The following is a 57,169-nucleotide window of genomic DNA, read 5'->3' on the forward strand; positions in this document are numbered from 1 at the left end:
TGCCCGACCTGTGGGACCCGGCCACGGACCGGGCCACCCGTAGCCCGTACGTCCAACTTCCGCCCGGCGGCATCCTGTTGCTCCACGGCCCCCTCCTGCTGCGCCACTGGTTCCCCTTCGACCTGACCGTGCACCTCCTCCTCTCCCCGGGCGCCCTGCGTCGCCGTACCCCCGAGGCCGACCACTGGACCCTGCCCGCCTTCGAGCGCTACGAGGCCGAGACCGACCCGGCCCGAACGGCGGACGTCCTGGTCCGCGCCGACGACCCGCGCCACCCCGCCTGGAGCGGCTGATCCGGCTGCCCTCTTTGGACATCCGGCGCGGCGGTCCAGCCAAACCCCTTTTATATGCGCATGCATATAACTAGAGTGATCTCATGACGACCTCACCAGTCACTCCTGTGGCTTTCGATGACGCCCTCCGCGCTCTGCTGGACGGCAAGAACTTCGCCAGCGTCGCCACCCTCGGCCCCGACGGCGCCCCGCAGAACTCCGTCGTCTGGATCAAGCGCGAGGGCGACAGCGTGCTCTTCTCGTCCGTCGACCGCCGCCAGAAGGTGCGCAACCTCCTCCGCGACCCGCGTATCAGCCTCTCCGTCTTCGACCTGGCCAACCCCTACCGCTCGGCCGAGATCCGGGGTGTCGCCGAGATCCTGCCGGACGAGGGCAAGCGCCTCCCGTACGAGCTGTCGCACAAGTACCTCGGCATCGACCCGCCGGCCGAGAAGGACGACGAGGTCCGTGTGATCGTCAGGATCGTCCCCCAGAAGGTCGTGTCCTTCTCGCCCTGACCGGCGCACCGCCGAGCCCGCGCGACCGCCGGGAACGGCGCCCCGCGACCCCGCCGCTCACAGCCAGCCGTTGCGCCGGAAGCCCCGGTACAGCGCCAGACACGCGGTCGCCATCACCGCCATGACCAGCGGATAGCCGAACCGCCAGTGCAGCTCCGGCATGTGGTCGAAGTTCATGCCGTACACCCCGCACACCATCGTCGGCACGGCGACCACCGCGGCCCAGGCCGTGATCTTCCGCATGTCCTCGTTCTGCGCCACGGTCACCTGCGCGAGATGCGCCTGCAGGATGGAGTTGAGGAGCTCGTCGAACGCGGCGATCTGTTCCTTGACCCGGATCAGATGGTCCAGCACATCCCGGAAGTAGGCCTGTATCTCCGGGGCCACGACCCGTATGGGCCGAGTGGCCAGATCCTCCACCGGGCGGCCCAGCGGCACCACCGCCCGCTTCAGCTCCAGCAGTTCACGCTTCATCTGGTAGATACGGCCCGGGTCCAACCGCGCGCCGTTCTCCGAGAACACCTCCGTCTCGACCTGGTCGATGTCGGCCTGCACCGCGTCCGTGACGGTCAGGTAGTCGTCGACCACATGGTCGGCGATCGCGTGCAGCACCGCGGCCGGCCCCTTGGCGAGCTGATGCGGGTCGGCCTCCAACTCCTCGCGCAGCGGGCCCAGCGAGCCGTGCCGGCCGTGCCGCACCGTGACCACGAAGTCCTTGCCGACGAACACCATGATCTCGCCGGTGTCCACCACCTCGCTGGTCGCCGTCAGCTGCTCGTGCTCCACATAACAGACCGTCTTGAACACCGCGAAGAGCGTGTCCCCGTAGTGCTCCAGTTTCGGCCGCTGATGTGCCTCGACCGCGTCCTCCACCGCCAGCGGATGCAGGTCGAACAGCTCGGCGATGCCCGCGAACTCACGGTCCGTCGGCTCGTGCAGCCCGAGCCAGACGAAGCCCTCACCGGCCTTGCGCACGAGCCGCACCGCATCCACCAGGTCGGCGCACCCCGGCACGCGCACCCCGTCCTGATACGTCACGCAGTTCACCACCGACGAGCCCAGCGGCGACCTGGCGGGATGGCTCAGGTCCACGCGCGGCCGGCGCCGGGCCAGCCGCGCCACCTTGCGCAGGCCGCCGACCCTGCCGAGCCCCGTGACCTTCCGCAGATTCCCTGCCATCGACATCTGGATCTCCTCGCGTGGATCTCCTCGCGCAACGCTTTCGCGCCTTGCCCGGCAAGTCTGCCAGTCCTCGGCACGGCGTGGGCAAACCTGTGGGAACAGGGAGTTCCGCTTGGTTCCCGCCTGTGGACGAAGCGGCGACCGGGCCGGGCGACCGGGTGACTGCGATGATCGGCGTATGACGCGATCGGACGGGTACCTCCTGGACAACCGGCAAAAAGAGGCGGGCGAGCGCTTCGACGCCTTCACCGCGCTCTTCGACCCCACGACCTTTCGTCACCTCGAGGGACTCGGGATCGGGCCCGGATGGCGCTGCTGGGAAGTCGGGGCCGGCGGGACCTCCGTCGTGTCCTGGCTCGCCGAGAAGGTGGGGCCGTCCGGTCGGGTCGTCGCCACCGACGTCGACACCTCCCGGCTCACCACCGTGGCCCGCCCCCCGGTGGAGGTCCGCGTGCACGACGTGGGCGCCGAGGAGCCGCCGGGGGAGGGCTTCGACCTCGTCCACGCCCGGCTGGTCCTCGTCCATGTACCCGACCGGGAACGGGCGTTGCGGTCCATGATCAAGGCCCTGCGCCCCGGTGGCCGACTGCTGATCGAGGACGCCGACCCCGCCCTCCAGCCCCGGACCTGCCCCGACGAGTACGGCCCCGAGCAGCGGCTCGCCAACCGCCTGCGCCACGGCTTCCGCACGCTGCTCGCCGACCGCGGAGCCGACCTGTCCTACGGCCGTAAACTCCCGCGGCTGCTCCGGGAGGCCGGACTGCACGACGTCGAGGCCGACGCGTACTTCCCCGTGGCCTCACCCGCCTGCACCGCCCTGGAGGCCGCGACGGTCCGTCAGATCCGTGGCCGGCTCGTCGCCGCCGGCCTGGCCACCGACGCGGAGATCGACCAGCACCTGGCCAACGTGGAGTCCGGCAGCATGGACCTGACCACCGCACCGATGATCTCTGCGTGGGGCCGCAAGCGGTAGCCGGCGCTGCCGGGGCCCTCGGCGGCGCCGGACCGTTTCAGCAGGCGCGGCCGACGGCTGACCGAACCGCTCGAGCCACCGGCACCCGCCGAAGAGACGGCGCCGGGGTCGGGCGCCTAGGCTAGCCCTCGCTCCCCGGATGCGGCGGTCTGCCGCCCACCCGTCGTACCGCCTCCGCCCCCGCTCCGCAGCCCCGCTCCGCCGCCTTCTCCGGGGGCGCGCCCGCCAGCAGCGCGGCAAGGAACGCGCCCGTGAAGGCGTCACCCGCCCCCGTGGTGTCCCGGGGCACCGCCGGCACAGCCGGGACCCGGGCCAGTACGGTCCCGGACCGGGCCACCAGCGCCCCGTCCGCACCCGCCTTGGCCACCACCAGCGGCACGAGCCGGCTCAGCTTGGCCGCCGCGTCCACCGGATCCGGCAGCCCGGTCAGCAGACACGCCTCGTCCCGGCTGGGCAGCAGTAGATCCAGCCCCTGCGCGAACGCCAGGAAACGGTCCACCCCCAGCTCCACCAGGAAACCGGCCGACGCCGGGTCCAGGCTCACCGGCACACCGCGCGCGCGTGCCGCCGCGAGCGCCTTCTCGGCGAGCGTCCGGCTCGGCTCCGTGAACAGCAGATAGCCCGACAGATGCAGCCGGGCCACCCCGTCGAGCAGTCCGTCCGACCAGTCGGCCGGGTCCAGCCGCAGGGACGCCCCGCTGTCCGTCAGGAACGTCCGCTCGGCCGCCGCACCCGTGTCGACGAGGCAGACCACCGTCCCCGTCGCCTCCTCCGGGTCCACCACGAGCCGGGGCCGGACCCCGGCCGCGACCAGCTCACGCTCATGCCACGCGGCGGCGTCCGCGCCCACCCGGCCCAGCAGCCGTACGTCCGCGCAGCCCGTGTGCGCGGCCCAGCAGGCCACGTTGGCGCCCGCGCCGCCCGGCAGCGTCCGGATCACGGCGGCCGTGTCGGTGCCGGCCGCGAGCGGCCCCCGGTGCCGGGCCACCACATCGGTGACCACGTCCCCGACGACCAGCAGCCCTCCGTTCCCCCCAGTGGTCACCCCCTGGTCCACGCCGTGGCGATCCGCGCCGCCAGCCGTACATTGCCGCGCACCGCCGCCAGGTTGGCGCTCAGCGAGGCCCCGTCGGTGTGCCGGACCAGGTAGTCCAGCAGGAACGGTGTCACCGCCTGCCCGGTGACACCCTGCTCCGCGCAGGCGCGCAGCGCGTCGGCGAGCACGCGCGCGTGCAGCTCGGGATCGAGTTGTTCCGCCTCCGGCACCGGATGGGCGACGATCAGCGCCGACTCCGGCGCGTCCAGCGCGTCCTGGGCGCGCATGACGGCGGCGACCTGCTCCGGGGTGTCCAGCGTCCAGTCGACCGGATGCCCCGAGTCCGACAGGTAGAAGCCGGGGAACCGGTCCGTGCCGTACCCGGCGACGGCCACGCCGAGCGTCTCCAGCCGCTGCAGCGTCGCCGGCACGTCCAGGATCGACTTCACGCCCGCGCACACCACTGTGATCCGGGTGCGCGCCAGCAGACCCAGGTCGGCCGACTCGTCCTGGGTCACCGTCCACTCCCGGTGCACACCGCCCAGCCCGCCGGTGGCGAACACCCGGACCCCCGCCAGCGCGGCCAGCTGTGCCGTCGCCGACACGGTGGTCGCGCCGCTCGCCCCCGCCGCCACCGCGAGCGGCAGGTCACGATGGCCCAGCTTGCGGATGCCGTCCTCGTTCGCGACCCGTTCCAGCTCCTGCTTGTCCAGGCCGACCCGGGGCCGTCCGTCGAGCACCGCGATGGTCGCCGGCACGGCACCCTCGCGCCGCACCGCCTCCTCCAGTTCCAGCGCCACCTGCAGGTTGCGCGGGCGGGGCAGGCCGTGCGCGATGATCGTGGACTCAAGGGCCACCACCGGCCGCCGCGCGTGGATCGCCGCCCGGACTTCTTCCGACACCACCAGCACCACGTGCCCGCCTCCTGTCCGTCGGTCCTTCCTCATCTCTGGCGGGCGCCGGCCTCGCCTAAACGCTTGTGACCCGTGGGGAAGGCCACCAGCCTGGGTGACATGACGAACAACACCACGCGCCTCGACCACGTCGTCCTGTGGGTGACCGACCCGGTCGCCGCAGCCGTCTTCTACGACACGGCCGTCGGCCTGGAGCCGATCAACGTCGCCGAGTTCGTGCAGGGCAAGGTGTCCTTCCCCTCCGCCCGCGTCAACGAGGAGACCATCCTCGATCTCGCCCCGAAGACCCTCGCCGAACGGATGCGGATGCTCCCCGGCTCCGTCGACAGCGCGGGCCACCCGGTCAACCACGTCTGCCTGTCCCTGCCGGCCGACGCCTTCGACGCCCTGCGCTCCCGCCTGGAGGACCACGACGTTCCCGTGTCGGACATCGACCACGGCTTGTCCGGCGCCCGCGGCAACGCCACGCGCAGCTTCTACTTCCGCGACCCCGACGGCAACGTCTTCGAGGCCCGGCACTACGACGACTAGCCGCGTCCCGGGCCGGTCAGAACAGCGGCTCCGGCAGCACACCCTCCAGGGCGAGCAGCTTCCGCTTGGTCTCCAGCCCGCCCCCGAAACCGCCGATGCCACCGTCGCTCTCCACCACCCGATGGCACGGCACCACCACCGGCAGCGGATTCGCCCCCATCGCCGCACCGACCGCCTGCGCCCCGCCGGGCTGCCCGACCCGCCCCGCCAGATCGCCGTACCCCACCACCGTGCCGTACGGCACACCGGACGTCAGCTCGCGCAGGACCTGCCGGTTGAACCCGGAGATCAGCGACCAGTCCAGGGGCAGGTCGAAGTCGTGCCGCTCGCCCGCGAAGTACGCCCGCAGCTGGCGTATCGCCTCCGCCAGCAACGGCGATCCCGGATCCTCCACGGGCTCGCCGCCCAGCCGGGCGGCCAGCCGCTCCAGCGCCCGGTCGCGCACCGCGTCCGAGGCGTGGAAGACGACGTTGACCAGGCCGTCGCGGGTCGCCGCCAGCATCAGCGGGCCGATGTCCGTGCCCACGACGGCCCACACGACCCGCTGCTCATCCTGCCCATGGCTGTCCATGCGCCCACCGTACGACCCGCCACTGACAACGCCCGCCCGGCTCAGTCCCAGTCCAGCGCCTCCCGCACCACGTCGGGCCTGTTGGTGATGATCCCGTCGCCCCCGTACCCGGCGACCCTGCGGGCGGTGGCCGCGTCGTCCACCGTCCAGGCGAACACCCCGAGCGGCCTGCCGTGCGGCCCGTCGAAGGCGTGCACGGTCGAGACGTACTCCGGCGACAGCGACCCGTACGAGGGGTTGACCATGTCGGTGAAACGAGCGAACCCGTGCAACTGTGCCACGGTGGGCGTACCGAGGTAGCCGGTGACCACCGCGGGCCTCAGCTCGTGCACCGTCCGCACGCTGTCGGCGCTGAAGCTCTGCACGATCAGCCGCCCCAGGTGCCGGCGGTCCAGCCAGCCCTCGGTGCCGAGGAGCTTCAGCGTCTGCCGCTCGATGCCCGGGTACAGCTCGGGGCTCTTGATCTCCAGCAGCAGCTTCTCGTGGTTGTGCTCGACCCGACGCATGTACTGCCTCAGCGTCGGCACGCGCGCGCCCGCGTACGCGGGGGAGAACCAGCTGCCCGCGTCCAGCCGGGCGATCTCGGCCGCGGTGAAGTCCCCCACCTTCCACGGCGCCCGGCCGGGGAAGACGTCCTCGACGTTCGTGGTGCGCCGCAGGCTCTCGTCGTGCAGGACGACCAGCTCGCCGTCCCTGGTGCGCTGGACGTCGTTCTCCACCCAGGAGAAACCCAGCTGGGCGGCCTTGTCGATGGCGGCCAGCGTGTTCTCGGGCGCGTAGGCGGAGGCGCCGCGGTGGGCGATCACCGTGGGCACGTGAACCTCGCGCGCGCGGGCGTCCGAGGCGGGGCTCAGCAGGACCGCGGCCGTCACCAGGGCCGCGGCGGCGGTGGCGGCGACTACGCGTGCGTACATGCGTACTCCTCGCGTCGAGCGAATACCGACAGCACCAGACTGACAGCAAGGGGTCAACGGCACTCGGGCGCACGATGACCACAGATTGAATGGTGACGTCCAAGTCCGCTCACCGGTGCCGCACATCTGCGGCAAGGGCGTGTTTCTTTGCCGGAAAATCGTTCGACCATTCCGGTGGGGGTCATACTCTCTGCGACAACCCTGACCGCCCGCGCGGTCCTGGGACGGGGGCATATTCAGGTATTCCGGGACGCAAGAAGGCGGAAGGGCAGCCGCGGATGCAAGGCACGGTCGACGGATTCAGCTACGGGGCCGTCACCCCGTTGGTGGCCTATCTGATGGCGTGCCTCGGCGGCGCCCTCGGCCTGCGCTGCACCACACGGTCCCTGCTGGTCACACACGCGCGGCGCCCCGCCTGGCTGGCCTTCGGGTCGGCGGCGATCGGCTCCGGCATATGGACCATGCACTTCGTCGCCATGATGGGCTTCACCATCAAGGAGACGCCGATCCACTACGACAAGCCGATCACCTACGCGAGCCTCGGGCTGGCCATCGTCATGGTCGGCATCGGGATCTTCATCGTCGGCTACCGGGGCGCCACCGGCACCCCCCTCTTCACCGGCGGCACGATCACCGGCCTCGGCGTCGCCTCCATGCACTACCTCGGTATGGCGGGCGTCCGCTTCCACGGGCGGTTCACCTACAACACGCTCACCGTCGCCGCCTCCGTCGTCATAGCCGTCGTGGCCGCCACCGCCGCACTGTGGGCCGCCGGACAGGTGCGGGGCTTCCTGTGGAGCGTGGGAGCGAGCCTCGTGATGGGGCTCGCCGTCAGCGGCATGCACTACACCGGGATGGCCGCTCTCGGCGTCCACCTCGACGGCGCCTCCCACACCGCCGGCGGCGCGCCCGCGGCGTCCCTGCTCGCGCCGATGCTGATCGGCCCGCTCGCCTTCCTGCTCCTCGCGGGCGTCGTCGTGATCTTCGACCCCCTCATGATCATGGGCCGGCCCGAATGGAGGCCCGTCGAGCACAAACCGGGCGTCCCGGCCGCCGCCGTCGCCACCCACGCGGACCGCCGCCCCGCCCTGCACGAGGGACGCCGGCCGGCCCGCCGACCCGAGCACCACGGCTCCCGGACCCCGCAGAACCGCTGATCGGAGCCCGTTGTCAGTGGGGGGTCGTACGGTTGATGTCATGCGGCCCGTTTCCCACATCGAACGCACGGTGGCGCCCTTCGAGGTCGTCAGCCCCTACCAGCCCAGCGGCGACCAGCCGGCGGCCATCGCCGAGCTGGCCAAGCGCATCGAGGCCGGTGAGAAGGACGTCGTCCTCCTGGGCGCGACCGGCACCGGCAAGTCCGCCACCACGGCGTGGATGATCGAGAAGCTCCAGCGCCCCACCCTGGTGATGGCGCCGAACAAGACGCTGGCCGCCCAGCTGGCGAACGAGTTCCGCGAACTGCTGCCGAACAACGCGGTCGAGTACTTCGTCTCGTACTACGACTACTACCAGCCCGAGGCCTACGTCCCCCAGTCGGACACCTACATCGAGAAGGACTCCTCGATCAACGAGGAGGTCGAGCGCCTGCGCCACTCGGCCACCAACTCGCTGCTCACCCGCCGCGACGTCGTCGTGGTCGCCTCGGTGTCCTGCATCTACGGCCTCGGTACTCCGCAGGAGTACGTGGACCGCATGGTCCCCCTCAGGGTCGGCGACGAGATCGACCGGGACGAGCTGCTGCGCCGCTTCGTCGACATCCAGTACACGCGCAACGACATGGCCTTCAGCCGCGGTACCTTCCGGGTCCGCGGCGACACCATCGAGATCTTCCCGGTCTACGAGGAGCTGGCCGTCCGCATCGAGATGTTCGGCGACGAGATCGAGGCGCTCTCCACGCTCCACCCGATCACCGGCGAGATCATCAGCGACGACCAGCAGCTCTACGTCTTCCCCGCCTCCCACTACGTCGCCGGCCCCGAGCGCATGGAGCGGGCCGTCAACGACATCGAGAAGGAGCTGGCGGAGCGCCTCGCCGAGCTGGAGAAGCAGGGCAAGCTCCTGGAGGCCCAGCGCCTGCGGATGCGTACCACGTACGACATCGAGATGCTCCGCCAGATCGGCACCTGCTCCGGCGTGGAGAACTACTCGATGCACTTCGACGGCCGCCTGCCCGGCTCGCCGCCCAACACCCTGCTGGACTACTTCCCGGACGACTTCCTGCTCGTCATCGACGAGTCGCACGTGACCGTCCCGCAGATCGGCGCGATGTACGAGGGCGACGCCTCCCGCAAGCGCACCCTCGTGGACCACGGCTTCCGCCTGCCCTCCGCCCTGGACAACCGCCCTCTGAAGTGGGAGGAGTTCCAGGAGCGCATCGGGCAGACCGTCTACCTGTCGGCCACCCCGGGCACCTACGAGATGTCCCGCTCGGACGGCGTGGTGGAGCAGATCATCCGCCCGACCGGCCTGGTCGACCCCGAGGTCGTGGTCAAGCCCACCGAGGGCCAGATCGACGACCTGGTGCACGAGATCCGCAAGCGCACCGAGAAGGACGAGCGGGTCCTCGTCACCACGCTGACCAAGAAGATGGCCGAGGACCTCACCGACTACTTCCTGGAACTCGGCATCCAGGTCCGCTATCTGCACAGTGACGTCGACACCCTGCGCCGCATCGAGCTGCTGCGCGAGCTGCGCTCCGGTGAGTACGACGTCCTGGTCGGCATCAACCTGCTCCGTGAGGGCCTCGACCTGCCCGAGGTGTCCCTGGTGGCGATCCTCGACGCCGACAAGGAGGGCTTCCTCCGCTCGGGCACCTCGCTGATCCAGACCATCGGCCGCGCCGCGCGCAACGTCTCCGGCCAGGTCCACATGTACGCCGACAAGATCACCCCGGCGATGGAGAAGGCCATCGAGGAGACCAACCGCCGCCGGGAGAAGCAGATCGCCTACAACAAGGCGAAGGGCATCGACCCCCAGCCCCTGCGGAAGAAGATCAACGACATCGTCGCGCAGATCGCCCGCGAGGAGGTCGACACCGAACAACTCCTCGGCTCCGGTTACCGCAAGACGAAGGACGGAAAGGGCGCGAAGGCCCCCGTCCCGTCGCTCGGTGACAAGGCGGCCAAGGGCGCGAAGGCGGGCAAGGCCGCCAAGGGCAAGGCGGTGCCCACGGACCGTCCGGCGGCCGAACTGGCCGAGCAGATCGAGGAGATGACCGAGCGCATGCGCGCGGCCGCCGCGGAGCTGCAGTTCGAGATCGCGGCCCGGCTGCGCGACGAGGTCGCCGAGATGAAGAAGGAACTGCGCCAGATGCGGGAGGCCGGTCTCGCCTGAGCCCGCGCAGCGGTGCCGGCCCTCGGCATAAGCGCCAAGTGTTGCAACACCGACACAAAGCGCGAGTCGGGGGTCGGCACTGTCAGTGACCCTGCGTAGGGTTTTGACCAACCGCGCGGTGCGCAGCAACAGCTCGGCGCGGCAACAGGGGACCGTCGAGAGGGGATTCAGCCGTGTCCGTCAACTTGTCCAAGGGTCAGGCCATCAGCCTGGAGAAGAAGGACGGGGGCACCCTGACCGCGGTCCGCATGGGGCTCGGCTGGCAGGCGGCGAAGCGGCGCGGGCTGTTCGGCTCCCGCACCCGTGAGATCGATCTGGACGCCTCGGCGGTCCTTTTCGCCGGCGCGGAGCCCAAGGACGTCGTCTTCTTCCGCCACCTGGTGAGCGACGACGGCTCCGTGCGCCACACCGGTGACAACCTCGTCGGCGGCGCCGGCCAGGGTGGCGACGACGAGGCGATCCTGGTGGACCTGCAGCGCGTACCGGTCCACATCGACCAGATCGTCTTCACGGTGAACTCCTTCACCGGCCAGACCTTCCAGGAGGTGCAGAACGCCTTCTGCCGGCTCGTGGACGAGACCAACGGCCAGGAACTCGCCCGCTACACCCTGGCCGGCGGCGGCGAGTACACCGCCCAGATCATGGCCAAGGTCCACCGGGCGGGCACCAGCTGGACGATGACCGCCATCGGCGCCCCGGCCAACGGACGCACCTTCCAGGACCTGATGCCGGCGATCGTGCCGCACCTCTAGGACGCACCGCCGCCCCGAACCGGCGCGGTAGGCACGGCAGAACGACACAGGGGGGCGACGGCGATGGCGGCTGAGCTGGTGCGGGGGCAGAACCACCCGCTGCCCCGGGCCCGGCTGGGGATCCGGATCTCGGCCGGGGTGCCGGTCCTGGCCGGAGCCACACTCGGCGACGAGCACGGCACGGTGCACGGCCGTCAGCGGGTGGCCGGCCCCGGCGCCCCCGCACCGCCCGGCGTCGAGGCGCCCCGGCAGGCCGCCGCCGAGCATCGCCTGGCCGTCGACCTGGCCGCCCTGCCGGAGGCCGTGTACCGGGTCGACGTGTTCCTCGCCCTGCCGGCCGGCACCGCAGGCCCGCGCCGCTTCGGCGCCGTCCCGGCCCCGCACACCACGGTGAACGGCCCGGACGGCACCGAACTCGCCTCCTACACCCTCACCGGCCTGGATGCCGAGACGGCCGTGATCGCCCTGGAGCTGTACCGCAGGCAGGGTGCCTGGAAAGTACGCGCGGTGGGTCAGGGCTATGCGGGCGGTCTTCCCGCGCTCCTCGCCGGCAGGGGTCTGACGGACGCCACGGACCTCGCGACGGCCATCCAGGAGGCGGCGGCCCGGAGCCTGTCCGGCCCGACACCGGTACCGGCGACCCGTCCGGACCCGGACCCGCGGACTGCCGGGTCCGTTTCCCCGGCCGGATCCGCCTCCCCGACAGCGTCCGTTTCCCAGACCGCCTCCGCTGCCGGTCCCGAAATGCCGCCGCGACCGTACGGTCCGCAGAGCCGCGACGACGACGGCGGCGGCCCCGCTCCCCGGCATCCCGGCGGTCCGGTCGACTACAGACACCCTCGCCGCACCCACAGCATCCCGCCCCCACCCCCGCCCCCGCCCCCGGCCGACGGGCAGCCCGCTCAGCCCGTCGCCGGAGACGCCGTGGGCTGGTCGATGGAGGAGCGGCTGTACAACCAGGTCTGGGGCATGTTCGAGGATCTGGCCCGTACCACCGCTGCCTACCGCAGTGCCGTCGAGTTCGCCGACTCCCGCCTGGAGAAGGAGCTGGACCAGGCCCTCGCCGACCCGCGTCAACGGCTCGGCACCGCGGGCGACGCCGCACGTGAGGCGGCCCACGCTCGCCGGACCCAGCTGGCCGACCAGGCGCGCGCGGCCCTCGACCGCGATCTGGCCCAGCTCACCGCCGAGGCCGAGGTGGTCGAACCCGCGCTCCCGCCCGCCTACGCCCGCTGGGACAACCCCGTCTGGCACGCCTACCGCGTCCCCGCCGAGCCGCCGATGGCTCTGCGGCTCGGCGATCTCCACCTGTCCGAAAGCGCTCCCCTACGCATCCCTCTGCTGGTCAGGATGCCGCTGGAACGGGGTCTGTGGATCGACAGCGGTCCGACGGCGGCCACCGACGACGGTGTGCCCGACTCCGCCGAGCTACGGCACCTGGCCATGGCGGCGGCGGTCGCCCTCGCGGCGCGCCTGCTCGCCGTGCACCCGCCCGGGGCGTTCGCCGTGCAGGTCATCGACCCGGCCGGTGCCGGGTCACAGGCGTTGCTTCCGCTGACGCGGTCCGGAGTCCTGGCCGCGCCGCCCGCGACCGGGGCGGCGGGGGTCGTGCAGACGCTGGAGCGACTCACCCGGCGGGTCGACCTGGTGCAGATGGCGGTGCGGGGCGGCGCGGCAGAGTCGCTGCCGGCCGACGTGGACACCGCTCAGCAGCTCCTTGTCGTCAATGACTTCCCGCACGCGTTCGACGACCGGTCGCTGACGCGGCTGCGCTATCTCGCCGACGAAGGCCCGGCCGTCGGCGTACACCTCCTGCTGGTCGCCGACCGTGAGGACGCCGCCGCCTACGGCCCCTTGCTCGATCCGTTGTGGCGTTCGCTGCTGCGACTCACTCCGCTGCCCGACGACCATCTGGCGGATCCGTGGGTCGGCCACGCCTGGACGTACGAACCCTCACTCCTCCCGGCGGGCAGCCGGGTCCTGCAAGAGGTGCTTGCCCAGGTGGCCAAGGCTCGTACCAAGCAGTGGTAAAGCCACCCTGACCAGCCAGTTTGGTGGCTCCTTTACTTTGTTCTTTACCTTTCCTTGGTGATTGGGGTACTCTCTTCCGTACGGAGGGGAGTACTCCCTGACTGCGGCGCACCCGTCAGTACGGACCGTTTCCGGTCCCGGGGCGTCGGCCCATCGCGGGTGGAAGAGACCTCCGGCAGCGACAACGCTGATGTGTTTGCCGTCACGTAATGCCGGAGGTGCAGTGGAAGTCTCCATGGGCCTGTGGGTCCTCACCATCGTGGGTCTGGCCGCCCTGATCGCGGTCGACTTCTTCATCGGCCGCAAGCCGCATGAGGTCTCGATCAAGGAAGCGGGCATCTGGACGGTCGTCTGGATCGCCCTGGCCGGCCTCTTCGGGCTCGGTCTGCTCGTCTTCGGCGGCGGACAGCCGGCCGGCGAGTTCTTCGCGGGTTTCATCACCGAGAAGTCGCTGAGCGTCGACAACCTCTTCGTCTTCGTCCTGATCATGGCGAAGTTCGCGGTGCCCACCCAGTACCAGCAGCGCGTCCTGCTCGTCGGCGTCCTCATAGCCCTGGTCCTGCGGGCCGTCTTCATCGCAGCCGGGGCCGCGATCATCGCCAGCTTCTCCTGGGTGTTCTACCTCTTCGGCGCCTTCCTTATCTGGACCGCCTGGAAGCTCGTCCAGGAGGCCCGCGCGGACGAGGAGGACGAGGAGTACGAGGAGAACAAGCTGCTGAAGGCCGCAGAACGCAAGTTCGGTGTGGCCGACCGGTACCACGGCACCAAGCTGTGGATCCAGCAGAACGGCAAGCGCGTCATGACCCCGATGCTGGTCGTGATGCTCGCCATCGGCACCACCGACGTGCTGTTCGCCCTGGACTCCATCCCCGCGATCTTCGGACTGACCCAGGACCCGTACATCGTCTTCACCGCCAACGCCTTCGCCCTGATGGGTCTGCGCCAGCTGTACTTCCTCATCGGCGGACTGCTCAGGAAGCTCGTCCACCTCTCGTACGGCCTGTCGATCATCCTCGGCTTCATCGGCGTGAAGCTGGTGCTGCACGCCCTGCACGAGTCCGGTGTCCACGTCCCCGAGATCAGCATCCCCGTCTCGCTCGGCGTGATCTGCGCGGTCCTCGCCGTCACCACGGTCACCAGCCTGCTGGCCTCCAGGAAGCAGGCGGCCGTCGAGGCGGCGCAGGCCGGAGGCGAGGACGCTCGGAAGGACAGCGTCGACGCCTGACGGCGGCCACGCGGAAGCCCGCGATCTCGCACGGCTCCTCAACGGGGTGTCATCGCGAAGCGGGGCCCGGTCCCACCGGCACCGGGCCCCGCACCGGAAAGGATGAGAGGTATCCGAAAAGAACGGAATGCGAACCCTGTAGGCCTCTGCGACCATCGCCGCATGATCACTCGGCTCCGGTCGCTCACGCGTCCATGGACGATCCTCGTGCCGGTGCTCGCAGTCGTCCTGCTGGTCTTCACCTGGGGCCGGGACCTGCCCGGCGCGGTTGTCGGCCTGGTCACCGTCGTCCTCGCCGGGTCCGTCCTCGCGGCGGTGCACCACGCCGAGGTGATCGCCCACCGGGTCGGCGAGCCCTTCGGTTCCCTGGTGCTCGCCATCGCCGTCACGATCATCGAGGTGGCCCTGATCGTCACACTCATGGCCGATGGCGGGGACAAGAGTTCCACTCTGGCCCGGGACACCGTCTTCGCTGCCGTGATGATCACCTGCAACGGCGTCGTCGGACTCAGTCTGCTGGTCGCCTCCCTGCGGCACCGCACGGCCGTCTTCAACCCCGAGGGCACCGGCGCGGCGCTGGCGACCGTGGCGACGCTGGCCACGCTCAGCCTGGTGCTGCCGACCTTCACCACCAGCAAGCCCGGACCCGAGTTCTCCACCGTCCAGCTGACCTTCGCCGCGCTGTCCTCACTCATCCTCTACGGGCTGTTCGTGGCCACGCAGACCGTGCGCCACCGCGACTACTTCCTGCCCATCACCCGGCAGGGCGAGGTCATCACCGCCGACGACCACGCCCAACCCCCGTCCGCGCGCACCGCCTGGACCAGCCTCGGCCTGCTCGCGCTGGCCCTGATCGGCGTGGTCGGCCTGGCCAAGGGCGTCTCGCCCACGATCGAGTCGGGCGTGGCCGCGGCCGGTCTGCACCACGCCGTGGTCGGTGTCATCATCGCCCTGCTCGTCCTGCTGCCCGAAACGATCGCCGCGCTGCGCTCCGCCCGCCGTGACCGGGTGCAGACCAGCCTCAACCTCGCGCTCGGTTCCGCGATGGCCAGCATCGGCCTGACGATCCCGGCGGTGGCGCTCGCCTCCGTCTGGCTGGCCGGGCCGCTCGTCCTCGGCCTCGGCCCGACCCACATGCTGCTGCTCGCACTGACCGTGGTGGTCAGTTCCCTGACCGTGGTGCCGGGCCGGGCCACCCCCCTCCAGGGCGGCGTCCACCTGGTGCTGTTCGCGGCCTACCTGGAGCTGGCGATCAACCCCTAGCCGACGGCCGGTGCCGGCGCGTCCGGTCAGCCCCTGACCGGCTCCACCGCCGGCACCGGCACCGGCCGCGTCTCCGGCAACAGCGCGAAACACACCAGGCTGAGCAGCGCGATGCCCGTCAGATAGACGCCCACACCCCACGGGACCCGCCCGCCCCGCTCCGCGAGCGCCGTGGCCACGATCGGGGTGAGGGCGCCACCGAGGACCCCGCCCAGGTTGTAGCCCACGGCGGCGCCCGTGCAGCGCACCCGGGGCTCGTACAGTTCGGGCAGGTAGGCGGCGATCACCGCGAACATGATGACGAAGGCGAGCAGGGCGCCCAGGATGGCGAGGAACATCAGCAGCGGCTCGCCCGTCGCCAGCAGCGCGACCATCGGAAGCATCCAAAGGCCGCAGGCCGCACACCCCGTCAGACACATCGGCCGCCGCCCGTACCGGTCGCCGAACAGCGCCATGAGGGGTGTCAGCGCGCCCATCACGACCACCGCGGCCATGACGCACAGCAGCATGACCGACCGGCTCACCCCGAGCTGTTCCGTCGCATACGCCAGCGACCAGGTCGTCACCGCGTAGAACACCGCGTAGCCGACCGCCAGCGCCCCGGCCGTCAGCAGCACCAGCCGCCCGTGGTGCCGTACGACCTCGACGAGCGGTACGCGCGCGTGGTCGTCGATCTCCAGGAAGCGGGGGCTCTCGGCGAGGGACGAGCGCAGCCACAGGCCGGCCAGCGCCAGCGCGCCGGCCGCCCAGAACGGCACGCGCCAGCCCCAGCGCGCGAACTCCGCGTCGGACAGCGCCGCCGACAGCGCGAGCATCACCCCGTTGGCCAGGAGGAAGCCGAGCGCCGGCCCCACCTGGGGGAAGCTCGCCCACAGGGCGCGCCGCCGGGCGGGAGCGTGCTCGGCGGTCAGCAGCACCGCCCCGCCCCACTCCCCACCGAGTCCCAGCCCCTGCAGGAAGCGCAGCACGAGCAGCAGCACGGGAGCGGCCACGCCGATCGTGCCGTAGGACGGCACGCAGCCGACCGCGACCGTCGAGGCGCCGGTGAGCAGCAGCGAGACGACGAGCACCGGCCGCCGTCCGCGTCGGTCCCCGAGGTGCCCGAACACCACCGAGCCCAGCGGCCGGGCCACGAACCCGACGCCGAACGTCGCGAACGCCGCCAGCGTCCCCGCGACCGGCGAGAACGTCGGGAAGAACAGCGGCCCGAGAACCAGAGCCGCCGCGGTGCCGTAGACGAAGAAGTCGTAGAACTCGATCGCTGTCCCGGCGAGGGAGGCGGCGGCGATCCGCGGCAGGGACGGGGTGTTCACGGCGCGTACACGGTGCATGCCGCGTCAACTACCCTTGGTGATCAAGGGTTACGGGGGCGTGCGGAGGTGATCACGGGTCCGGCGCGCGCGCCCGGGCGACCGGCGTGCAGGGCCCGGTATCCGCCCTGGCCGGCGTGATAGACCGGGTGCGAGCAGCGGTCGTAGACGCACCGCCCCGAACGGACCGGAGGAACCGTGCCCCGCACCCTGGCCAACGCCCCGATCATGATCCTCAACGGGCCCAACCTGAACCTGCTCGGCCAGCGCCAGCCCGAGATCTACGGCAAGGACACGCTGGCCGACGTGGAGGCGCTGTGCGCCAAAGCGGCGGCCGCGCACGGCGGCACGGTGGACTTCCGGCAGTCCAACCACGAGGGCGAACTGGTCGACTGGATCCACGAGGCGCGGCTGAACCACTGCGGGATCGTCATCAACCCCGGCGCCTACTCGCACACGTCGGTCGCCATCCTCGACGCGCTCAACACCTGTGACGGGATGCCGGTGCTGGAGGTGCACATCTCCAACATCCACCAGCGCGAATCGTTCCGGCACCACTCCTACGTCTCGCTGCGCGCCGACGGCGTGATCGCCGGATGCGGAGTGCAGGGCTACGTGTTCGGCGTGGAGCGGGTCGCGGCGCTCGCAGGGGCGGCGCAGACGGAGGCGTGAACCCGCGCGCGGGACTACAGCCGGCCCGCCTCCACGATCCGCCGCAGGAAGCGCCGCGTGCGCTCCTGCCGCGGGTCGCCGAAGACCTGCTCGGCGGAGCCGCGCTCCAGCACGACCCCGCCGTCCAGGAAGCACACCTGGTCGGCGACGTCCCGCGCGAAGCCCATCTCGTGGGTCGCGAGCACCATGGTCATGCCCTCGTCCTTCAGCCCGCGGACCACGTCCAGCACCTCGCCCACGAGTTCGGGGTCGAGCGCGGCGGTGATCTCGTCCAGCAGCAACAGCCGGGGCCGCACCGCGAGGGCCCGTACGATCGCCACACGCTGCTGCTGACCGCCGCTGAGCCGGTCAGGGTAGGCATCCGCCTTGCCGCCCAGTCCGAGGCGCTCCAGCAGCTCCCTGGCCCGTTCCTCGGCCTCCGCGCGGGAGACGCCGTGCACCCGGCGCGGCGCGAGCGTGATGTTGTCGAGCACGGTCATGTGCGGGAAGAGGTTGTACGCCTGGAAGACCACGCCGATCCGGCGCCGTACCGCGTCCTGGTCCACGCGCGGGTCGGTGATCTCCTCGCCGTCCAGCCAGATGGCGCCGTCGTCGATCTCCTCCAGGAGGTTGGCGCAGCGCAGCAGCGTCGACTTGCCCGACCCGGAGGCGCCGATCAGCGCGGTCACCGTGTGCGGGGCCACCTCGAGATCGACGTCCCGCAGGACGACCGAGCTGCCGAAGGTCTTGCGGACCGACTCCATCCGCAGGACGGGCGCGTTGTTCACGGGCGTGCTCTCAGGCGTGCTCACAGGGCTCCTCCCCGGGCGGCTCACAGGGACCCTCCCTGGGCCCGCCGCCGGTCCATCCGGGCCGTCACCCAGTCGGTGAACCGGGTCATCGGGATGGTCAGCGCCACGAACACCAGCCCCGCGACGATGTACGGCGTGTAGTTCAGACTGCGGCCCACGATGATGTCGGCCGCCCGCACGGCGTCCACGGCACCCCCGATGGACACCAGACCGGTGTCCTTCTGCAGCGACACCAGGTCGTTGAGGAGCGGCGGCACCTGGCGGCGGACCGCCTGCGGCAGGACGACGTAGCGCAGGGACTGCCGGTTGGTCAGGCCCAGCGAGCGGGCCGCGGCGCGCTGCGAGGGGTGGACGGACTCGATACCGGCCCGGAACACCTCCGCCACGTACGCCGAGTACGTCAGCGTCAGCGCCGTACCGCCGAGCAGCACCGGATCGACCGTCACCCCCTGCAGCCGCAGGGCCGGCACACCCAGGACCACGATCATCAGGTTGATGATCAGCGGCAGACCGCGGAAGAAGTCGGTGTACGCCGCCGCCAGCACCCGGAGCGGGAAGAAGACCGGGCCGCGCAGGGTGCGCGCGACGGCGATCAGCATGCCGAGGACCAGGACGGCGGCACCGCAGACCAGCAGCAGGCGGACGTTCAGCCACAGCCCTTCGAGGACCTTCGGGAACGCCTCGCGCGCGTAGTGCGCGCTGAAGAAGGTCTCCTTGGTGCGCGGCCAGCCCGGTGCGTTGACGACGACCAGGTAGAGCACCGCGGCCGTGACGAGGGTCGACAGGGCCGCGATGGCCGTGGCGCGGCGGGCACGCGCGCGTGTGTAGCGCTCACGCGCCAGCCGTCGCTCGGAGGGTGTGTAGCCGTCGCCGGGCGCGCCGGCACCCTCGGTCATGTCGCCCTTGTCGTCCGCCCCCTCCCGGGCCGACTCGCCCTTGGTGACGGTCACTTGAGCACCGGGGCGTCGACGGCGTCCGAGAGCCACTGCTTCTCGATGCCGGCCAGCGTGCCGTCCTTGCGCAGCGCGTCGACGGCGGCGGTGACGCACGGGGTCAGCGCGCTGCCCTTGTCCAGCACGAGCCCGAACTGCTCGGGCGTGCCGCCCCGGTTCTCGAACTGGCCGACGATCTTCGCGTTCGTCACCTCGGCCGCGGTGATGTAGAACGCGGTGGGCAGGTCGGTGACGACGGCATCGACCTGACCGTTCTTCAGCGCGGACTTGGCCTGGTCGTTCTTGGCGTAGACGGCCGCTTCCTGCGTCGGCTTCACGACGTCGCTGATGTAGTCGAGGCTCGTGGTGCCCACTTGGGCGCCCAGCTTGAGCTTCCTGAGATCCGCGATGCTCGTCGCCTCGGCGGCCTTGCTGCCCTTCAGCGCGATGACGGCCTGGCGCACGTCGTAGTAGCCGGAGGAGAAGTCCACGGCCTTCTTGCGCTCGTCGCTGATCGACACCTGGTTGATGTCGAAGTCGAAGGTCTTCACGCCCGGCGCGAACGCCTTGTTGAACGGCACGCTCTGCCAGACGACCGCGCTCTTGCCGTACCCCAGCTGCTTCGCCACGGCATAGGCGACCGCCGACTCGAAGCCCTCGCCGTTGGCGGGCTTGTCGTCCTTGAACCAGGGCTCGTACGCCGGCTCGTCCGTCGCGATCGTCAGCTTCCCGGACGTCTTGGTCGCGAGCCCGCCCTTGGCGCAGCTCTTCGCGGCCGACCCGGACGGGGCCGCCGAGGCCTTCTCCTCGGGCTGCGGAGCACAGCCGACAGCGGTGGCGAGCAGGGCTACGGTGACGGCGGCGAGGGCGCGGCGCACGGCGCGAGGGGCAGGATGCATGGCGGGAGAGTGGCAGCGAACGCCGCGTCTGTCCAGGTCACAGCGGTGGTTGTCCGCATGGTGGGAACGGGTGTTGCGGCCGTGTGAACGGGGATGCGCGCAGCTCACGCGCGCGTGCCCGGGTTTGGGCCTGGGCCGCCGGCCGAGGGCGGGGTTGGAGACCGGCGGCCCTACCGCTCAGGAGCCGTCGATCCTGCGCGGGGCTGTTACCAGTTGACTGCGGGCGACCGCTCTCCGGGAGTGCGCACGGGGGCTCGTTGCGTGCGAAAGGTTCACACGGGGCGCGCACAGGGATGGTGCACGCCGGGGCGCGTGCGAGGAGTGCGCCCGGCGCGTGCGCAACTTCCTTGCGCGGGGCGCCTGTACGGCCCGTGCGCCGGAGTGCGTAACGGGCAGGCGCCCGCTCACCACCCGCGCGCGTGCCACTCCGGCAGATGCGGCCGTTCCGCGCCCAGCGTCGTGTCGTTGCCGTGCCCCGGATAGACCCAGGTCTCGTCCGGCAGCACGTCGAAGAGCTTCGTCTCCACGTCGTGGATCAGGCTGGCGAACGCCTTGGGGTCCTTGCGGGTGTTGCCGACACCGCCGGGGAAGAGGCAGTCGCCGGTGAAGACGTGCGGGTGGCCGTGCGGGTCGTCGTAGACCAGCGCGATCGAACCGGGCGTGTGCCCGACCAGATGGCGCGCGGTGAGTTCCACCTGGCCCACCCTGATGACGTCGCCGTCGTCGACGAGGACGTCGGTGGGTACCGGGATGCCGGGCGCGTCGTCCCGGCCGGCGTACGTACGCGCGCCCGTGGCCGCGACCACCTCGGCGAGCGCCTGCCAGTGGTCGCCGTGCTGATGCGTGGTGACGACGGACGCGATGCCGTCGTCACCGATCATGCCGAGGAGTGTCTGCGCCTCGTTGGCGGCGTCGATCAGAAGCTGCTCGTCGGTGGCCCGGCAGCGCAGCAGATACGCGTTGTTGTCCATCGGGCCGACCGCGATCTTGGTGATCATCAGGTCTTTCAGCTCGTGCACATCCGCCGGTCCGCCGACCTTGACCTCTCCGGAGTACGTCATGACGGCAGCCTATAGCGGGGCAGCCCCCGGTGGACGGGCGTCCGCACGGGCCCGCCGACGGTCGTTCCTACAGCGGAGGCAGCTTCGGCAGCGCCCCGCCCCGCACCTCCAGCGCGGAGCCGTCGCGGCGCCCCGCGAGCCAGCCCACCAGGTCCGCCGGCCGGCCGGTGACCGTGATCTCGGGCTCCTCCGCCGCGCGCCCGGTGGCCCACACGCGCGTGCCGTCCGTGAGGCGGGTCGCCGGGACGTCGGGGTGCCCGGAGAACCGGTCCGCGAGGAAGTCGGTCTCCCGCTCCAGGAACTCGGCCGGAAGATCCTCGAGCTCGTACCCGATCCCGAGGTCGACGTGGTGCAGCTCCACCTCCACCCACCGGCGGAACGGCACCCGGGCCGCGGAGTCGAGGACCCCGTTGCGCAGCTCCACCGTCCGCGTCCAGTCCGCGGGCGCGTCCCCGGCCGCCTGGAAGCGGGCCGCGCTCTCCCGGACGTCGGCGACCTGGGCCTCCAGCGGCCGCGGAGCGTCCCGCTCGATGTCGGCTTCCCGTACCTCGGCGCTCGCGTACATGGGACGGCCCTGGAGGACGTTCAGGAGTGCGTCCGCGTTCCGGGCGAGGTGCGCGAGGACGTGCCCGCGGCTCCAGCCCGGGAGCCGTGACGGTTCTGCGAGCGCGGCGTTGTCCAGTTCGGCGACCGCGGTGAGCAGCCGGTCGGTCGCTTCCCGTACACGGGCCAGGTCATGAGCGTGATCAATCATGGTGCTGACCCTAGTCCGGCCACACCTTCGGGTGAAGGTGGTGAACCTCGCCCGCAAATCGAATGCGCGTGCTATATCGTCGGTGGCGGCGTCGGGCATGCTGGATGGCCGGGGGTTGTTATGCAACCGGGCAATCCGACCGGCGTTGTCAGTGGCTCCCCCTAGTCTGAAGAAGCACGGGGGCCCCGCCCCTGTCACTTCTCTCAAGAAAGGTGCGGACCGGCGTGGCCGACCGTCTCATCGTCCGTGGCGCGCGCGAGCACAACCTGAAGAATGTCTCGCTCGACCTGCCTCGTGACTCGCTCATCGTCTTCACGGGCCTGTCCGGGTCGGGCAAGTCCTCCCTGGCCTTCGACACGATCTTCGCGGAGGGCCAGCGCCGCTACGTGGAGTCGCTCTCCTCGTACGCACGGCAGTTCCTCGGCCAGATGGACAAGCCCGACGTCGACTTCATCGAGGGCCTCTCCCCGGCGGTCTCCATCGACCAGAAGTCGACCTCGCGCAACCCGCGCTCGACGGTCGGCACGATCACCGAGGTCTACGACTACCTGCGTCTGCTCTTCGCGCGCATCGGCAAGCCGCACTGCCCCGAGTGCGGCCGCCCGATCTCGCGCCAGTCGCCGCAGGCCATCGTGGACAAGGTCCTGGAGCTGCCGGAGGGCAGCCGCTTCCAGGTGCTCTCCCCGCTGGTCCGCGAACGCAAGGGCGAGTTCGTCGACCTCTTCGCCGACCTGCAGACCAAGGGCTACTCCCGCGCGCGTGTGGACGGCCAGACCATCCAGCTGTCCGACCCGCCGGCCCTGAAGAAGCAGGAGAAGCACACCATCGAGGTGGTCGTCGACCGCCTCACGGTGAAGGAGTCCGCCAAGCGCCGCCTGACCGACTCCGTGGAGACCGCCCTCGGCCTGTCCGGCGGCATGGTCGTGCTCGACTTCGTGGACCTCCCCGAGGACGACCCCGAGCGCGAGCGCATGTACTCGGAGCACCTGTACTGCCCGTACGACGACCTGTCCTTCGAGGAGCTGGAGCCCCGCTCCTTCTCCTTCAACTCGCCCTTCGGCGCCTGCCCCGAGTGCACCGGCATCGGCACGCGCATGGAGGTCGACCCGGAGCTGATCGTCCCGGACGAGGACAGGTCCCTGGACGAGGGCGCCATCCACCCCTGGTCGCACGGCCACACCAAGGACTACTTCGGCCGTCTGGTCGGCGCCCTCGCGGACGCCCTCGGCTTCCGCACGGACATCCCCTTCGCGGGCCTGCCGCAGCGCGCCAAGAAGGCCCTGCTCTACGGCCACAAGACCCAGATCGAGGTGCGCTACCGCAACCGGTACGGCCGGGAGCGCGTCTACACCACCCCCTTCGAGGGCGCGGTGCCCTTCGTCAAGCGCCGGCACAGCGAGGCCGAGAGCGACGCCAGCCGCGAGCGCTTCGAGGGTTACATGCGCGAGGTGCCCTGCCCCTCCTGCGAGGGCAGCCGTCTGAAGCCGATCGTCCTCGCGGTCACGATCATGGACAAGTCGATCGCCGAGGTCTCCGCGATGTCGATCAGCGACTGCGCGGAGTTCCTGGGCGAGCTGAAGCTGAACGCCCGCGACAAGAAGATCGCCGAGCGGGTCCTGAAGGAGGTCAACGAGCGACTGCGCTTCCTGGTCGACGTCGGCCTGGACTACCTCTCGCTCAACCGCGCGGCCGGTACCCTCTCCGGCGGCGAGGCCCAGCGCATCCGCCTGGCCACGCAGATCGGCTCCGGCCTCGTCGGCGTCCTGTACGTCCTGGACGAGCCGTCGATCGGTCTGCACCAGCGGGACAACCACCGTCTGATCGAGACCCTGGTCCGGCTGCGCGACATGGGCAACACGCTCATCGTCGTGGAGCACGACGAGGACACCATCAAGGTCGCCGACTGGATCGTGGACATCGGCCCCGGCGCCGGCGAGCACGGTGGCAAGGTCGTGCACAGCGGCTCCGTGAAGGAACTCCTGGACAACACCGAGTCGCAGACCGGTGCCTACCTCTCGGGCCGCAAGTCGATTCCGCTCCCGGACATACGGCGTCCCCGCGACCCGTCCCGGCAGCTCACCGTGCACGGCGCCCGTGAGAACAACCTGCAGGACATCGACGTGTCCTTCCCGCTCGGTGTGTTCACGGCGGTCACCGGCGTCTCCGGCTCCGGCAAGTCGACCCTGGTCAACGACATCCTGTACACGCACCTGGCCCGCGAGTTGAACGGCGCCCGGACCGTCCCCGGACGGCACACGCGCGTCGACGGCGACGACCTGGTCGACAAGGTCGTGCACGTCGACCAGTCGCCGATCGGCCGCACCCCGCGGTCCAACCCGGCGACGTACACCGGTGTCTTCGACCACATCCGCAAGCTGTTCGCCGAGACCACCGAGGCGAAGGTCCGGGGCTACCTGCCCGGCCGCTTCTCCTTCAACGTCAAGGGCGGTCGCTGCGAGAACTGCGCCGGCGACGGCACGATCAAGATCGAGATGAACTTCCTCCCGGACGTCTACGTCCCGTGCGAGGTCTGCCACGGCGCCCGGTACAACCGGGAGACCCTGGAGGTCCACTACAAGGGCAAGTCCATCGCCGAGGTCCTGAACATGCCGATCGAGGAGGCCATGCACTTCTTCGAGGCGGTCCCGGCGATCTCCCGTCACCTGAAGACGCTGAACGACGTCGGTCTCGGCTACGTCCGCCTCGGCCAGTCCGCCACCACCCTCTCCGGTGGTGAGGCGCAGCGCGTCAAGCTCGCCAGCGAACTGCAGAAGCGGTCCACCGGACGCACGGTCTACGTCCTGGACGAGCCGACCACCGGTCTGCACTTCGAGGACATCAGCAAGCTGCTCAAGGTCCTCGGCGGACTGGTCGACAAGGGCAACACGGTCATCGTCATCGAGCACAACCTCGACGTGATCAAGACCGCCGACTGGATCGTGGACATGGGCCCGGAGGGCGGCGCCGGCGGTGGCCTGGTGGTCGCCGAGGGCACGCCGGAGGAGGTCGCCGGGGTTCCGGCGAGCCACACGGGCAAGTTCCTGCGCGAGATCCTCGGCGCCGACCGCATCAGCGACGCCGAACCGGTCAAGGCGCAGCGCGGCAGCACGGCCCGGAAGACGGCCGCGGCCAAGTCGACGGCGAAGAAGACGGTGACGGCCAAGGCCAACAACACCCCGGCCAAGAAGGCCGCCACGGCCACGAAGAAGGCGACGCCCGCGAAGAAGACCACGCGAGCCCGCAAGGCCTGACAGCCCATCAAGAATTCGGCGCCCCGCGGGAACTCCCCGCGGGGCGCCGTTCGTTCCCCCATCAGCCAGCCCGGTCCAGCGGTCCGACAGGTCCCCGCACGCCGCAGGCCCGGTCGTACCTTGTCAACAGCACAGGGAGATCAGCCGCTCACAGCGCGGTCGGCTCATCCAGCTCCGCCGCGTACGGCGGCTCGGCCCCCGCCCGCGAACAGGTGATCGCCGCCGCCCGTGCCGCGAAGCGCAGCAGCCGTGTCCAGCCCTCCGTCCCGAGGGCGGCGAGCGCTTCCGCGGACAGCGCGTCCCGGACGGCCAGCCCGTGCAGCAGGGCCGCGTTCACCGTGTCACCGGCGCCGATGGTGTCCACGACATCGACCTTCTCACCCGGCACGGAGTGCTCCCCGCCGTCCCGGGTGAACACGGTCAGGCCGTCACCGCCCCGGGTGACCACCACGGCCGCCGGTCCCTCGGCCAGCCAGTCGCGCGGGCTGCCGCCGAGCCACGCCGCGTCCTCCGCGGACAGCTTCAGCAGCGTCACCGAGGGCAGCCAGCTCTTGAAACGCGCCCGGTAGGCGTCCGCGTCCGGAATCAGTCCCGCCCGGATGTTGGGGTCGAGCGCGGTGAACAGCCCCTGCCCGGCAGCAGCGCGCATCAGCTCCTCATAGGCGCTCGCCCCGGGTTCCAGGACGAGCGAGCAGGTACCGAAGGACACCGCGCGCGTACCGGCCGGGAGCGCGGCCGGGGCGGTGAACAGGCGGTCGGCGGTGCCGTCGACATAGAAGGAGTAGGCCGCCGATCCCGCCGCGTCGATCGTGGCCACGGCGAGGGTTGTCGGCTCCGGCCCCCGCTGGACCCCGGACACGTCGACCCCGGCCCGCCGCAGCCCGTCGAGCAGTGCCTCGCCGAAGGCGTCCGCCGACGTCCGGGAGCAGAAGGCGGTGCGGGAGCCGAGCCGGCCGAGGGCCACGGCGGTGTTGTAGGGGCCGCCGCCGAGCGCCGGCTTCAGGTCCGCGAGGGCACCGCGGCCCTGCGGTACCAGGTCGATCAGTGCCTCACCGGCGACGACGATCACGTGGCGGTTCCCTTCTCGGACAGCGTGGATGATGCGGTGTGCCCGGCCGCTCCGGCGGGGCCCGGCTCCTCCGGGCAGCCGCAGGACGTGCGGTGGACGAACGTGCATGGCAGCCGGACCGTCCGGACCGGCCGCTCCGGCTCGGCCAGTCGCTCCAGCAGCACCTGGACGGCTTGGGCGCCCAGCTCCCGGCTGGGCTGGGCGATGGCGGTCAGCCGGGGCGAGAACAGGTCGGCCCAGGCGAAGTCGTCGAAGCAGCACAGGGCGATGTCCTCCGGCACGGACCGGCCGTGACGGCGCAGCGCGCGCAGGGCGCCGATGGTCATCGCGTTGTTGGCGGTGACGAGCGCCGTGGGCGGATCGGGCAGGCCGAGCAGGGCGGCCGTGGCCCGCTCCGCACCGTCGGACTCGGAGTTGCCGGATACGAGGAGACGGTCGTCGTACGCCAGACCGGCATCGGCGAGGCCCTCACGGTAGCCGGAGACGCGCTCACTGGTGGTGCTGAGCCCGGGCAGGCCGGCGACCAGGGCGATCCGGCGGTGCCCCAGCCCGGCGAGATGGGTGACGAGCTGGGCCGTCGGCGCGGCGCTCTCGGCGCAGACCTGGTCGAAGCGCGGCGCGTTCGGGTCAGAGACGGCGCCCGTACCGTCGGTCGGCGGAACGTCCTCGGTCACGCGCGTGTCGATCAGCCGGTCCAGGAACACCGTCGGTACGGCGTGGCGGCGCAGATAGCCCACGAGGTCGCTGGGGTCGGCGGACGGGGCGACGATCATGCCGTCCACCCGCCGTTCATGCAGGAGCTGTACGACCTTGCGCTCGTGCCGGGGGTCGTCGTGAGGATCGGCGATGAGCAGGCTGTAGCCCGCGTCCAGGGCAGCCGCCTCCACACCCTGCAGGATCTCGGTGAAGTACGGGTTGCTGATGGCCGACACCGCGAGGCCGATGGAGCGGGTGCGCGAGGTCACCAGGGAGCGGGCCAGGGTGTTGGGGGTGTAGCCCAGGGCGTCGACGGCGTCGAGCACGGCCTGACGGGTGTGGGGGAGCACCGGACGCGTGCCGTTGAGGACATGGGAGACGGTGGCCACGGAGACTCCGGCGCGCCGGGCGACATCCGCCATGGTGGCCATCTCGTTCCCTTCCCTGAGCCGACGCCGGGACGCTATCCCATGGCCCTCCCTCGCGTAAACGCTTACGCAAGCGTTTACGTCTTTCCCTCCCGCTCACCGGCTCCTCCGCCCGGCCCCGGCCCGAGCCCTCGGCCCCGCCCCGAGACCGGTCCCTCTGTCCGGGTATCGTCGCCCTGCACACCCCTTGACCAGTGGAGTTCCAGATGCCCGCCCGCTCCTTTGCGAGCCGACGTACCGTCCTTCGAGGGGCCGCCGCGGCCCCGGTCGCCGGGCTCGGCCTGGCCGGGTGCTCCGCGCCGGACGGGAGCGGTTCGGCCGCAGCCACTCCCACCGCGCCGGTCGATCTCGGTGCCGAGAGCGAGGTCGCCAAGGGCGCGGCCAAGCTCTACCGGGACCACAATGTGGTGGTCAGCCGTGACAAGGACGGCGAGCTGAAGGCGTACAGCACGATCTGCACGCACGCGGGGTGCCCCATCAACAAGCTGCAGGGGACGACCCTGATCTGCCCCTGCCATGGCAGCGAGTTCGACGCGGTCACGGGGAAGGTCGTCCAGGCGCCCGCGACCGTGCCGCTGACGGAGCTGTCGGTGAAGGCCGCGAACGGCAGGATCGTCGCCGGTCCGGCGGACTGACCGGAGACAGGCGGGCTCAGGGGCCCGCGGATCGGCGGGTGCGCCGGAAGGGACCGCTCACTCCCAGTCCCAGGCGATCCCCAGGATGCCCGGCCGGATCCGCGGCTCGACCACATGGGCGCAGTGGTGCGGGCCGCTCACCGACAGCTCCTGCCGGCCGCTGCGCGGGGCCGCGGCCGAGTGCTGGGAGAAGCGGTGGCAGCGCACCGGCAGGGCGGCCGTGTCGAAGCGCACCTGGAGCGCGTACTGGCCGCCGGGGAAGCCGAACCGGTGGAGATACTCGCGGGACGCCCCGGCCGTGCCGTCCTCGATGCGGTACCGGAAGAGGAAGGTGTCGCCGGAGCGCAGCCGTGTGCCGAAGAGCAGCTCGGCCACCAGGACGCCGGTGTCCTGGTCCCAGCGCAGTCGACCGGTGCGGCAGTTCTCCAGGGCGTGCACGGTGACGCGGCGCGGATCGCAGCCCGGATCGCCGTGGTGGACGGCGACGAAGCGGTCGACGCCGTCACGATGGGCCCGCACGATGTGGTGGGCCTCGCGGCTCGCCAGTTCGCGCCGGGCGCCGATCCGGACGCACTCGTGGTGGCCCAGGGTGTGCAGCCCGCCGTCCAGGGACCAGCCGAGATCGGCGGTGAGCCGGTCCACGACGCCGGAGGCCTCGACCAGGGAGCGGTAGGAGCGGCCCGCCGGCCGACCGGCGCCCTTGCCTGACTCGCCGGACTCGGCGAGCAGCCGGATCAGGGACTCGTCCGGCAGCTGGAGGATCTCCTCCAGTGCCCGGACGGCGCGCAGCGACTCGGGGCGCTGCGGGCGCCGGGCGCCCTGCTGCCAGTAACTCAGGCTGGTGACGCCCACCTTGACCCCGTGGCGCGACAGATGGTGCTGCACGCGCTGGAGCGGCAGTCCGCGGGCGGCGATCGCGGCGCGCAGCGCCACGTGGAAGGGGCCGCCGCGCAGGGCCGTGTCCAGTTCCGCGGTGGGGACGTCCGCGTGCTCTGTGGCATGCCGCATGCCGAGGGGCCTTTCTGTGAGGTGTCACTACGGCTGGTCAGACCGCCTGTGCGGGTGTGCGGGGCCACCCCCGTGGGCGCCGGCGGACGCCCGTCGCCGGGCACGCCGCGCCCGATGCGTGTGTGCACGGCCCCGAGTTCCCCCGCATTGAAGCGTGTTGACCAGAACCCGACAACACCTCGGAGCCGGCCGTTGCGGACCACTGGCCGGACGTCGCCGTTCCGCGGACGGCGGAGGGGGCCCGGCGCGGGCCGCCGCGAGCCTGGTCCAGGGCCTGGCCGGAGGGACGGCGGCACGCGGCGCGTCCCCGGCACGGCCGGAACGCGACCGGCGAACGTGCCGAGGATCACGGGAGGCGCCCGAGGAGGGGCATGCCGTCCGGAGAGGCCGGGAGGGACACGCCGCCCGTCTCCGGGACGGGCGTGCGGCCGGTGGGGCCGGGGAGCGTGGCACGGGTCCCCGGTGGGGGCGCCGTACGGGTGCGGGCGTTGTCCACAGGCCCGACGCGGTGTCGGTGCTCGCCAGTAGGGTGTGAAGCATGGCCGACCCCTCCAGCTACCGCCCCAGGCCGGGAGACATCCCGGACTCTCCAGGGGTGTACAGGTTCCGTGACGAGCACCGCCGGGTGATCTACGTCGGAAAGGCGAAGAGCCTGCGCCAGCGCCTGGCGAACTACTTCCAGGACCTGGCGAACCTGCACCCGCGCACCCGGACCATGGTGACCACCGCCGCGTCCGTGGAGTGGACCGTGGTGTCCACCGAGGTGGAGGCGCTGCAGCTGGAGTACTCCTGGATCAAGGAGTACGACCCCCGGTTCAACGTCAAGTACCGCGACGACAAGAGCTACCCGTACCTCGCGGTCACGATGAACGAGCAGTTCCCTCGCGTGCAGGTGATGCGCGGTCACAAGAAGAAGGGCGTCCGCTATTTCGGGCCGTACGCGCACGCGTGGGCCATCCGGGACACCGTCGACCTGCTGCTGCGGGTCTTCCCGGTGCGCACCTGCTCGGCCGGCGTCTTCAAGAACGCCTCCCGCACCGGCCGCCCCTGCCTGCTCGGCTACATCGGCAAGTGCTCCGCCCCCTGTGTCGGCCGGATCGCCCCCGAGGACCACCAGGAGCTGGCCGAGGAGTTCTGCGACTTCATGGCCGGCCGTACCGGCACCTACCTCCGCCGTCTGGAGAAGCAGATGATGGAGGCGGCCGAGGAGATGGAGTACGAGCGGGCGGCCCGTCTGCGCGACGACATCGAGGCCCTGAAGAAGGCCATGGAGAAGAACGCGGTCGTGCTCGCCGACGCGACCGACGCCGACCTCATCGCCGTCGCCGAGGACGAGCTGGAGGCGGCCGTGCAGATCTTCCACGTGCGCGGCGGCCGGGTCCGCGGCCAGCGCGGCTGGGTGACCGACAAGGTCGAGGAGGTCACCACCGGCGCCCTGGTCGAGCACGCGCTGCAGCAGCTGTACGGCGAGGAGAGCGGGGACGCCGTCCCCAAGGAGGTGCTGGTCCCGGCCCTGCCCGAGCCGGTCGAGCCGGTCCAGGAGTGGCTGACCGGCCGCCGCGGGTCGAACGTGTCGCTGCGCATCCCGCAGCGCGGCGACAAGAGGGCGCTCATGGAGACCGTGCAGCGCAACGCCCAGCAGGCCCTCGCGCTGCACAAGACCAAGCGCGCCTCCGACCTGACCACCCGCTCGCGGGCGCTGGAGGAGATCGCCGAGGCCCTCGACCTGGACAGCGCCCCGCTGCGCATCGAGTGCTACGACATCTCGCATCTCCAGGGCGACGACGTGGTGGCCTCCATGGTCGTCTTCGAGGACGGCCTGCAGCGCAAGAGCGAGTACCGCCGCTTCCAGATCAAGGGCTTCGCCGGCCAGGACGACGTCCGGTCCATGCACGAGGTGATCACCCGCCGCTTCAAGCGGTACCTCGCGGAGAAGGAGCGCACGGGGGAGTGGGCCGACGGCTCCGGCACGGAGGGCCCCGGCCTCGACGGCACCCGCACCGACGGCCCCGGCGTCGACGGCTCCGCCACGGACGGCTCCGCGGTCGAGGGCTCGCTCGCCGACGGCGACGGCACGCTCACCGGTACGGAGCCGGTCACCGACTCCCTCAAGGACGACGACGGCCGTCCCAGGAAGTTCGCCTACCCGCCCCAGCTGGTGGTGGTCGACGGCGGTCAGCCGCAGGTCGCGGCGGCCCGGCGCGCCCTGGACGAGCTGGGGATCGACGACATCGCCGTCTGCGGTCTCGCCAAGCGCCTGGAGGAGGTCTGGGTGCCGGGGGAGGACGACCCCGTGGTCCTGCCCCGCACCAGCGAGGGCCTCTACCTGCTCCAGCGCGTCCGCGACGAGGCCCACCGGTTCGCGATCACCTATCAGCGCACCAAGCGCGCCAAGCGCTTCCGCGCGGGCCCGCTGGACGACGTACCGGGTCTCGGCGACACCCGCAAACAGGCGCTCATCAAGCATTTCGGCTCGGTGAAGAAGCTGCGGTCGGCCACAATCGAGCAGATCCAGGAAGTGCCCGGGATAGGCCGGAAGACGGCCGAGACCATCGCCGTGGCCCTCGCCCAGGCGGCCCCGGCCGCACCGGCCGTGAACACGGCGACCGGAGAGATCATTGAGGACGAGGAACCCGACACGACGGGGGGTTCCTCGGGGGAGCCCGTGACCGCGGGCGCCCCGGACGAACGACGGGGGCAGGAGACATGACCGAGCACGACGCACAGCCCACAGCACAGCGAGATCAGGCGCACAGCGCCACGGGCGACGATGTCGTCCGGCAGGACGCCGGCCAGGAAACCGGTCGGCAGGACGCCGGCCAGGAAACCGGTCGGCAGGACACGGGTCAGGACAACGGAGCACAGGTGAGTACGGGCAGCGAGACAGCCGGGGCCCCCGAGGCGGCCATCCCCGAGCTGGTGATCATCTCCGGCATGTCCGGGGCGGGCCGGTCCACGGCCGCGAAGTGTCTGGAGGACCTCGGCTGGTTCGTCGTGGACAACCTCCCGCCCGCCCTCATCCCCACCATGGTGGAGCTGGGCGCCCGCTCGCAGGGCAACGTGGCGCGGATCGCGGTCGTCGTCGACGTGCGCGGCCGGCGCTTCTTCGACAACCTGCGCGAGTCCCTCGCCGACCTGGACACCCGGGGCGTCACCCGGCGGATCGTCTTCCTGGAGTCCTCCGACGACGCCCTGGTCCGCCGCTTCGAGTCGGTGCGCCGTCCGCACCCGCTCCAGGGCGACGGCCGCATCGTGGACGGCATCGCCGCCGAGCGGGAGCTGCTGCGCGAGCTGCGCGGCGACGCCGACCTGGTGATCGACACCTCCAGCCTCAACGTGCACGAGCTGCGCGCCAAGATGGACGCCCAGTTCGCCGGCGAGGAGGAGCCCGAGCTGCGGGCCACCGTGATGTCCTTCGGCTTCAAGTACGGCCTCCCGGTCGACGCCGACCTGGTCGCGGACATGCGGTTCCTGCCCAACCCGCACTGGGTCCCGGAGCTGCGCCCGTACACCGGCCTCAACGAGGAGGTCGCCGCCTACGTCTTCAACCAGCCCGGCGCGAAGGAGTTCCTGGACCGGTACGCCGAGCTGCTGCGGCTCATCGCGGCCGGCTACCGGCGCGAGGGCAAGCGGTACGTGACCATCGCCATCGGCTGTACCGGCGGCAAGCACCGCTCGGTCGCGATGTCGGAGAAGCTCGCCGCGCGCCTCGCGGCCGAGGGCGTGGAGACGGTGGTCGTGCACCGGGACATGGGACGGGAATGACGGAACGTACACCGCGGCTGAGCCGGCTGCGCCGGATGGTGCCCGACGCGCGCGCCGGCCGCCCGGCCGAGGCCCGCGGGGGCCGACCGCGCCGGCGCGGCGCCCAGCCCAAGGTGGTCGCGCTCGGCGGCGGCATGGGCCTGTCCGCGTCGCTCGCCGCGCTGCGCCGGATCACCGGCGATCTCACCGCCGTCGTCACCGTTGCCGACGACGGCGGCTCCAGCGGCCGGCTCCGGGACGAGCTGGGCGTGCTGCCGCCCGGCGACCTGCGCAAGGCGCTGGCCGCGCTGTGCGGTGACGACGACTGGGGCCAGACCTGGGCCCGGGTCATCCAGCACCGCTTCCAGTCCCAGGGCGATCTGCACGACCACGCGGTCGGCAATCTGCTGATCGTCGCCCTGTGGGAGCAGCTCGGCGACCATGTGCAGGCGCTGGACCTGGTCGGCAAGCTGCTCGGCGCGCACGGGCGCGTGCTGCCCATGTCGGCTGTACCGCTGGAGCTGCAGGCCCTGGTCAAGGGGCACGATCCGGAGCGGCCGGACGACGTGGACACGGTGCGCGGGCAGGCGACCGTGGCCCTGACGCCCGGCGAGGTGCAGTCGGTGCACCTCGTGCCCAACGACCCGCCGGCCGTCCCCGAGGCGGTGGCGGCGGTCATGGACGCGGACTGGGTGGTGCTCGGTCCCGGTTCCTGGTTCTCCTCGGTGATCCCGCACCTGCTCGTCCCCGAGCTGCTGGACGCCCTCACGGAGACCAAGGCGCGCCGGGTGCTCTCGCTGAACCTGGCGCCGCAGCCGGGAGAAACCGAGGGCTTCTCCCCGCAGCGTCATTTGGAGGTTTTGGGGCGACACGCCCCTAAACTCGCCCTGGACGTGGTGCTGGCCGACGAGGCCGCCGTGCCCGACCGCGACTCGCTCACCGAGGCCGCCAAGCGGCTGGGAGCCGCGGTCGAGCTGGCCCCGGTGGCCCGGACCGACGGATCACCCCGGCACGATCCGGAGCTGTTGGCCGCCGCGTACGACCGTATTTTTCGGATGCATGGAAGGATCGGCCCATGGCGATGACGGCAGCGGTGAAGGACGAGATCTCCCGGCTCCCCGTCACCCGGACCTGCTGCAGGAAGGCGGAGGTCTCCGCCATTCTGCGGTTCGCCGGCGGCCTCCACCTGGTGAGCGGGCGCATCGTGATCGAGGCGGAGCTGGACACCGCGATGGCGGCGCGCCGGCTCAAGCGGGACATCCTGGAGATCTTCGGGCACAGCTCCGAGCTGATCGTGATGGCGCCCGGCGGGCTGCGCCGCGGCTCGCGGTATGTCGTACGGGTCGTCGCGGGCGGTGACCAGCTGGCCCGGCAGACCGGCCTGGTCGACGGCCGGGGCCGGCCGATCCGCGGGCTGCCCCCGCAGGTGGTCTCCGGGGCCACCTGTGACGCGGAGGCGGCCTGGCGCGGGGCCTTCCTGGCGCACGGCTCGCTCACCGAGCCCGGCCGTTCCTCCTCCCTGGAGGTGACCTGCCCGGGCCCGGAGGCGGCGCTCGCGCTCGTCGGGGCCGCCCGCAGGCTGTCGATCGCCGCGAAGGCCCGTGAGGTGCGCGGGGTGGACCGGGTCGTCGTCCGGGACGGTGACGCGATCGGCGCCCTGCTCACCCGGCTGGGCGCGCACGAGTCGGTGCTGGCCTGGGAGGAGCGCCGGATGCGCCGCGAGGTGCGGGCCACGGCCAACCGGCTCGCCAACTTCGACGACGCCAACCTGCGCCGTTCGGCCCGTGCCGCCGTGGCCGCCGGGGCCCGGGTCCAGCGTGCCCTGGAGATCCTGGGCGACGAGGTGCCCGAGCACCTGGCCGCCGCCGGCCGGCTGCGCATGGAGCACAAGCAGGCCTCCCTGGAGGAGCTGGGCGCGCTCGCCGACCCGCCGCTGACGAAGGACGCGGTCGCGGGCCGTATCCGCCGGCTGCTGGCGATGGCCGACAAGCGCGCCGCCGACCTGGGCATCCCGGGCACGGAGGCGAACCTCACCGAGGAGCTGGCGGACAACCTGGCCGGCTGACCGGACGCGCGCCCCCTCACCGGTGCCGTGACCAGGACGCGCGCCCCCTCGCCGGTGCCGCGGCACGGACGGGTGTCGAACGCGTCGCTGCCGTAGTCCGGACGACGCGCCCCCTGGCCGCTGCCGCGGTTCGGACGCGTGTCGAACGCGCCGCTGCCGTCGTCCACACGACGTGTCAACTCGCCGGTGCCGTACTCCCATCGGGTGGTCGGCGCCGGCGTTTGCGTGTCCGTGAGGCGCTCTTGACTCGATCATGGAGTGACATGAGCCTGGCAACCTGTTCGTCGCTGTGGCGGACCACCGCTAGGGGGGTTCATGAGACACAGAGCGAGATCGATCCTCGCTGTCGGCGCGCTTCTGATCGGCGGAGCGAGCCTCGCACCCATCGCCCAGGCACAGAACGGCAGTCCGGCGCCATCCGAGCCGGACGAGGTCAGGGTCTTCCGCGCCGAGGTCACCAAGAAGCAGGTACCCCTGCTGCTCAAGGCGGGCCAGGACGGCCACGAACTCGGTGAGCAGGCGGCCGGAGGCGGCAAGACCCGGGTCGAGGTCTACCTCACCGAGAAGCAGGCCGCGCAGCTGCGGGGGCAGGGCGTCGCCCTCACCGAGCACACCCTGTCGGCCAGGGCGGAGGCACGGGTCGAGGACGCCGCCCAGGGCGTGTTCCGCCCGTACAGCGGCAGCGGCGGACTCAAGGAGGAGATCCTCCGGACCGCCCGGGCCCACCCCGGTCTCACCAAGGTCGAGTCCATCGGCAGGACCGTCAAGGGCCAGGACATCCTCGCGCTCAAACTGACCAGGAACGCGAAGAAGTCGAAGGACGGCTCCAAGCCCGCGGTGCTGTACATGTCGAACCAGCACGCGCGCGAGTGGATCACGCCGGAGATGACCCGGCGTCTGATGCACTACTACCTGGACCACTACGCGAGCGACAAGCGGGTCAGGAAGATCGTCGACTCGACGGAGCTGTGGTTCGTCCTCTCGGCCAACCCGGACGGCTACGACTACACCTTCAAGGACTCCGGCACCCGCCTGTGGCGCAAGAACCTGCGGGACGTCAACGGCGACGGCGTCATCAGCACGGGCGACGGCGTCGACCTCAACCGCAACTTCGCCTACAAGTGGGGCTACGACGACGAGGGTTCGTCCCCCAACCCCACCAGCCAGACCTACCGCGGCGCGAGCCCCGGGTCCGAGCCCGAGACCAAGGCCCTGGACGGCTTCGAGAAGCGCATCGGCTTCACGTACGGCATCAACTACCACTCCGCCGCCGAACTCCTCCTCTACGGCGTCGGCTGGCAGGTGGCCACCCCGACCCCCGACGACGTCCTCTACAAGGCGCTGGCCGGCACCCCCGGCAACTCCGCCGTCCCGGGTTACCACCCGCAGGTCTCCTCGGAGCTGTACACCACCAACGGCGAGGCGGACGGCCACGCGTCGAACGTCAACGGGATGGCGATGTTCACCCCGGAGATGTCGACCTGTCAGACCGCGTCGGACCTGGTCCCGGACGATGCCTGGAAGAGCCAGGACTGCCAGTCGGTCTTCAACTTCCCCGACGACGAGAAGCTGATCCAGCAGGAGTTCGCCAAGAACATCCCGTTCGCGCTCTCCGTCGCCGAGACCGCCGTACACCCCGACGAGCCGGCCTCCTCGGTCGGCCTGAGCGCCGCCGACTTCACCCCGGCCGCGTTCTCCACGTCGTACTCCCGGAGCGCGGACCAGGAGGTCTCGGTCGTCGTCCGCAAGGCGGTCCGGGACAAGGAACTCAAGTACCGCGTCAACGGCGGCCGTACGCGCGACCGGGCGCTCAAGCCCTGGAAGGGCGGGGAGACCTACGGCGGCAGGGACGACCTCTACTTCGGCGAGTACCGCGCCAGGGTGCGGGACGGCGAGCCGGGCGACAAGGTCGAGGTGTGGTTCACCGGCAGGACCAGGGGCGGGAAGAAGGTCTCCAGCGCGCACTTCACCTACACGGTCGCGAAGCGGCCGACGGCCGACACCCTCGTCGTCGCCGAGGAGGGCACGGCCGCCGCGCGGGCGCGGACGTACGTGGACGCGCTGAAGGCTGCCGGGCACCGGGCGCTCGTCTGGGACGTGGCCACGCAGGGCGCGCCGGACGCGCTCGGCGTCCTGAAGCACTTCCGGACGGTCGTGCACTACTCGGGCGCCAACGGCCCCGGCAACGCCACCCAGCTCCAGCTGCGCGCCTACCTCAACGAGGGCGGCAGGCTGATCGAGGCCGGCGAGCTGGCCGGCGGCAGCGTCGACCTCGGCGACGGCACCCTGTCGGACGACTTCAGCCAGTACTACCTGGGGGCCTACAGCCGTACGTCGACCAAGGGGGCCACCGGCTTCACCGGCTCCGGTGCGCTCGGCGGCTTCACCGGCGCCCTCGGTGACGCGCCCGGCAACCCGCTCGACAAGGCCGGTACCTACGGCGTCACCTCCGACGAGCTGCCGGCCGGTAGGTACCCGCAGTTCAAGAGCGCGGGCGCGGGCACCTTCGCCGGCACCGTCAACCCGTACGGGCCGTACACCGGCTCCGCCATGGCCGCCGCCGTGCACACCGACGACGCCTACAAGCGCCTCATCCGCACCATCGACCTCAGGGGTGTCAGTGCGGCCGACAAGCCGGCCCTGAGCACCCGCCTGCTGTGGGACACCGAGTCCGGCTACGACCACGCGGTGGTCGAGGCGCACACCGTGGGCGCCGACGACTGGACGACCCTGCCGGAGACCGGCGGTGCCACCAAGGCGGCCGTGCCCGAGGACTGCGGGGCCGGCTTCCTGATCGGTGAGCACCCCTGGCTGAAGCACTACCTGACGCTCACGGGCAACGCCTGCACCGCGACCGGCACCACCGGTTCCTGGCACAGCCTCACCGGCAGCTCGGGCGGCTGGCAGCAGGTGGGCTTCGACCTGAGCGCGTACGCCGGGAGGTCCGTCGAGGTCTCGATCAGCTACATCACCGACCCCGGCAGCGGCGGGCACGGTGTCCTCGCCGACGACGCCTCGCTGACCGTGGGCGGCGTGGCGAGGGAGACCGAGGGCTTCGAGTCGTCCCTGGGCGCGTGGACGGTGGCCGGACCGCCCGCCGGCAGCCCGGCGGTGCTGAAGGACTGGACGCGCACCGGGACCCTGTTCCAGACGTACGGAGCGGTCACCACGGACGACACCGTGCTGCTCGGTTTCGGCCTGGAGCAGGTGCCGTCGGCCGCCGACAGGGCGACTCTGCTGAGGAAGGCGTTCAGCTCGCTCGACAGGTGAGCGCGACCCCCTCTCAACGGTGCACGGACAAGGCACTCGACAGGTGAGCCGACCCGCTCACGAACGAGTGAAAACGGCGTCAATAACGGGCCGCATTCCGTAACAAATGCGGGTGAAGCCATTGTCGATCCCTGGTGGTCCGTACCCCTACTGGCGGGTACGGACTGCCTGCCCGTGTATGCGGCATCTCGATGTCACTCCGGGGCCCTCAGAGAGGTAGGGTCGGTGGTGGTCGGGGACATCCCAAACAGAGCTCGCCGGCACCGCATGGCCGGCGTACCAACGAGGAGATCGGTTCGTGACGATCCGCGTAGGCATCAACGGCTTCGGCCGCATCGGGCGTAACTACTTCCGCGCGCTGCTGGAGCAGGGGGCGGACATCGAGGTCGTGGCTGTCAACGACCTGGGTGACACCGCGACCACCGCTCACCTGCTGAAGTACGACACGATCCTGGGCCGCCTGAAGCAGGAGGTCTCCCACACCGCCGACACCATCACCGTCGACGGCCACACCATCAAGGTGCTCTCCGAGCGCAACCCGGCCGACATCCCGTGGGGCGAGCTGGGTGTCGACATCGTCATCGAGTCCACCGGCATCTTCACCAAGCGTGAGGACGCGGCCAAGCACCTCGCCGGCGGCGCCAAGAAGGTCCTCATCTCGGCTCCGGCCAAGGACGAGGACATCACCATCGTGATGGGCGTCAACCAGGACAAGTACGACGCGGCCAACCACCACGTCATCTCCAACGCCTCCTGCACCACCAACTGTGTGGCGCCGATGGCGAAGGTCCTGGACGAGAACTTCGGCATCGTCAAGGGTCTGATGACCACGGTGCACGCGTACACGAACGACCAGCGCATCCTGGACTTCCCGCACAAGGACCTGCGCCGCGCCCGTGCCGCCGCCGAGAACATCATCCCGACCACCACCGGTGCCGCCAAGGCCACCGCCCTGGTCCTGCCGCAGCTCAAGGGCAAGCTGGACGGCATCGCCATGCGCGTCCCGGTCCCGACCGGCTCCGTCACCGACCTGGTGGTCGAGCTGGGCCGCGAGGTCACCAAGGAAGAGGTCAACGCCGCCTTCCAGAAGGCCGCCGAGGGTGAGCTGAAGGGCCTCCTCGACTACACCGAGGACCCGATCGTCTCCTCCGACATCGTCAACGCCCCGGCGTCCTGCACCTTCGACTCCTCCCTGACCATGGTCCAGGAGGGCAAGAACGTGAAGGTCATCGGCTGGTACGACAACGAGTGGGGCTACTCCAACCGCCTCGTGGACCTCACGGTCTTCGTCGGCAACCAGCTCTGATCGCTGAAGCAGGACCTCCGAAGTGAGAGCAGGGCCCGTGCAGCGCACCGCCGCGCTGTCCGGGCCCTGTCCCACGTACTGACCACGTCCTTTTACGATCAGGTGCACCACGAGCCCTCCTGTAGGAGTCCACTCAATGAAGACGATCGACGAACTTCTCGCCGACGGCGTGAGCGGCAAGCGGGTCTTCGTCCGCGCCGACCTCAACGTGCCGCTGTCCGACGGGACGATCACCGACGACGGCCGCATCCGTGCCGTCCTGCCCACCGTCAAGGCCCTCGCGGACGCGGGCGCCAAGGTGGTCGTCGCCTCGCACCTGGGCCGCCCCAAGGGCGCCCCGGACCCCGCCTTCTCGCTCGCTCCGGCCGCCTCCCGCCTGGGTGAACTCCTCGGCTCGGCCGTGGCCTTCGCGACCGACACCGTCGGGCAGTCCGCGCAGGACGCCGTCGCCGGCCTCGACGAGGGCCAGGTCGCCGTCCTGGAGAACCTGCGCTTCAACCCCGGTGAGACGTCCAAGGACGACGCCGAGCGCGGCGCCTTCGCCGACCAGCTCGCCGCCCTCGCCGACGTCTACGTCGGTGACGGCTTCGGCGCGGTCCACCGCAAGCACGCCTCGGTCTACGACCTTCCGGCCCGGCTGCCGCACTACGCCGGCCACCTCATCGCCACCGAGGTCGGCGTCCTGAAGAAGCTCACCGAGGACGTCCGGCGCCCCTACGTCGTCGCGCTCGGCGGCGCCAAGGTCTCCGACAAGCTCGCCGTCATCGACCAGCTGCTCGACAAGGCCGACCGCCTGCTCATCGGCGGCGGCATGGCCTACACCTTCCTCAAGGCCAAGGGCTACGAGGTCGGCATCTCCCTCCTCCAGGAGGACCAGATCCCGGCCGTCACCGAGTACATGGAGCGCGCCGAGAAGCAGGGCGTCGAGCTGCTGCTCCCCGTCGACGTCCTGGTCTCCCGGACCTTCCCGGACCTGAAGACCAAGGCGCCCGCCGAGTACACCGTGGTCGACGCGGACAAGATCCCCGCCGACCAGGAGGGCCTGGACATCGGCCCCAAGACCCGAGAGCTGTACGCCTCGAAGCTCGCCGACGCCGCGACCGTCTTCTGGAACGGTCCCATGGGCGTCTTCGAGCACCCCGACTACGCCGAGGGCACCAAGGCGGTCGCCCAGGCCCTCGTCGACGCGGAAGGTTTCACCGTCGTCGGCGGCGGTGACTCCGCCGCGGCCGTGCGCACGCTCGGCTTCGACGAGACCGCATTCGGCCACATCTCGACCGGTGGCGGCGCCTCCCTCGAATACCTCGAGGGCAAGACGCTCCCCGGCCTCGCCGCACTGGAGGACTGACCTCAATGAGCACGCGCACGCCGCTGATGGCGGGCAACTGGAAGATGAACCTCAACCACCTCGAGGCCATCGCACACGTCCAGAAGCTCGCCTTCGCCCTGGCCGACAAGGACTACGAGGCCGTCGAGGTCGCCGTCCTGCCCCCCTTCACCGACCTGCGCTCCGTGCAGACCCTGGTCGACGGCGACAAGCTCAAGATCAAGTACGGCGCCCAGGACATCTCCCAGCACGACTCCGGCGCCTACACCGGCGAGATCTCCGGGCCGATGCTGGCCAAGCTGAAGTGCACCTACGTGGTGATCGGCCACTCCGAGCGGCGCCAGTACCACCACGAGACCGACGACGTGGTCAACGCCAAGGTCAAGGCCGCCTACAAGCACGGCCTCACTCCGATCCTGTGCGTCGGCGAGGAGCTGGACGTCCGCGAGGCGGGCAACCACGTCACCCACACCCTCGCCCAGGTCGAGGGCGGTCTGAAGGACATCCCGGCCGAGCAGGCCGAGACCATCGTGATCGCCTACGAGCCCGTGTGGGCCATCGGCACCGGCAAGGTCTGCGGCGCCGAGGACGCCCAGGAGGTCTGCGCCGCCATCCGCGCCAAGATCGCCGAGCTCTACGCGCAGGACGTGGCCGACAAGGTCCGCATCCAGTACGGCGGCTCCGTGAAGTCGGGCAACGTCGCCGAGATCATGGCCCAGGCCGACATCGACGGCGCCCTGGTCGGCGGTGCCTCGCTGGACGCCGACGAGTTCGTCAAGATCGTGCGCTTCCGCGATCAGTGACACTGCCGTGAGTAGGCGGTAGCGGCGATACGTCGTACTCTTGCGGGGGCACAGCCGAGGTGCTGTGCCCCCGTCGTCCATCCGAATCCGAGGAAGTTGGTCCAGCCGTGGTTTTGGGGTTCTCGATCGCCCTGATCGTCTTCAGCCTGCTGCTGATGCTGCTGGTGCTGATGCACAAGGGAAAGGGCGGCGGCCTCTCCGACATGTTCGGTGGTGGCATGGCGTCGTCCGTCGGCGGCTCCTCGGTCGCCGAGCGCAACCTCGACCGGATCACCATCGTGGTCGGCCTGCTGTGGTTCGCGTGCATCATTGTCCTCGGCATCCTGATGAAGACGAACAGCTGACACTCGAATCGCACATTCCGCTCGTAAAGCCCCATGTTCGGTACGCGCTCCTGAGCGCGGCCTATCATGGGGCTTGCGTCTGGATATGGGAGCCGGTAACTCCAATCACTGGACGCGCGTTGGGCCTTACGTAGACTGAGGCGCTCGCAGCGAAGCGAAACGCCGACTCGCTTCGCGGCACCATCACGCAGGGAGTTACGACCGTGGCAAGTGGCAACGCGATCCGAGGAAGCCGGGTCGGGGCGGGGCCGATGGGCGAGGCCGAGCGCGGCGAGTCCGCGCCGCGTCTGCGCATCTCCTTCTGGTGCTCCAACGGGCACGAGACGCAGCCGAGCTTCGCCAGCGACGCGCAGGTTCCCGACACCTGGGACTGCCCGCGCTGCGGATTCCCGGCCGGCCAGGACCGGGACAACCCGCCGGACCCGCCGCGCACCGAGCCCTACAAGACGCACCTCGCGTACGTGCGGGAGCGGCGCAGCGACGCGGACGGCGAGGCGATCCTCGCCGAGGCGCTCGCCAAACTGCGGGGCGAGATCTAGGAGTTCTCACCGGCCGGGTGCCTGCGGGCGCCTGGCCGGAGCCGTATCCGCCGCTCGACGCCGACCGATTGTCAGTGGTGCCCTCTACGGTTTTCGTGAAGGCGAGAACCGCGAGGGGGAGTTGTGACGGCGACCGGGACGGACGACAGGCGTGCGCCCGCGTGGCGCGGGGGCTTCGGGCGGCTGTGGAGCGCCGCCGTGCTCTCCAGCTTCGGTGACGCACTGCGTACGGCCGCGCTGCCGCTGCTCGCCGCCTCGCTGACCGACCGGCCGCTGCTCATCGCCGCCGTGACCGCCTGTGGGTACCTGCCCTGGATCGTCTTCGGACTGCTCGGCGGAGCGCTCGCCGACCGCGTGGACCAACGCCGGGCGATGTGGACGGTGGACGCGGTACGCGGGCTGCTCGTCGCCTCCTTCGCGGTGGCCGTCGCCCTGGGCCACGCCTCGATCGCCCTGCTCATCGCGCTCGCCTTCACGCTGACCACGCTCCAGACGCTGTTCGACAACGCCGCCACGGCCCTGTTGCCGGCGCTGGTGGACCGGGAAGCCCTCGGCAGTGCCAACGCCCGGCTGATGACCGGGCAGAAGGTCGCCGGCGGCCTGCTGGGGGCGCCTGCCGTACCGGTCCTGGTCGCCGCGGGAGCGGCCGTTCCCTTCGCCGCCGACGCGGCCACCTTCCTCCTGGCCGCCGCGCTGGTCGCCTCCCTGCCGGCCGCCGCACCCGAGCGCGCGCCGAGACCCGCGGGCAGCACCCTGCGCCGGGACATCGCCGACGGGCTGCGCGCCCTGGGGCAGGACCGGGCGTTGCGCGGCCTGTGCGCCTCCACGGCCCTGTGCAACATCGGCATGGGCGCCCTGATCGCCACCCTGGTGGTCCTCGTGACCGGCTGGCTGGACGCGGGCAGCGGCGGATACGCGGCGGCGGTCACCGCGTACACCCTCGGCGGCCTGGCCGGGGGAGTGGCGAACCGGTGGATCTCGCCCGCGCTCGGCGTGCTGCGGACCGTGCTGCTCGCCGGTGCCGCGCAGACCGGCGCCCTCGTCGTCATGGGCACCGTGCGCAGCCTGGACGCGCTGGTGGCGGCCCTCGCGGTCTTCGGGTTCATGGGCATGCTGTGGAACGTCAACAGCACCACCCTGATGCAGCAACGCGCCCCCGCCGACATGCTCGGCCGGGTCGGCTCCGCCTTCCGCACCCTGGCCGTCGCCGGCGCCCCGCTGGGCGCGCTCCTCGGCGGCGCCGTGGCCACGGCCTGGGGCCTCAACACACCGGCCCTGCTCACGGCCGCTTTCTTCGTCCTGTCCGTCATCTCGCTGATACCGGTCCGCAAGGAGGACGTACCTGTCGTTGCACCGGACGACGGCGTCACGACGGCTCACGCCGCGCGGTGATCAATTAGGTTGGAACAGCTGGGACAGGCACGAAAGAAGGCTGAAGTCGGAAATGAACGCAGACGGCCGTACCAGGCTCAACCGGACGCCCGAATGGACCGCTCTCGCCAAGCACCGCGAGGAGCTGGCCGACACCCATCTGAGGGAGCTGTTCGCCGCCGACCCCGCGCGCGGCACCGGATACACGCTCCAGGTCGGCGACCTGTACATCGACTACTCCAAGCACCTGGTCACCGACGAGACGCTGCGGCTGCTGCGCGAGCTGGCGGCGGCGACGGACGTCTTCGGCCTCCGGGACGCCATGTTCCGCGGGGAGCGGATCAACGTCACCGAGAACCGGGCCGTGCTGCACACCGCGCTGCGCGCCCCGCGCGACGCGGTGATCGAGGTCGACGGCGAGAACGTGGTCCCGGCCGTGCACGCCGTGCTCGACAAGATGAGCGACTTCGCCGAGCGGGTCCGCTCCGGCGCCTGGACCGGACACACCGGCAAGCGCATCAAGAACGTGGTCAACGTCGGTATCGGCGGCTCCGACCTCGGTCCCGCGATGGCGTACGAGGTGCTGCGCAGCTTCACCGACCGCGACCTCACCGTCCGCTTCGTCTCCAACGTGGACGGCGCCGACCTGCACGAGGCCACCCGGGACCTCGACCCGGCACAGACGCTGTTCGTCATCGCCTCCAAGACCTTCACCACCATCGAGACCATCACCAACGCCACGTCGGCGCGGAAGTGGCTGCTGGACGCGCTCGGTGACGAGTCCGCGGTGGCCAAGCACTTCGTGGCGCTGTCCACGAACGCCGAGAAAGTCGCCGAGTTCGGTATCGACCCGGACAACATGTTCGAGTTCTGGGACTGGGTCGGCGGGCGGTACTCGTACGACTCCGCGATCGGCCTGTCTCTGATGATCGCCATCGGCCCGGACCGCTTCCGGGAGATGCTGGACGGCTTCCGGATCGTCGACGACCACTTCCGCACCGCGCCCGCCGAAACCAACGTCCCGCTGCTGCTCGGCCTGTTGGGCATCTGGTACGACAACTTCCACGACGCTCAGTCGCACGCCGTGCTGCCGTACAGCCACTACCTCTCCAAGTTCACGGCCTACCTCCAGCAGCTGGACATGGAGTCCAACGGCAAGTACGTCGCCCGGGACGGCAAGCAGGTCGACTGGCAGACCGGGCCGGTGGTGTGGGGCACCCCGGGCACCAACGGGCAGCACGCCTACTACCAGTTGATCCACCAGGGCACCAAGCTGATCCCGGCGGACTTCATCGGCTTCGCCGAGCCGGTCGCCGAGCTGAGCGGTGAACTCAAGTCCCAGCACGACCTGTTGATGGCCAACTTCTTCGCCCAGACCCAGGCGCTCGCCTTCGGCAAGACCGCCGAGGAGGTCCGCGCGGAGGGCGTCGCCGAGGAGCTGGTCCCGCACAAGACCTTCCAGGGCAACCGGCCGACCACCACGATCCTCGCCCGGGAGCTGACCCCGTCGGTGCTCGGCCAGCTCATCGCCCTCTACGAGCACAAGGTGTTCGTGCAGGGCGCGGTGTGGAACATCGACTCCTTCGACCAGTGGGGCGTGGAGCTGGGCAAGGTCCTCGCCAAGCGCGTCGAGCCCGCGCTCACCGAGGGCGCCGACGTCCCCGGCCTGGACGCGTCGACCAAGGCGCTGGTCGCCAAGTACCGGGAGCTGCGCGGCCGGAGCTGAACCGGCCCGGCCACGGGTCACGGTGAACCGCCGCGGCTGTGCGTTCTCCGTGCTGATCACCTAGGGTTCCGCTGATCCAGGGGAGGAAGCACGCAATGATGCGCAGAGGGTTCGCCGCGGCGGTCGCGGTGGCCGTGGTGGGGATGTCGGCGGCGGGCTGCGGCAGCAGACAGGAGCCGTCGGACGACGCGAGGGGCGGCCGTCCGACGGCCACGGCCGAGGAGGACTACGCCGGGCCGGAGGACGTGCCGGAACGGCTCGCGGCGGATGGGACGACCATCGTGGTCGGCGACCCGGACGCCCCGGTGACCGTACGTCTGTACGAGGACCCGCGGTGCCCGGTGTGCGAGGAGTTCGAGATCAGGGGTGGCGCGCCGCAGCTGCACAACGCCGCGGTCCGCCGCGAGGTGAAGATCGAGTACACCCTCGCCTCCTTCCTGGACGACCGGCTCGGCGGCTCCGGGTCCAGGAAGGCGGTCAACGCCCTGCGGGCCGCGCTGGAATCCGGCAGGTTCGCCGAATACCACGACATGCTCTACGCCCACCAGCCCGAGGAGAGCGTCGACGGATTCACGGACGCCTACCTGCTCAAGCTGGCCGGGCGCATCGACGGGCTGCGCGGCCCCGAGTTCGACTCGGCGGTGAAGACCATGAAGTACCGCTCGTTCGTGACCGCGGCCGAGAAGGCGTACGAGCGTGCGGGCGGGGCGGAGGCGCCGAGGGGGCCGGGTACGCCGACGGCGGAGATCAACGACGTGCGCGTCCCGGACGAGTACAACGGCCTGCTCTTCGACGGCCCGATGTTCGGTGAGCTGCTCTCCGACATCGGGGAGAGCCCCGAACTATGGGACGACTCGTTCTTCGAAGACCTGGGCTCCGTGGACTCCGGCTCCGCCTGAACGCGGCTCACGCGACCGCGCTCAGCGTGTCCGCGAGGCGCCGGCGGGCCGCCCGGGACGCGGGCAGGGTGGCCAGTGCCGCCGCCCCCAGCACGGCGGCCGTGCCCAGCAGGAGCAGCGGACCGGGGGAGGGGGACTGGGCGATACCGGCGCCGATGCCGCTGGAACCGCCCTGGGCGTCGATCAGCCGACGGGCCAGCGGCAGCCCCAGCGCCGTACCGGCGACGACCGCGACCAGGGCCGTACAGCTCGTCGCCGTCACGGTGATCGCGGTGATCTGCCGTGGTGACATGCCGATCGCCCGGAGCGCGAGCACGTCCCGTTCGCCCTCGCGGACGCTGCCGCCGATCGCGGTGAGCAGCTCGACCAGCCCGATGAGGGCCAGGACGGCGATCAGGCCGGCGACGACACCGCGCAGCGGGGACAGCCCGTCGGCGGGGTTCGTCACCGGATGCACCTCCAGGTGGCCGCGGCCGGCCGAGGCGAGCGCGGCGGCCACGCGGTGCGGGTCGGCGCCCGGGCGCAGCCGCAGCTCGTAGAAGGCCGGGGCCAGCCGCGGGTCGTTCTCGCGGAGGGTGTCCAGGGAGGTGGTCACGACCCGGCCGGCGTTGCGGGGTTCCAGGGTGCGGCCGACGATGTGCAGGATCTGCGGCCGGTCGCCCACCGTCATCCGCACCCAGTCGCCGACCCGCGCGTGCAGCAGGTCGAGCAGGCCCTGCCCGGCCACCGCCTCGTCCGGTCCCCGCGCGGCGCGGCCCTCGGCGAGGGCGTAGGGGTAGGGCTCGGCGCGGGTGCCGATGCCGCGCAGGGCGATGGTGCCGGTCTGGCCGGGGACCAGCGCGGCCACCTCGACGCCCGGGTAGGCGGCGTCGACCCGGGGGTCACCGGTCAGCACGGCCCGTACGCCGGAGGTGTCCAGGGCGCCGTCCGAGCGGACCGTGAGCGCCGCCGGCAGCCCCACGCGTTCGGGGCTGCTGTGGAGGCGGTCGATGGTGGTCCAGGCGCTGAGCGCCACGACGATCAGCACCAGCGGCAGGGTCAGCCGGGCCACGGTGGCCAGGGAACGGCCGCGTCCCGCGAACGCCTTGTGGCAGCCGAGGACCAGCGCGGCCGGCAGCCGCAGGCCGAGGGCCAGGCGGGCCGGCCCGGTCAGCCGTCCGCCCCCGGGCGCGGCCGGGCGCGGTACCGGAACCGGCGGCACCCGGCCCGCCCGCCAGGCCGCGAGCCCCGTGGTCAGGCCGATGAACAGCACCGCGCCCGCCGGCACCGCGCACAGCGCCAGGGTGTGCCCGGGCAGCCCCTGCCACACCCCGACCGCGTCCCCGAGCCGCCCCGGGACCCGGCTGCCCAGCCCCTCGGTGAGGGCCGCCGCGGCGACGGCACCCAGCAGGGCGTACGCCAGGTGCTGGAGCAGGAAGATCCGTACGACCTGGCCGGGCGTGAAGCCGATCGCCTTCAGCACCGACAGGTCGCGCAGATGCCCGCGGATGCGGGTGGCGATCGCGCCGTGCACCGCGAACCCGGCGGCGACCAGGGCGCCCAGGCCGAACAGCCCGAGCACCTGGCCCAGCAGCCGGCCCGCGCCCTGTGCCTCGGCCCGGGCCTGCTGCCAGGTGGAGACCTCGCCGACCGCGCCGGCGCCCAGCACGGTGACGGCGCGCTGGACGGCGTAGTCCGTGTCGGCCGGGTCGCCGAGCCGCAGCCCGACGACCTGGCCGGCCGGGGCGCGCACCGCCGACGGCAGCGCCCAGACCAGTCCGGGCTGCTCGCCGGGGTGGTACGGGGGTTCGGCGCTGTCCGCGATGCCCTCGACGGTGAGGGTGCGGGCCGTGCCGGGCAGGGTCAGGGTGTCGCCGGGCTCGGCCAGCAGGGCGCGGGCCAGGCTGCTCTCCAGCACCACGCCGTCCGGCGCGGCCGTATCCAGCCAGCGCCCGGCGGTGAGCAGGGGCCGGCCGACGGAGGGCAGGTCCGGGGTGCCGCGCAGTTCCACGGCGGCGCGGGTGCCGCGGGCGGCGACGGTGGCGGACTCGGTGCGGTAGGGGCCGGCGACGGAGCTGACGCCGTCGAGCCGGGCCAGCTTCCCGGCGTCGGCGGACCGCGCGGTGTGCAGCCACACATGGGCTCCGCGTGCCTCGGCGAAGGTCCGCTCCCAGGGGTTCGTGGCATAGCCGAACAGGGCGGTGGCCAGCAGCAGCGAGGCGACGATGCCGGCGGTCGCCAGCACCAGGAACAGCGCCTCGCCGCGGTGGGTGCGCAGGTCGGAGTGGGCCCAGCGCAGGGTGGCTCGCACGTCCCTCAGGTCCAGCACGGTCAGTCCCTCAGCTCCAGCACCCCGGAGATGCCGGCACGGCGGGGCGGCGGGGCGCCGTCCAGGGTCGCGTCGTCGGCTATGCGGCCGTCGAAGAAGCTGATCACCCGGTCCGCGGCGCTGGCCAGCCGGGCGTCGTGGGTGACGAGGACGATGCTCTGCCCGCGTCCGTGGAAGCGGGTCAGCAGCCGCATCACCTCGCGGGTGCCCTTGCTGTCCAGGCTGCCGGCGGGCTCGTCCGCGAGCAGCAGCGGCGGATGGTTGACCAGCGCCCGGGCGAGCGCCACCCGCTGCTGTTCGCCGCCGGACAGCTCGCCCGGCATGCTGCGCTCCTTGCCCTCCAGGCCCAGCTCGGCCAGGAGCGCCTCCCGCTCGGCGCGCGCCTTCTTCGGCGGGACGCCGGCCAGCAGGGCGGGCAGTTCGACGTTGTCGGCGACGGACAGGTTCGACACCAGGTTGAAGAACTGGAAGACGAACCCGATGGCCTTCCTGCGCTCCACCGCCCAGCGGGCCTCGCTGAAGGAGTCGGTGCACCGGCCGTCGAGCCAGACGCTGCCCCGGTCCGGCCGCTGGAGCCCGCCGAGCAGGTGCAGCAGCGTGGACTTGCCGGCCCCGGACGGCCCGGTGATCGCCACGAACTCGCCCCGGGCCACGCTCAGGTCCACCCCGCGTACGGCGTGCGCGGGCGCGCCCTCGCCGTGGTGGGTCTTGACCAGGCCCTCGGCCCGGAGAACCGGAGTGTTCTCGGCCCGCAGAACCGGAGTGTCCTCGCTCATTCCAGTTCCTCCTGGCACCGCTCCAGCCAGTCGAGGTCGGCCTGCAGGTGCAGCATCGCGCCCTCGATCAGCAGATGGGCGATTCGGTTGTCCCGGCTCTCGGCCGCGGCCAGCTTCGACAGGTTGCGCATGGTGTTGAGGTACTGGCGCCGCTGCTTGTTGATGAGGGCGATCTGGTCGGCGAGACCGGTCTGCGGGGCGAGGGCGAGCTTCATGAAGAACTCGTCCCGCACCCGCGGCTCGTCCTCGGTCTCCTCGAACCAGGCGCGCAGCGCCTCACGCCCGGCGTCGGTGAGCTGGTAGACCTTCTTGTTGGGCCGGCTGGACTGCTCGACGTCCTCGCCCTCGATCAGCCCGGACTTCTCCAGGCGGCCGAGGGTGACGTAGATCTGGCCGACGTTCGGCTGAGGGTACGCGGCGCCCAGCAGTTGCTCAAGGTCCTGCTTCAGCTCGTAGCCGTGGGCCGGGCCGCGGGCGAGGAGTGCCAGGAGGTGCAGGCGCACTCGTGCTGTCCTCCTGTCTGCTCCATGTGCTCCACGCCCTAGTATCGCGCATACCTAACGGGTATACATGGCCTCTGTCCCCGGGCGAGGGTGCCCGGGGTGCCGGTGTACAGGGAGGAACCTATGCGGTGGATACACACCGCCGGTAGGGGCCTTCTCGTTCTCGTCGTGATCCTGGCCGGGTACGTCGCCTCCGGCGCCCGTGCCGACGAGGCCGGCGGAGGCGGCCGCGGCCCGCTCACCCTGGCCACCGCCGGCGACCTGACCGGCTATCTCGGTCCGCTGCTCAAGGGCTGGAACCGCACTCATCCCGGCGAGCGGGTCACCCTGGTCGAGCTGCCGGACTCCGCCGACGAGACGCACGCGCAGATGACGACCGACCTGCGCGGCGGCGACCGGGGCCGGTTCGACGTGCTGAACATCGACGTCGACTGGACGTCCGAGTTCGCGGCGGCCGGCTGGATCCGCCCGCTGCCCCGCGACCGTTTCCCGCTGGACAGCTTCCTGCCGCCGGTCGTGGACACGGCGACGTACGACGGACGGCTGTACGCGGTCCCGTACGTCACGAACGCCGGACTTCTCCTGTATCGCAAGGACATTCTCGACAAGGAGGGCGTGTCCCCGCCGCACACCTGGGCCGAGCTGGAGCGCGATGCGAAGACCCTCGCGCCGAAGTACGGACTCGACGGTTACGCGGGACAGTTCCTGCCGTACGAGGGCCTCACCGTGAACGCGGCCGAGGCGGTGTACTCGGCGGGCGGCACCATCCTCGGCGGCGAGGGCACCCGTGTCACCGTCGACTCGGCCGCCGCCCGCGAGGGCATCGGCTTCCTCGCCCGGGGTGTCCGCGAGGGGTGGATCCCGAAGCGGGCGCTGACGTACAAGGAGGAGGAGTCCAAGCAGGCCTTCCAGGACGGCAGGCTGCTCTTCCTGCGCAACTGGCCCTATGCCTACGCCGTCGCCTCGGAACCGGGCTCCAAGGTCGCCGGGAAGATCGGCGCCGTACCGCTGCCGGGTCCGGACGGACCGGGGACCAGCGTCCTCGGCGGCTCCAACCTCGCGGTCAACACCCATGCCCGGCACCCGGACTCCGCCGCGCGCCTGATCGCCTATCTCACCAGCGCGCCCGTGCAGCGCCAGGTGCTCACCCGGGGCGCGCTGCCGCCCGTGCGGGCCGCGCTGTACGAAGACCCCGCCCTCGTCAGGCGCTTCCCCTATCTGGCGACCCTGCGCACGGCCGTCCTCACCGCCCGGCCGCGCCCCAAGAGCCCGCACTACGACCAGGTGAGCCTGGCCGTGCAGGCGGTCGTGCAGGACGCGCTCACCGGGCGCCAGACGCCCGGGCAGGCCGTGCGCCGGCTGGCACGCGAACTCGACGCCATCGCCCGTCGCTAGTTACTTGTTAGGTAACGCGGACATCTCAACTGGGGTCCGAGTGTCCCGGTAAGTCCTGAATTGCCACCCCAACTCTCCAGTAACCACTGTTCTTTTCGTTGACATCGTCGCGACACGCCTACCTAACATGCATGCATGTTGAGTAAGTACCACTGGTGGCGAGACGCCGTGATCTACCAGGTCTACGTCCGCAGCTTCCTGGACAGCACCGGCGACGGCATCGGTGATCTCGCGGGCGTCCGGGCCGGACTGCCGTACCTGAAGAAGCTCGGCGTCGACGGGATCTGGCTGAGCCCGTTCTACCCCTCGCCGCAGCACGACCACGGCTACGACGTGGCCGACTATCGCGACGTCGACCCGGTCTTCGGCGACCTCGCCGAGTTCGACCTGCTGATGTCGGCGGCCCGGCGGCTCGGCATCAGGGTGCTGCTCGACATCGTCCCCAACCACTGCTCCAGCGAGCACCCGTGGTTCCGCGAGGCGCTGGCCGGCCCGCCCGGCAGCCCGGCCCGCGCCCGCTTCCACTTCGCCGACGGCCGCGGCCCCGACGGCAGCGAGCCGCCCAACAACTGGCACGCCATGTTCGGCGGCCCGGCCTGGACCAGGGTCGCCGACGGCCAGTGGTACCTGCACATGTTCACGCCCGAGCAGCCCGACTGGAACTGGCGCAACCCCGAGATCCCCGACGAGTTCGACCGGGTCCTGCGGTTCTGGCTGGACCGGGGCGTGGACGGCTTCCGCATCGACGTCGCCGCCGGCCTCTTCAAACACCCCGAGCTGCCCGACTCCGACGACCCGGAGGCCGACGCCCGCACCCGCGACTCGGTCAACCCGCTCGCCTGGAACCAGCCCGAGGTGCACGAGGTGTGGCGCCGCTGGCGCTCCATATGCGACGAGTACGCCGACCGGGACGGCCGCGAGCGCCTGCTCGTCGGCGAGGTCTCCGTCCCCACCGCCCGCGAACACGCTCTGTACGTCCGCCCCGACGAACTCCACCAGGCCTTCTTCTTCGACCTGCTCGGCGCCCCCTGGGACGCCGACGCCTTCCGCAAGGTCATCTCCGAGGCCATGCAGGACATCGCCGGCACCGGCTCCACGGTCACCTGGGTCCTCAACAACCACGACCAGGTCCGCACCGTTACCCGCTACGGCGAACCCGCTCCCGGGGGCAGCGGCCTCGGCGCCGCCCGCGCCCGCGCCGCCGCGCTGCTGATGCTGGCGCTGCCCGGAGCCGCGTACATCTACCAGGGCGAGGAGCTGGGCCTGCCCGAGGTCGTCGACCTGCCCGACGACGTGCTCACCGACCCGATCTTCCGGCGCACCGGAAGCCGCGCCCGGATCCGCGACGGCTGCCGGGTGCCGCTGCCCTGGTCCGGGCAGGCCTCCCCGTTCGGCTTCACCTCCGGCGCGGAGGGCGCCAAGCCCTGGCTGCCGCAGCCCGACTACTTCGCCGAGTACGCCACCGACCGCGCCCTCGCCGACACCCGCTCCTTCTGGCACCTGTACCGGGACGGCCTGCAACTGCGCAAATCCCTGCCCCAGTTGGGCGAGGGACCGCTGGAGTGGCTGGACAGCCCGCCGGGCGTGCTCGCCTTCACCCGCGGCGACGGCCTGGTCTGCGCGGTCAACTTCGGTACGGCGGGCGCCCCCGCGCCGGTCTCCGGCACCCCCCTGCTCTCCAGCGGCCCCTGCCCGCCCGGCGTCCTGCCCGGCGCCACGGCGGCCTGGTGGCTGAACGACCTCTGATCACCCCTCCTCGAAGGAAAGGTCCGTCAACGATGATGCGACGACGCACGACCCTGCTCACCGGCTGCACCGCCCTCGCCCTCGCCCTCGGCGCCACCGCCTGCGGCGGCGGTGACGTCTCCGCGGGCGGCGGCGACAAGGCGCTCAGCGGCCAGACCGTCACCGTGGCCGGCGTCTGGTCCGGCAGCGAGCAGAAGAACTTCCAGAAGGTGCTGGACGCCTTCACCGAGAAGACCGGCGCCAAGACCCAGTTCGTGTCGACCGGCGACAACGTCTCCACGGTCGTCGGCAGCAAGATCGAGGGCGGCAACGCGCCCGACGTCGTGATGGTCCCGCAGGTCGGCGTCCTGCAGCAGTTCGCGAAGAAGGGCTGGCTCAAGCCGCTCTCGCCGACCGCCCGGCAGACCATCGACGCCGACTACGCGCCCGTGTGGAAGACGTACGGCAGCGTCGACGGCGCCCTCTACGGCCTCTACTTCAAGGCCGCCCACAAGTCCACGGTCTGGTACAGCCCCGACGCCCTCGCCCAGGCCGGGGTCAAGCCCCCGAAGACGTACGACGAGCTGCTCAAGGCCGGGCACACCGTCTCCGACTCCGGCCTCGCCGCCTTCGCCGTCGCCGGACAGGACGGCTGGACCCTGACCGACTGGTTCGAGAACGTCTACCTCTCCCAGGCCGGCCCCGAGAAGTACGACGCCCTCGCCGCCCACAAGCTCAAGTGGACCGACCCCACGGTGGTGAAGGCGCTCACCACCCTCGGCAAGCTCTTCAAGGACAGGCAACTCGTCGCCGGCGGCCAGAAGGAGGCCCTCAACACCGACTTCCCCGGCTCGGTGGAGAAGGTGTTCGGCCCCAAGCCGGAGGCCGGCATGGTCTACGAGGGCGACTTCGTCGCCGGCGTCGCGCACGACCAGTTCGGCAAGGCCATCGGCAAGGACGCGGACTTCTTCCCCTTCCCCGCGGTCGACGGCGGCACCGCACCCGTGGTCAGCGGCGGTGACGCGGCCGTCGTGCTCAAGGACGGCAAGAACGCCAAGGCCGGCATGAAGCTCCTGGAGTACCTGGCCACCCCCGAGGCCGCGGCCGTCTGGGCGAAGGCCGGCGGCTTCCTGTCCCCGAACAAGAAGCTCGACCTCGCCTCCTACGGCGACGACGTCACCCGCGCCACCGCCAAGTCCCTCGTCGGCGCAGGGGACTCCGTCCGCTTCGACATGTCCGACCAGGCCCCGGCGGCCTTCGGCGGCACCAAGGGCACCGGCGAGTGGAAGCTGCTCCAGGACTTCCTGCGCGACCCCTCCGACCCGAAGGGCACCGCGGCGAAGCTCGAAGCCGCGGCGGCCAAGGCCTACCAGGACTGAGCGGCAGCACACCATGACCGCCACCACCGCTTCGAAACAGCAGGCGGGCCCGCGGGCCGCCGGCCCGGCGCCGGTGCGCCGCGGCCGGCGGCGCGGCCGGCTGATCGCCCTGCTCTTCGTCTTCCCCGCGCTGCTCCTGCTCGGCGCGCTCGTCGTCTACCCGGTGCTGTTCTCCGTCGGCCGCAGCTTCTTCGACGCCTCCGGCACCCGGTTCGTCGGCGGCGACAACTACACCGAGATGTTCCGCGACCCGGCCACCCTCAAGGCCATCCGCAACACCACCATCTGGGTCGTCGTCGCCCCCGCCCTGCTCACCGGCCTCGGCCTCATCCTGGCCGTCCTGGTGGAGAAGGTCCGCTGGGCGACCGCGTTCAAGCTGCTGCTCTTCATGCCGATGGCGGTGTCCTTCCTCGCCGCCGGCATCATCTTCCGGCTCGCCTACGACGAGGACCCCGACAAGGGCGTGCTGAACGCGGCCGTCGTCTCCGTCCACGACGCGTTCCAGGGCACGTCGACCTACCCGACGGCGCGCGGCCGCACCGGACTGCTCACCCAGGACCACGACGGCTCCTACCGTACGACCGCCCACCCGGGCCGGCCGGTGACGCTCCCGATGGTCGGCGTCCTGCCCAAGGACCTGCCCGCCGAGGCCCGGACCGCCGCACCGGCCCCGCGGAAGGCCGGACCCGACGAGCTGCGCGGTGTCGTCTACCTGGACTTCACCCCGGGCGGGGGAGGGAAGCAGGGCGAGGTCGACCCCGAGGAGAGCGGCCTGCCGGGCATGAAGGTCGAGGCGGTGCGCGACGGAGAGACGGTCGCGAGCACGACGACCGCCGCCGACGGCTCCTTCCGCTTCACCGGGCTGCACGACGGCTCGTACACGGTGAAGCTCCCGAAGTCGAACTTCGCCCCGCCCTACCAGGGTGTCTCCTGGCTCGGCCCGACCCTCGTCACCCCGGCGATCATCGGCGCCTACCTGTGGATCTGGACGGGCTTCGCGATGGTCCTGATCGGCGCGGGCCTTGCCACGCTCCCGCGTGACACGCTGGAGGCCGCCCGGATGGACGGCGCCAACGAGTGGCAGATCTTCCGCCGGATCACCGTGCCGCTGCTCGCGCCCGTGCTCACCGTGGTCTTCGTGACCCTGGTGATCAACGTGATGAAGGTCTTCGACCTCGTCTACATCATCGCGCCCGGCCCGGTGCAGGAGGACGCCACCGTCCTCGCCACCCAGATGTGGCTGGTCTCCTTCGGCGGCGGCAACGACCAGGGCCTCGGCAGCGCCCTCGGCGTGCTCCTGCTGCTGCTGGTGATCCCCGCGATGGTCTTCAACGTCCGCCGCTTCCGCAACAGTCAACGATGAGGAGTCAGCGATGAACGCGATCAGGAGAGGCCTGGGCAGCGCCCTGGTGCAGGCGTTCCTGGTGGTGATCGGCCTGGTCTGGCTGACCCCGCTGGCGGGCCTGTTCCTGTCCTCCCTCCGCTCGGCCCAGGACACCGCCAAGGGCGGCTGGTGGACGGCGCTGGCCGGCCCCGGCCAGCTGTCCTTCGACAACTACGCGGCGCTGCTGAAGAACGCCGGCATCACCCAGGCCTTCTGGAACACCGTGCTGATCTCGGTGCCGGCCACCACCCTGGTCGTCGTCATCGCGGCCCTCGCCGGATACGCCTTCGCCTGGCTGGACTTCCCCCTCCGGGAACCGCTGTTCCTGCTGGTGGTGGCCCTGTTGGTGGTGCCGGTGCAGATCGGGCTGCTCCCCGTCGCCAAACTCTTCGGCCAACTGGGCCTGTTCGGCACGATCCCGGGAGTCGTCCTCTTCCACGTCGCCTACGGCCTCCCCTTCGCCGTCTTCCTGCTCCGCAACTACTTCGCGGAGATACCGAAGGAGATGCTGGAGGCGGCCCGTATGGACGGCGGCAGCGAGTGGCGCATCTTCACCCGGCTCGTCCTGCCGGTGGGCCGCCCGGCGATCGCCTCGCTCGCCATCTTCCAGTTCCTGTGGGTCTGGAACGACATGCTGGTCGCCCTCCTCTTCGCCGACAGCTCTGCCCAGCCGCTGACCGTGGAACTCCAGTCCCAGATCCGCCAGTTCGGCAGCAACATCGACGTCCTGGCCCCGGGCGCCTTCCTGTCCCTGATCGTGCCGGTGGTGGTGTTCTTCGCCTTCCAGCGGCACTTCGTGCAGGGCGTGATGGCGGGATCGGTGAAATAGGAGCGGCGGGGGCCGAAACCCCCGCCGCGACTACCCACGCCCGAACGTCACGGAGACGCCGGCGGATACAGCGACCTCGGCAGCTGGGAGGCCGCCGCCGAGTCCAGCAGCCACAGCGTGCGGGAGCGGCCGTAGGCGCCCGCTGCCGGGGCCTGGATCTCGCCCGCGCCCGACAGGGCGATGGCCGCGGCCTCCGCCTTGTCCTCGCCGGCCGCGAGGAGCCAGACCTCGCGGGCCGCGCGGATCGCCGGGAGGGTGAGGGAGATCCGGGTCGGCGGGGGCTTGGGGGCGCCGTGGACGCCGACCACCGTGCGCTCCGTCTCCCGGACCGCGGGCAGCTCGGGGAAGAGCGAGGCCACATGGGTGTCCGGGCCGACGCCCAGCATCAGGACGTCGAACGTCGGCACCGAGCCGTGGTTCTCGGGGCCGGCCGCCTTCGCCAGCTCCGCCGC

49 protein-coding genes (2 of these 49 cut by a window edge) are annotated in these 57,169 nt (G+C 71.3%); 31 read left to right on the forward strand and 18 right to left on the reverse strand.

The window, feature by feature from the left end; genetic code table 11:
• Positions 1–293: the 3' portion of a nucleoside/nucleotide kinase family protein gene (locus ACZ4U1_RS29525; protein ID WP_467907198.1), read on the forward strand. The gene continues 340 nt to the left of window position 1, outside the view; the window shows 293 of its 633 coding nt (coding positions 341–633); its start codon lies beyond the left edge, outside the window; it ends in the stop codon at positions 291–293.
• An 83-nt stretch (positions 294–376) separates the two neighbouring features.
• Positions 377–790 (forward strand): PPOX class F420-dependent oxidoreductase, encoded by a 414-nt coding sequence (locus ACZ4U1_RS29530; protein ID WP_467907199.1) that lies wholly within the window; start codon positions 377–379, stop codon positions 788–790.
• A 57-nt stretch (positions 791–847) separates the two neighbouring features.
• Here ACZ4U1_RS29530 and corA read toward each other — a convergent pair whose 3' ends face one another.
• Positions 848–1,975 (reverse strand): magnesium/cobalt transporter CorA, encoded by a 1,128-nt coding sequence (gene corA / locus ACZ4U1_RS29535; RefSeq protein ID WP_467907200.1) that lies wholly within the window; start codon positions 1,973–1,975, stop codon positions 848–850.
• 175 nt (positions 1,976–2,150) lie between these two features.
• On the opposite strand from corA, the gene ACZ4U1_RS29540 reads away from it, so the two are divergent.
• Entirely contained in the window at positions 2,151–2,945 is a 795-nt protein-coding gene (locus tag ACZ4U1_RS29540) for a methyltransferase (RefSeq protein WP_467907201.1), read from the forward strand.
• Between the two features lie 121 nt (positions 2,946–3,066).
• On the opposite strand, the gene ACZ4U1_RS29545 is transcribed toward ACZ4U1_RS29540, so the two are convergent.
• Together ACZ4U1_RS29545 and ACZ4U1_RS29550 are read right to left on the reverse strand one after the other, a co-directional pair.
• The gene (locus tag ACZ4U1_RS29545) at positions 3,067–3,990 is read right to left on the reverse strand and encodes a carbohydrate kinase family protein (protein WP_467907202.1); all 924 of its coding nucleotides are present in this window, start codon (positions 3,988–3,990) and stop codon (positions 3,067–3,069) included.
• Entirely contained in the window at positions 3,987–4,895 is a 909-nt protein-coding gene (locus ACZ4U1_RS29550) for a pseudouridine-5'-phosphate glycosidase (protein ID WP_467907203.1), read from the reverse strand. Before ACZ4U1_RS29550 ends, ACZ4U1_RS29545 begins: the two co-directional genes overlap by 4 nt.
• Positions 4,896–4,994: 99 nt before the next feature.
• Between ACZ4U1_RS29550 and ACZ4U1_RS29555 the strand changes: the two genes are divergently transcribed.
• Entirely contained in the window at positions 4,995–5,426 is a 432-nt protein-coding gene (locus tag ACZ4U1_RS29555) for a VOC family protein (RefSeq protein ID WP_467907204.1), read from the forward strand.
• Positions 5,427–5,442: 16 nt separating this feature from the next.
• Here ACZ4U1_RS29555 and ACZ4U1_RS29560 read toward each other — a convergent pair whose 3' ends face one another.
• Complete coding sequence (locus tag ACZ4U1_RS29560; protein WP_467907205.1) at positions 5,443–5,997, reverse strand: methylated-DNA--[protein]-cysteine S-methyltransferase; 555 nt, start codon at positions 5,995–5,997, stop codon at positions 5,443–5,445.
• A gap of 41 nt (positions 5,998–6,038) precedes the next feature.
• Positions 6,039–6,911, reverse strand: coding sequence for a glycerophosphodiester phosphodiesterase (locus ACZ4U1_RS29565; RefSeq protein WP_467907206.1), 873 nt, complete (start codon positions 6,909–6,911; stop codon positions 6,039–6,041).
• Between the two features lie 278 nt (positions 6,912–7,189).
• Between ACZ4U1_RS29565 and ACZ4U1_RS29570 the strand changes: the two genes are divergently transcribed.
• From ACZ4U1_RS29570 to ACZ4U1_RS29595, 6 genes are all read left to right on the forward strand, one after another.
• Positions 7,190–8,068 carry an MHYT domain-containing protein gene (locus ACZ4U1_RS29570; RefSeq protein ID WP_467907207.1) on the forward strand — a complete coding sequence of 293 codons (879 nt, stop codon included), beginning with the start codon at positions 7,190–7,192 and terminating at the stop codon, positions 8,066–8,068.
• Positions 8,069–8,108: 40 nt separating this feature from the next.
• The gene (gene uvrB, locus ACZ4U1_RS29575; RefSeq protein ID WP_467907208.1) at positions 8,109–10,247 is read left to right on the forward strand and encodes an excinuclease ABC subunit UvrB; all 2,139 of its coding nucleotides are present in this window, start codon (positions 8,109–8,111) and stop codon (positions 10,245–10,247) included.
• Positions 10,248–10,420: 173 nt separating this feature from the next.
• Positions 10,421–10,999, forward strand: coding sequence for a TerD family protein (locus tag ACZ4U1_RS29580; RefSeq protein WP_467907209.1), 579 nt, complete (start codon positions 10,421–10,423; stop codon positions 10,997–10,999).
• A gap of 63 nt (positions 11,000–11,062) precedes the next feature.
• A complete protein-coding gene (locus ACZ4U1_RS29585; protein ID WP_467907210.1) occupies positions 11,063–13,030 on the forward strand; it encodes a TerD family protein in 1,968 nt (655 codons plus the stop codon).
• 223 nt (positions 13,031–13,253) lie between these two features.
• Positions 13,254–14,255 carry a TerC/Alx family metal homeostasis membrane protein gene (locus ACZ4U1_RS29590; RefSeq protein ID WP_467907211.1) on the forward strand — a complete coding sequence of 334 codons (1,002 nt, stop codon included), beginning with the start codon at positions 13,254–13,256 and terminating at the stop codon, positions 14,253–14,255.
• Positions 14,256–14,417: 162 nt separating this feature from the next.
• Positions 14,418–15,518 carry a calcium:cation antiporter gene (locus ACZ4U1_RS29595; protein ID WP_467907212.1) on the forward strand — a complete coding sequence of 367 codons (1,101 nt, stop codon included), beginning with the start codon at positions 14,418–14,420 and terminating at the stop codon, positions 15,516–15,518.
• Between the two features lie 26 nt (positions 15,519–15,544).
• On the opposite strand, the gene ACZ4U1_RS29600 is transcribed toward ACZ4U1_RS29595, so the two are convergent.
• Entirely contained in the window at positions 15,545–16,849 is a 1,305-nt protein-coding gene (locus tag ACZ4U1_RS29600) for an MFS transporter (RefSeq protein WP_467907213.1), read from the reverse strand.
• 177 nt (positions 16,850–17,026) lie between these two features.
• Between ACZ4U1_RS29600 and aroQ the strand changes: the two genes are divergently transcribed.
• The gene (gene aroQ / locus ACZ4U1_RS29605; protein WP_467907214.1) at positions 17,027–17,500 is read left to right on the forward strand and encodes a type II 3-dehydroquinate dehydratase; all 474 of its coding nucleotides are present in this window, start codon (positions 17,027–17,029) and stop codon (positions 17,498–17,500) included.
• A 14-nt stretch (positions 17,501–17,514) separates the two neighbouring features.
• Here the strand turns inward: aroQ and ACZ4U1_RS29610 are convergent, their stop codons facing one another.
• The 5 genes from ACZ4U1_RS29610 to ACZ4U1_RS29630 form a co-directional block, all read right to left on the reverse strand.
• Complete coding sequence (locus ACZ4U1_RS29610; protein WP_467907322.1) at positions 17,515–18,243, reverse strand: amino acid ABC transporter ATP-binding protein; 729 nt, start codon at positions 18,241–18,243, stop codon at positions 17,515–17,517.
• A gap of 68 nt (positions 18,244–18,311) precedes the next feature.
• Positions 18,312–19,241 (reverse strand): amino acid ABC transporter permease, encoded by a 930-nt coding sequence (locus ACZ4U1_RS29615; RefSeq protein WP_467907215.1) that lies wholly within the window; start codon positions 19,239–19,241, stop codon positions 18,312–18,314.
• A complete protein-coding gene (locus ACZ4U1_RS29620; RefSeq protein WP_467907216.1) occupies positions 19,238–20,122 on the reverse strand; it encodes an ABC transporter substrate-binding protein in 885 nt (294 codons plus the stop codon). Before ACZ4U1_RS29620 ends, ACZ4U1_RS29615 begins: the two co-directional genes overlap by 4 nt.
• Before the next feature lie 404 nt (positions 20,123–20,526).
• Positions 20,527–21,183, reverse strand: coding sequence for an MBL fold metallo-hydrolase (locus ACZ4U1_RS29625; protein ID WP_467907217.1), 657 nt, complete (start codon positions 21,181–21,183; stop codon positions 20,527–20,529).
• Between the two features lie 67 nt (positions 21,184–21,250).
• On the reverse strand, positions 21,251–21,937 hold the full coding sequence (locus ACZ4U1_RS29630) for a maleylpyruvate isomerase family mycothiol-dependent enzyme (protein WP_467907218.1): 687 nt from the start codon (positions 21,935–21,937) through the stop codon (positions 21,251–21,253).
• Between the two features lie 224 nt (positions 21,938–22,161).
• On the opposite strand from ACZ4U1_RS29630, the gene uvrA reads away from it, so the two are divergent.
• The gene (uvrA, locus tag ACZ4U1_RS29635; protein WP_467907219.1) at positions 22,162–25,188 is read left to right on the forward strand and encodes an excinuclease ABC subunit UvrA; all 3,027 of its coding nucleotides are present in this window, start codon (positions 22,162–22,164) and stop codon (positions 25,186–25,188) included.
• A gap of 148 nt (positions 25,189–25,336) precedes the next feature.
• Here the strand turns inward: uvrA and ACZ4U1_RS29640 are convergent, their stop codons facing one another.
• Complete coding sequence (locus ACZ4U1_RS29640) at positions 25,337–26,257, reverse strand: carbohydrate kinase family protein (protein ID WP_467907220.1); 921 nt, start codon at positions 26,255–26,257, stop codon at positions 25,337–25,339.
• Positions 26,254–27,384, reverse strand: coding sequence for a LacI family DNA-binding transcriptional regulator (locus tag ACZ4U1_RS29645; RefSeq protein ID WP_467907221.1), 1,131 nt, complete (start codon positions 27,382–27,384; stop codon positions 26,254–26,256). The genes ACZ4U1_RS29640 and ACZ4U1_RS29645 overlap by 4 nt, the downstream gene beginning before the upstream one ends.
• 203 nt (positions 27,385–27,587) lie before the next feature.
• Between ACZ4U1_RS29645 and ACZ4U1_RS29650 the strand changes: the two genes are divergently transcribed.
• Positions 27,588–28,016, forward strand: coding sequence for a Rieske (2Fe-2S) protein (locus tag ACZ4U1_RS29650; protein WP_467907222.1), 429 nt, complete (start codon positions 27,588–27,590; stop codon positions 28,014–28,016).
• A gap of 57 nt (positions 28,017–28,073) precedes the next feature.
• Here the strand turns inward: ACZ4U1_RS29650 and ACZ4U1_RS29655 are convergent, their stop codons facing one another.
• Complete coding sequence (locus ACZ4U1_RS29655) at positions 28,074–29,024, reverse strand: hypothetical protein (RefSeq protein WP_467907223.1); 951 nt, start codon at positions 29,022–29,024, stop codon at positions 28,074–28,076.
• A 538-nt stretch (positions 29,025–29,562) separates the two neighbouring features.
• Here ACZ4U1_RS29655 and uvrC point away from each other — a divergent pair.
• The 13 genes from uvrC (at position 29,563) to ACZ4U1_RS29720 (ending at position 46,418) form a co-directional block, all read left to right on the forward strand.
• Positions 29,563–31,734, forward strand: a complete 2,172-nt coding sequence (gene uvrC / locus ACZ4U1_RS29660; RefSeq protein ID WP_467907224.1) for an excinuclease ABC subunit UvrC — start codon at positions 29,563–29,565, stop codon at positions 31,732–31,734.
• Positions 31,731–32,789, forward strand: coding sequence for an RNase adapter RapZ (rapZ, locus tag ACZ4U1_RS29665; RefSeq protein ID WP_467907225.1), 1,059 nt, complete (start codon positions 31,731–31,733; stop codon positions 32,787–32,789). Before uvrC ends, rapZ begins: the two co-directional genes overlap by 4 nt.
• Positions 32,786–33,853, forward strand: a complete 1,068-nt coding sequence (locus ACZ4U1_RS29670; protein WP_467907226.1) for a gluconeogenesis factor YvcK family protein — start codon at positions 32,786–32,788, stop codon at positions 33,851–33,853. The genes rapZ and ACZ4U1_RS29670 overlap by 4 nt, the downstream gene beginning before the upstream one ends.
• Positions 33,844–34,833: a DNA-binding protein WhiA gene (whiA, locus tag ACZ4U1_RS29675; RefSeq protein ID WP_014672011.1), complete on the forward strand. Its 990-nt coding sequence runs from the start codon at positions 33,844–33,846 to the stop codon at positions 34,831–34,833. The genes ACZ4U1_RS29670 and whiA overlap by 10 nt, the downstream gene beginning before the upstream one ends.
• A gap of 315 nt (positions 34,834–35,148) precedes the next feature.
• Complete coding sequence (locus tag ACZ4U1_RS29680; protein WP_467907227.1) at positions 35,149–38,103, forward strand: M14 family metallopeptidase; 2,955 nt, start codon at positions 35,149–35,151, stop codon at positions 38,101–38,103.
• A gap of 298 nt (positions 38,104–38,401) precedes the next feature.
• Positions 38,402–39,409 carry a type I glyceraldehyde-3-phosphate dehydrogenase gene (gene gap / locus ACZ4U1_RS29685; RefSeq protein WP_023551595.1) on the forward strand — a complete coding sequence of 336 codons (1,008 nt, stop codon included), beginning with the start codon at positions 38,402–38,404 and terminating at the stop codon, positions 39,407–39,409.
• Positions 39,410–39,545: 136 nt separating this feature from the next.
• On the forward strand, positions 39,546–40,757 hold the full coding sequence (locus ACZ4U1_RS29690) for a phosphoglycerate kinase (protein WP_467907228.1): 1,212 nt from the start codon (positions 39,546–39,548) through the stop codon (positions 40,755–40,757).
• A gap of 5 nt (positions 40,758–40,762) precedes the next feature.
• Complete coding sequence (tpiA, locus tag ACZ4U1_RS29695; protein WP_467907229.1) at positions 40,763–41,539, forward strand: triose-phosphate isomerase; 777 nt, start codon at positions 40,763–40,765, stop codon at positions 41,537–41,539.
• 113 nt (positions 41,540–41,652) lie between these two features.
• Complete coding sequence (secG, locus tag ACZ4U1_RS29700; RefSeq protein WP_388754572.1) at positions 41,653–41,883, forward strand: preprotein translocase subunit SecG; 231 nt, start codon at positions 41,653–41,655, stop codon at positions 41,881–41,883.
• Positions 41,884–42,086: 203 nt separating this feature from the next.
• Complete coding sequence (locus tag ACZ4U1_RS29705) at positions 42,087–42,422, forward strand: RNA polymerase-binding protein RbpA (RefSeq protein WP_003957010.1); 336 nt, start codon at positions 42,087–42,089, stop codon at positions 42,420–42,422.
• 123 nt (positions 42,423–42,545) lie between these two features.
• The gene (locus tag ACZ4U1_RS29710) at positions 42,546–43,814 is read left to right on the forward strand and encodes an MFS transporter (RefSeq protein ID WP_467907230.1); all 1,269 of its coding nucleotides are present in this window, start codon (positions 42,546–42,548) and stop codon (positions 43,812–43,814) included.
• A 52-nt stretch (positions 43,815–43,866) separates the two neighbouring features.
• Complete coding sequence (gene pgi, locus ACZ4U1_RS29715) at positions 43,867–45,519, forward strand: glucose-6-phosphate isomerase (RefSeq protein WP_467907231.1); 1,653 nt, start codon at positions 43,867–43,869, stop codon at positions 45,517–45,519.
• A gap of 95 nt (positions 45,520–45,614) precedes the next feature.
• Positions 45,615–46,418, forward strand: coding sequence for a DsbA family protein (locus ACZ4U1_RS29720; protein ID WP_467907232.1), 804 nt, complete (start codon positions 45,615–45,617; stop codon positions 46,416–46,418).
• A gap of 7 nt (positions 46,419–46,425) precedes the next feature.
• Here the strand turns inward: ACZ4U1_RS29720 and ACZ4U1_RS29725 are convergent, their stop codons facing one another.
• Genes ACZ4U1_RS29725 through ACZ4U1_RS29735 form a run of 3 tightly spaced genes read right to left on the reverse strand, consistent with a single transcriptional unit; the run spans position 46,426 to position 50,005 of the window.
• Positions 46,426–48,708 (reverse strand): ABC transporter permease, encoded by a 2,283-nt coding sequence (locus tag ACZ4U1_RS29725; protein ID WP_467907323.1) that lies wholly within the window; start codon positions 48,706–48,708, stop codon positions 46,426–46,428.
• A gap of 20 nt (positions 48,709–48,728) precedes the next feature.
• Complete coding sequence (locus tag ACZ4U1_RS29730; protein WP_467907233.1) at positions 48,729–49,502, reverse strand: ABC transporter ATP-binding protein; 774 nt, start codon at positions 49,500–49,502, stop codon at positions 48,729–48,731.
• On the reverse strand, positions 49,499–50,005 hold the full coding sequence (locus ACZ4U1_RS29735) for a PadR family transcriptional regulator (protein WP_189307724.1): 507 nt from the start codon (positions 50,003–50,005) through the stop codon (positions 49,499–49,501). The genes ACZ4U1_RS29730 and ACZ4U1_RS29735 overlap by 4 nt, the downstream gene beginning before the upstream one ends.
• A 123-nt stretch (positions 50,006–50,128) precedes the next feature.
• On the opposite strand from ACZ4U1_RS29735, the gene ACZ4U1_RS29740 reads away from it, so the two are divergent.
• The 5 genes from ACZ4U1_RS29740 to ACZ4U1_RS29760 all read left to right on the forward strand — a co-directional run bounded on the left by ACZ4U1_RS29740 (position 50,129) and on the right by ACZ4U1_RS29760 (position 56,717).
• On the forward strand, positions 50,129–51,400 hold the full coding sequence (locus ACZ4U1_RS29740) for an ABC transporter substrate-binding protein (RefSeq protein ID WP_467907234.1): 1,272 nt from the start codon (positions 50,129–50,131) through the stop codon (positions 51,398–51,400).
• Positions 51,401–51,535: 135 nt separating this feature from the next.
• Positions 51,536–53,146: a glycoside hydrolase family 13 protein gene (locus ACZ4U1_RS29745; RefSeq protein ID WP_467907235.1), complete on the forward strand. Its 1,611-nt coding sequence runs from the start codon at positions 51,536–51,538 to the stop codon at positions 53,144–53,146.
• A gap of 32 nt (positions 53,147–53,178) precedes the next feature.
• A complete protein-coding gene (locus ACZ4U1_RS29750) occupies positions 53,179–54,504 on the forward strand; it encodes an ABC transporter substrate-binding protein (protein WP_467907236.1) in 1,326 nt (441 codons plus the stop codon).
• A gap of 13 nt (positions 54,505–54,517) precedes the next feature.
• On the forward strand, positions 54,518–55,867 hold the full coding sequence (locus ACZ4U1_RS29755; RefSeq protein WP_467907237.1) for an ABC transporter permease: 1,350 nt from the start codon (positions 54,518–54,520) through the stop codon (positions 55,865–55,867).
• Positions 55,868–55,877: 10 nt separating this feature from the next.
• Positions 55,878–56,717: a carbohydrate ABC transporter permease gene (locus tag ACZ4U1_RS29760; RefSeq protein WP_467907238.1), complete on the forward strand. Its 840-nt coding sequence runs from the start codon at positions 55,878–55,880 to the stop codon at positions 56,715–56,717.
• A 47-nt stretch (positions 56,718–56,764) separates the two neighbouring features.
• On the opposite strand, the gene pgl is transcribed toward ACZ4U1_RS29760, so the two are convergent.
• Positions 56,765–57,169, reverse strand: partial view of a 6-phosphogluconolactonase gene (pgl, locus tag ACZ4U1_RS29765; protein ID WP_467907239.1) — the 3' portion only. The gene runs 378 nt beyond the window's last position; the window shows 405 of its 783 coding nt (coding positions 379–783); the start codon falls outside the window, past its right edge — the gene reads right to left on this strand; the stop codon is at positions 56,765–56,767.

The sequence above is a fragment of the Streptomyces sp. NPDC028928 genome (genome assembly GCF_055564915.1).

Bases quoted from the DNA above. Each gene is read 5' to 3' on its own strand.
- ACZ4U1_RS29530 (WP_467907199.1), top strand. From the start codon at position 377: ATGACGACCTCACCAGTCACTCCTGTGGCTTTCGATGACGCCCTCCGC.
- corA (WP_467907200.1), bottom strand. From the start codon at position 1,975: ATGTCGATGGCAGGGAATCTGCGGAAGGTCACGGGGCTCGGCAGGGTC.
- ACZ4U1_RS29540 (WP_467907201.1), top strand. From the start codon at position 2,151: ATGACGCGATCGGACGGGTACCTCCTGGACAACCGGCAAAAAGAGGCG.
- ACZ4U1_RS29555 (WP_467907204.1), top strand. From the start codon at position 4,995: ATGACGAACAACACCACGCGCCTCGACCACGTCGTCCTGTGGGTGACC.
- ACZ4U1_RS29560 (WP_467907205.1), bottom strand. From the start codon at position 5,997: ATGGACAGCCATGGGCAGGATGAGCAGCGGGTCGTGTGGGCCGTCGTG.
- ACZ4U1_RS29565 (WP_467907206.1), bottom strand. From the start codon at position 6,911: ATGTACGCACGCGTAGTCGCCGCCACCGCCGCCGCGGCCCTGGTGACG.
- ACZ4U1_RS29570 (WP_467907207.1), top strand. From the start codon at position 7,190: ATGCAAGGCACGGTCGACGGATTCAGCTACGGGGCCGTCACCCCGTTG.
- uvrB (WP_467907208.1), top strand. From the start codon at position 8,109: ATGCGGCCCGTTTCCCACATCGAACGCACGGTGGCGCCCTTCGAGGTC.
- ACZ4U1_RS29585 (WP_467907210.1), top strand. From the start codon at position 11,063: ATGGCGGCTGAGCTGGTGCGGGGGCAGAACCACCCGCTGCCCCGGGCC.
- ACZ4U1_RS29595 (WP_467907212.1), top strand. From the start codon at position 14,418: ATGATCACTCGGCTCCGGTCGCTCACGCGTCCATGGACGATCCTCGTG.
- ACZ4U1_RS29600 (WP_467907213.1), bottom strand. From the start codon at position 16,849: ATGCACCGTGTACGCGCCGTGAACACCCCGTCCCTGCCGCGGATCGCC.
- ACZ4U1_RS29610 (WP_467907322.1), bottom strand. From the start codon at position 18,243: ATGGAGTCGGTCCGCAAGACCTTCGGCAGCTCGGTCGTCCTGCGGGAC.
- ACZ4U1_RS29620 (WP_467907216.1), bottom strand. From the start codon at position 20,122: ATGCATCCTGCCCCTCGCGCCGTGCGCCGCGCCCTCGCCGCCGTCACC.
- ACZ4U1_RS29625 (WP_467907217.1), bottom strand. From the start codon at position 21,183: ATGACGTACTCCGGAGAGGTCAAGGTCGGCGGACCGGCGGATGTGCAC.
- ACZ4U1_RS29630 (WP_467907218.1), bottom strand. From the start codon at position 21,937: ATGATTGATCACGCTCATGACCTGGCCCGTGTACGGGAAGCGACCGAC.
- ACZ4U1_RS29645 (WP_467907221.1), bottom strand. From the start codon at position 27,384: ATGGCCACCATGGCGGATGTCGCCCGGCGCGCCGGAGTCTCCGTGGCC.
- ACZ4U1_RS29650 (WP_467907222.1), top strand. From the start codon at position 27,588: ATGCCCGCCCGCTCCTTTGCGAGCCGACGTACCGTCCTTCGAGGGGCC.
- ACZ4U1_RS29655 (WP_467907223.1), bottom strand. From the start codon at position 29,024: ATGCGGCATGCCACAGAGCACGCGGACGTCCCCACCGCGGAACTGGAC.
- uvrC (WP_467907224.1), top strand. From the start codon at position 29,563: ATGGCCGACCCCTCCAGCTACCGCCCCAGGCCGGGAGACATCCCGGAC.
- rapZ (WP_467907225.1), top strand. From the start codon at position 31,731: ATGACCGAGCACGACGCACAGCCCACAGCACAGCGAGATCAGGCGCAC.
- ACZ4U1_RS29670 (WP_467907226.1), top strand. From the start codon at position 32,786: ATGACGGAACGTACACCGCGGCTGAGCCGGCTGCGCCGGATGGTGCCC.
- whiA (WP_014672011.1), top strand. From the start codon at position 33,844: ATGGCGATGACGGCAGCGGTGAAGGACGAGATCTCCCGGCTCCCCGTC.
- ACZ4U1_RS29680 (WP_467907227.1), top strand. From the start codon at position 35,149: ATGAGACACAGAGCGAGATCGATCCTCGCTGTCGGCGCGCTTCTGATC.
- ACZ4U1_RS29690 (WP_467907228.1), top strand. From the start codon at position 39,546: ATGAAGACGATCGACGAACTTCTCGCCGACGGCGTGAGCGGCAAGCGG.
- tpiA (WP_467907229.1), top strand. From the start codon at position 40,763: ATGAGCACGCGCACGCCGCTGATGGCGGGCAACTGGAAGATGAACCTC.
- pgi (WP_467907231.1), top strand. From the start codon at position 43,867: ATGAACGCAGACGGCCGTACCAGGCTCAACCGGACGCCCGAATGGACC.
- ACZ4U1_RS29720 (WP_467907232.1), top strand. From the start codon at position 45,615: ATGATGCGCAGAGGGTTCGCCGCGGCGGTCGCGGTGGCCGTGGTGGGG.
- ACZ4U1_RS29730 (WP_467907233.1), bottom strand. From the start codon at position 49,502: ATGAGCGAGGACACTCCGGTTCTGCGGGCCGAGAACACTCCGGTTCTC.
- ACZ4U1_RS29740 (WP_467907234.1), top strand. From the start codon at position 50,129: ATGCGGTGGATACACACCGCCGGTAGGGGCCTTCTCGTTCTCGTCGTG.
- ACZ4U1_RS29745 (WP_467907235.1), top strand. From the start codon at position 51,536: ATGTTGAGTAAGTACCACTGGTGGCGAGACGCCGTGATCTACCAGGTC.
- ACZ4U1_RS29750 (WP_467907236.1), top strand. From the start codon at position 53,179: ATGATGCGACGACGCACGACCCTGCTCACCGGCTGCACCGCCCTCGCC.
- ACZ4U1_RS29755 (WP_467907237.1), top strand. From the start codon at position 54,518: ATGACCGCCACCACCGCTTCGAAACAGCAGGCGGGCCCGCGGGCCGCC.
- ACZ4U1_RS29760 (WP_467907238.1), top strand. From the start codon at position 55,878: ATGAACGCGATCAGGAGAGGCCTGGGCAGCGCCCTGGTGCAGGCGTTC.